This window comes from Rhodococcus sp. AB351 (assembly GCF_049538275.1).
GTDB lineage: Bacteria > Actinomycetota > Actinomycetes > Mycobacteriales > Mycobacteriaceae > Rhodococcus.
The window spans coordinates 1-57,671 of record NZ_JBMVFW010000017.1 but is presented as its reverse complement, the minus strand read 5'-3'; the positions used below and the strand labels follow the sequence as shown (position 1 = coordinate 57,671).

The 57,671-nt window shown below is 68.2% G+C and carries 48 protein-coding genes and 3 tRNA genes (1 of these 51 running past the window's edge); 37 read left to right on the top strand and 14 right to left on the bottom strand.

Features of this window, described 5'->3' with window-relative positions:
* Positions 1 to 154, top strand: the end of a protein-coding gene (locus ACPCXD_RS21035; RefSeq protein ID WP_160875687.1) for an acyltransferase. The gene continues 605 nt to the left of window position 1, outside the view; the window shows 154 of its 759 coding nt (coding positions 606-759); its start codon lies off the left edge, out of view; its stop codon occupies positions 152 to 154.
* A 34-nt stretch (positions 155 to 188) separates the two neighbouring features.
* Positions 189 to 1,691 carry an amidase gene (locus tag ACPCXD_RS21030; RefSeq protein WP_229565136.1) on the top strand — a complete coding sequence of 501 codons (1,503 nt, stop codon included), beginning with the start codon at positions 189 to 191 and terminating at the stop codon, positions 1,689 to 1,691.
* Between the two features lie 13 nt (positions 1,692 to 1,704).
* Here ACPCXD_RS21030 and ACPCXD_RS21025 read toward each other — a convergent pair whose 3' ends face one another.
* The 4 genes from ACPCXD_RS21025 to ACPCXD_RS21010 are packed head-to-tail and all read right to left on the bottom strand — an operon-like array spanning position 1,705 to position 5,835.
* Positions 1,705 to 2,247 (bottom strand): GNAT family N-acetyltransferase, encoded by a 543-nt coding sequence (locus ACPCXD_RS21025; RefSeq protein ID WP_229565135.1) that lies wholly within the window; start codon positions 2,245 to 2,247, stop codon positions 1,705 to 1,707.
* Positions 2,244 to 3,491 (bottom strand): glycosyltransferase family 4 protein, encoded by a 1,248-nt coding sequence (locus ACPCXD_RS21020; protein ID WP_229565133.1) that lies wholly within the window; start codon positions 3,489 to 3,491, stop codon positions 2,244 to 2,246. The genes ACPCXD_RS21025 and ACPCXD_RS21020 overlap by 4 nt, the downstream gene beginning before the upstream one ends.
* Entirely contained in the window at positions 3,488 to 5,008 is a 1,521-nt protein-coding gene (locus ACPCXD_RS21015) for a 1,4-alpha-glucan branching protein domain-containing protein (RefSeq protein ID WP_229568357.1), read from the bottom strand. The genes ACPCXD_RS21020 and ACPCXD_RS21015 overlap by 4 nt, the downstream gene beginning before the upstream one ends.
* A 26-nt stretch (positions 5,009 to 5,034) precedes the next feature.
* Positions 5,035 to 5,835, bottom strand: a complete 801-nt coding sequence (locus tag ACPCXD_RS21010) for a class I SAM-dependent methyltransferase (RefSeq protein ID WP_229565131.1) — start codon at positions 5,833 to 5,835, stop codon at positions 5,035 to 5,037.
* Positions 5,836 to 6,058: 223 nt separating this feature from the next.
* Between ACPCXD_RS21010 and ACPCXD_RS21005 the strand changes: the two genes are divergently transcribed.
* The 6 genes from ACPCXD_RS21005 to ligA all read left to right on the top strand — a co-directional run bounded on the left by ACPCXD_RS21005 (position 6,059) and on the right by ligA (position 13,498).
* Complete coding sequence (locus tag ACPCXD_RS21005) at positions 6,059 to 6,844, top strand: electron transfer flavoprotein subunit beta/FixA family protein (RefSeq protein ID WP_016696287.1); 786 nt, start codon at positions 6,059 to 6,061, stop codon at positions 6,842 to 6,844.
* A 45-nt stretch (positions 6,845 to 6,889) separates the two neighbouring features.
* Complete coding sequence (locus ACPCXD_RS21000; protein ID WP_016696288.1) at positions 6,890 to 7,846, top strand: electron transfer flavoprotein subunit alpha/FixB family protein; 957 nt, start codon at positions 6,890 to 6,892, stop codon at positions 7,844 to 7,846.
* 172 nt (positions 7,847 to 8,018) lie between these two features.
* Positions 8,019 to 9,254, top strand: a complete 1,236-nt coding sequence (locus ACPCXD_RS20995) for a cysteine desulfurase family protein (RefSeq protein ID WP_423661095.1) — start codon at positions 8,019 to 8,021, stop codon at positions 9,252 to 9,254.
* Entirely contained in the window at positions 9,251 to 10,330 is a 1,080-nt protein-coding gene (mnmA, locus tag ACPCXD_RS20990) for a tRNA 2-thiouridine(34) synthase MnmA (RefSeq protein WP_060651430.1), read from the top strand. Before ACPCXD_RS20995 ends, mnmA begins: the two co-directional genes overlap by 4 nt.
* Complete coding sequence (locus tag ACPCXD_RS20985) at positions 10,327 to 11,352, top strand: methionine synthase (protein ID WP_423661094.1); 1,026 nt, start codon at positions 10,327 to 10,329, stop codon at positions 11,350 to 11,352. The genes mnmA and ACPCXD_RS20985 overlap by 4 nt, the downstream gene beginning before the upstream one ends.
* 37 nt (positions 11,353 to 11,389) lie before the next feature.
* Positions 11,390 to 13,498: an NAD-dependent DNA ligase LigA gene (gene ligA / locus ACPCXD_RS20980; protein ID WP_423661093.1), complete on the top strand. Its 2,109-nt coding sequence runs from the start codon at positions 11,390 to 11,392 to the stop codon at positions 13,496 to 13,498.
* Between the two features lie 37 nt (positions 13,499 to 13,535).
* Here ligA and ACPCXD_RS20975 read toward each other — a convergent pair whose 3' ends face one another.
* On the bottom strand, positions 13,536 to 14,177 hold the full coding sequence (locus ACPCXD_RS20975) for a hypothetical protein (RefSeq protein ID WP_160875671.1): 642 nt from the start codon (positions 14,175 to 14,177) through the stop codon (positions 13,536 to 13,538).
* A 219-nt stretch (positions 14,178 to 14,396) separates the two neighbouring features.
* Here ACPCXD_RS20975 and ACPCXD_RS20970 point away from each other — a divergent pair, with 219 nt between their 5' ends.
* The 5 genes from ACPCXD_RS20970 to ACPCXD_RS20950 all read left to right on the top strand — a co-directional run bounded on the left by ACPCXD_RS20970 (position 14,397) and on the right by ACPCXD_RS20950 (position 22,711).
* Positions 14,397 to 15,632 carry a metal-dependent hydrolase family protein gene (locus ACPCXD_RS20970; protein WP_423661092.1) on the top strand — a complete coding sequence of 412 codons (1,236 nt, stop codon included), beginning with the start codon at positions 14,397 to 14,399 and terminating at the stop codon, positions 15,630 to 15,632.
* Between the two features lie 58 nt (positions 15,633 to 15,690).
* Positions 15,691 to 16,566: a hypothetical protein gene (locus ACPCXD_RS20965; RefSeq protein WP_258260964.1), complete on the top strand. Its 876-nt coding sequence runs from the start codon at positions 15,691 to 15,693 to the stop codon at positions 16,564 to 16,566.
* A gap of 3 nt (positions 16,567 to 16,569) precedes the next feature.
* Complete coding sequence (locus ACPCXD_RS20960) at positions 16,570 to 18,555, top strand: YhgE/Pip family protein (RefSeq protein ID WP_423661091.1); 1,986 nt, start codon at positions 16,570 to 16,572, stop codon at positions 18,553 to 18,555.
* 66 nt (positions 18,556 to 18,621) lie between these two features.
* Complete coding sequence (gene gad, locus ACPCXD_RS20955) at positions 18,622 to 20,001, top strand: glutamate decarboxylase (RefSeq protein ID WP_229565124.1); 1,380 nt, start codon at positions 18,622 to 18,624, stop codon at positions 19,999 to 20,001.
* A gap of 226 nt (positions 20,002 to 20,227) precedes the next feature.
* Positions 20,228 to 22,711: a helix-turn-helix domain-containing protein gene (locus ACPCXD_RS20950; RefSeq protein WP_229565122.1), complete on the top strand. Its 2,484-nt coding sequence runs from the start codon at positions 20,228 to 20,230 to the stop codon at positions 22,709 to 22,711.
* A gap of 23 nt (positions 22,712 to 22,734) precedes the next feature.
* Here ACPCXD_RS20950 and ACPCXD_RS20945 read toward each other — a convergent pair whose 3' ends face one another.
* Positions 22,735 to 23,385, bottom strand: coding sequence for an ACT domain-containing protein (locus tag ACPCXD_RS20945; protein WP_088897173.1), 651 nt, complete (start codon positions 23,383 to 23,385; stop codon positions 22,735 to 22,737).
* A 366-nt stretch (positions 23,386 to 23,751) separates the two neighbouring features.
* On the opposite strand from ACPCXD_RS20945, the gene gatC reads away from it, so the two are divergent.
* Together gatC and gatA are read left to right on the top strand one after the other, a co-directional pair.
* Positions 23,752 to 24,051, top strand: coding sequence for an Asp-tRNA(Asn)/Glu-tRNA(Gln) amidotransferase subunit GatC (gene gatC / locus ACPCXD_RS20940; protein WP_006554549.1), 300 nt, complete (start codon positions 23,752 to 23,754; stop codon positions 24,049 to 24,051).
* Positions 24,048 to 25,523: an Asp-tRNA(Asn)/Glu-tRNA(Gln) amidotransferase subunit GatA gene (gene gatA, locus ACPCXD_RS20935; RefSeq protein WP_088897174.1), complete on the top strand. Its 1,476-nt coding sequence runs from the start codon at positions 24,048 to 24,050 to the stop codon at positions 25,521 to 25,523. Before gatC ends, gatA begins: the two co-directional genes overlap by 4 nt.
* Positions 25,524 to 25,607: 84 nt before the next feature.
* Here the strand turns inward: gatA and ACPCXD_RS20930 are convergent, their stop codons facing one another.
* On the bottom strand, positions 25,608 to 26,891 hold the full coding sequence (locus ACPCXD_RS20930; protein ID WP_423661090.1) for an alpha/beta-hydrolase family protein: 1,284 nt from the start codon (positions 26,889 to 26,891) through the stop codon (positions 25,608 to 25,610).
* On the bottom strand, positions 26,888 to 27,499 hold the full coding sequence (locus ACPCXD_RS20925) for a hypothetical protein (RefSeq protein ID WP_016691185.1): 612 nt from the start codon (positions 27,497 to 27,499) through the stop codon (positions 26,888 to 26,890). Before ACPCXD_RS20925 ends, ACPCXD_RS20930 begins: the two co-directional genes overlap by 4 nt.
* Positions 27,500 to 27,603: 104 nt before the next feature.
* On the opposite strand from ACPCXD_RS20925, the gene ACPCXD_RS20920 reads away from it, so the two are divergent.
* The 7 genes from ACPCXD_RS20920 to ACPCXD_RS20890 all read left to right on the top strand — a co-directional run bounded on the left by ACPCXD_RS20920 (position 27,604) and on the right by ACPCXD_RS20890 (position 35,952).
* Positions 27,604 to 28,833 carry a sensor histidine kinase gene (locus ACPCXD_RS20920; protein ID WP_371053916.1) on the top strand — a complete coding sequence of 410 codons (1,230 nt, stop codon included), beginning with the start codon at positions 27,604 to 27,606 and terminating at the stop codon, positions 28,831 to 28,833.
* Positions 28,834 to 28,844: 11 nt separating this feature from the next.
* The gene (locus ACPCXD_RS20915; protein ID WP_088897177.1) at positions 28,845 to 29,522 is read left to right on the top strand and encodes a response regulator; all 678 of its coding nucleotides are present in this window, start codon (positions 28,845 to 28,847) and stop codon (positions 29,520 to 29,522) included.
* A gap of 96 nt (positions 29,523 to 29,618) precedes the next feature.
* Entirely contained in the window at positions 29,619 to 30,887 is a 1,269-nt protein-coding gene (locus ACPCXD_RS20910) for a hypothetical protein (RefSeq protein WP_301845658.1), read from the top strand.
* Complete coding sequence (locus ACPCXD_RS20905; protein WP_088897179.1) at positions 30,884 to 32,089, top strand: SNIPE associated domain-containing protein; 1,206 nt, start codon at positions 30,884 to 30,886, stop codon at positions 32,087 to 32,089. The genes ACPCXD_RS20910 and ACPCXD_RS20905 overlap by 4 nt, the downstream gene beginning before the upstream one ends.
* A gap of 53 nt (positions 32,090 to 32,142) precedes the next feature.
* Positions 32,143 to 33,171 (top strand): 6-phosphofructokinase, encoded by a 1,029-nt coding sequence (locus tag ACPCXD_RS20900; protein WP_019288390.1) that lies wholly within the window; start codon positions 32,143 to 32,145, stop codon positions 33,169 to 33,171.
* 42 nt (positions 33,172 to 33,213) lie between these two features.
* A complete protein-coding gene (gatB, locus tag ACPCXD_RS20895; RefSeq protein WP_088897180.1) occupies positions 33,214 to 34,722 on the top strand; it encodes an Asp-tRNA(Asn)/Glu-tRNA(Gln) amidotransferase subunit GatB in 1,509 nt (502 codons plus the stop codon).
* A gap of 24 nt (positions 34,723 to 34,746) precedes the next feature.
* Positions 34,747 to 35,952 carry a cation:proton antiporter gene (locus ACPCXD_RS20890; RefSeq protein WP_016691192.1) on the top strand — a complete coding sequence of 402 codons (1,206 nt, stop codon included), beginning with the start codon at positions 34,747 to 34,749 and terminating at the stop codon, positions 35,950 to 35,952.
* Here the strand turns inward: ACPCXD_RS20890 and ACPCXD_RS20885 are convergent, their stop codons facing one another.
* Entirely contained in the window at positions 35,953 to 37,098 is a 1,146-nt protein-coding gene (locus ACPCXD_RS20885; RefSeq protein WP_423661089.1) for a PQQ-dependent sugar dehydrogenase, read from the bottom strand.
* A gap of 77 nt (positions 37,099 to 37,175) precedes the next feature.
* Here ACPCXD_RS20885 and ACPCXD_RS20880 point away from each other — a divergent pair, with 77 nt between their 5' ends.
* A complete protein-coding gene (locus tag ACPCXD_RS20880) occupies positions 37,176 to 37,934 on the top strand; it encodes a DoxX family protein (protein ID WP_016691194.1) in 759 nt (252 codons plus the stop codon).
* A gap of 79 nt (positions 37,935 to 38,013) precedes the next feature.
* On the opposite strand, the gene ilvD is transcribed toward ACPCXD_RS20880, so the two are convergent.
* Positions 38,014 to 39,855: a dihydroxy-acid dehydratase gene (gene ilvD, locus ACPCXD_RS20875; RefSeq protein ID WP_016691195.1), complete on the bottom strand. Its 1,842-nt coding sequence runs from the start codon at positions 39,853 to 39,855 to the stop codon at positions 38,014 to 38,016.
* Positions 39,856 to 39,995: 140 nt separating this feature from the next.
* Entirely contained in the window at positions 39,996 to 40,517 is a 522-nt protein-coding gene (locus tag ACPCXD_RS20870; protein ID WP_088897182.1) for a PH domain-containing protein, read from the bottom strand.
* Between the two features lie 266 nt (positions 40,518 to 40,783).
* On the opposite strand from ACPCXD_RS20870, the gene ACPCXD_RS20865 reads away from it, so the two are divergent.
* The 6 genes from ACPCXD_RS20865 to ACPCXD_RS20840 all read left to right on the top strand — a co-directional run bounded on the left by ACPCXD_RS20865 (position 40,784) and on the right by ACPCXD_RS20840 (position 48,980).
* Positions 40,784 to 42,724 (top strand): acetolactate synthase large subunit, encoded by a 1,941-nt coding sequence (locus ACPCXD_RS20865; RefSeq protein WP_423661088.1) that lies wholly within the window; start codon positions 40,784 to 40,786, stop codon positions 42,722 to 42,724.
* The gene (gene ilvN / locus ACPCXD_RS20860; protein WP_006554535.1) at positions 42,721 to 43,224 is read left to right on the top strand and encodes an acetolactate synthase small subunit; all 504 of its coding nucleotides are present in this window, start codon (positions 42,721 to 42,723) and stop codon (positions 43,222 to 43,224) included. Before ACPCXD_RS20865 ends, ilvN begins: the two co-directional genes overlap by 4 nt.
* A 38-nt stretch (positions 43,225 to 43,262) precedes the next feature.
* Positions 43,263 to 44,276, top strand: a complete 1,014-nt coding sequence (ilvC, locus tag ACPCXD_RS20855; protein ID WP_037189737.1) for a ketol-acid reductoisomerase — start codon at positions 43,263 to 43,265, stop codon at positions 44,274 to 44,276.
* A gap of 119 nt (positions 44,277 to 44,395) precedes the next feature.
* Entirely contained in the window at positions 44,396 to 46,168 is a 1,773-nt protein-coding gene (locus ACPCXD_RS20850) for a SulP family inorganic anion transporter (RefSeq protein WP_088897184.1), read from the top strand.
* A 128-nt stretch (positions 46,169 to 46,296) separates the two neighbouring features.
* A complete protein-coding gene (gene serA / locus ACPCXD_RS20845) occupies positions 46,297 to 47,889 on the top strand; it encodes a phosphoglycerate dehydrogenase (RefSeq protein WP_088897185.1) in 1,593 nt (530 codons plus the stop codon).
* A gap of 80 nt (positions 47,890 to 47,969) precedes the next feature.
* The gene (locus tag ACPCXD_RS20840) at positions 47,970 to 48,980 is read left to right on the top strand and encodes a 3-isopropylmalate dehydrogenase (RefSeq protein ID WP_026061914.1); all 1,011 of its coding nucleotides are present in this window, start codon (positions 47,970 to 47,972) and stop codon (positions 48,978 to 48,980) included.
* A 76-nt stretch (positions 48,981 to 49,056) separates the two neighbouring features.
* Here the strand turns inward: ACPCXD_RS20840 and ACPCXD_RS20835 are convergent, their stop codons facing one another.
* A complete protein-coding gene (locus tag ACPCXD_RS20835; RefSeq protein WP_088897186.1) occupies positions 49,057 to 50,253 on the bottom strand; it encodes an MFS transporter in 1,197 nt (398 codons plus the stop codon).
* A gap of 110 nt (positions 50,254 to 50,363) precedes the next feature.
* Between ACPCXD_RS20835 and ACPCXD_RS20830 the strand changes: the two genes are divergently transcribed.
* The 5 genes from ACPCXD_RS20830 to ACPCXD_RS20810 all read left to right on the top strand — a co-directional run bounded on the left by ACPCXD_RS20830 (position 50,364) and on the right by ACPCXD_RS20810 (position 53,271).
* Entirely contained in the window at positions 50,364 to 51,140 is a 777-nt protein-coding gene (locus ACPCXD_RS20830; RefSeq protein ID WP_060651453.1) for a fumarylacetoacetate hydrolase family protein, read from the top strand.
* Between the two features lie 66 nt (positions 51,141 to 51,206).
* On the top strand, positions 51,207 to 52,679 hold the full coding sequence (gene gltX / locus ACPCXD_RS20825; protein ID WP_088897187.1) for a glutamate--tRNA ligase: 1,473 nt from the start codon (positions 51,207 to 51,209) through the stop codon (positions 52,677 to 52,679).
* 205 nt (positions 52,680 to 52,884) lie between these two features.
* Positions 52,885 to 52,956: transfer RNA gene (locus ACPCXD_RS20820), tRNA-Gln, on the top strand.
* Positions 52,957 to 53,042: 86 nt separating this feature from the next.
* Positions 53,043 to 53,115, top strand: a tRNA-Glu gene (locus ACPCXD_RS20815).
* A gap of 83 nt (positions 53,116 to 53,198) precedes the next feature.
* Positions 53,199 to 53,271 (top strand) — tRNA-Glu (locus ACPCXD_RS20810).
* Positions 53,272 to 53,324: 53 nt separating this feature from the next.
* On the opposite strand, the gene ACPCXD_RS20805 is transcribed toward ACPCXD_RS20810, so the two are convergent.
* Both ACPCXD_RS20805 and ACPCXD_RS20800 read right to left on the bottom strand, forming a co-directional pair.
* The gene (locus tag ACPCXD_RS20805) at positions 53,325 to 53,837 is read right to left on the bottom strand and encodes a pyridoxamine 5'-phosphate oxidase family protein (RefSeq protein WP_088897289.1); all 513 of its coding nucleotides are present in this window, start codon (positions 53,835 to 53,837) and stop codon (positions 53,325 to 53,327) included.
* Between the two features lie 68 nt (positions 53,838 to 53,905).
* Positions 53,906 to 54,607, bottom strand: coding sequence for an IclR family transcriptional regulator (locus tag ACPCXD_RS20800; RefSeq protein ID WP_026061810.1), 702 nt, complete (start codon positions 54,605 to 54,607; stop codon positions 53,906 to 53,908).
* A 116-nt stretch (positions 54,608 to 54,723) separates the two neighbouring features.
* Between ACPCXD_RS20800 and leuC the strand changes: the two genes are divergently transcribed.
* From leuC to ACPCXD_RS20785, 3 genes are all read left to right on the top strand, one after another.
* On the top strand, positions 54,724 to 56,151 hold the full coding sequence (leuC, locus tag ACPCXD_RS20795) for a 3-isopropylmalate dehydratase large subunit (RefSeq protein WP_088897188.1): 1,428 nt from the start codon (positions 54,724 to 54,726) through the stop codon (positions 56,149 to 56,151).
* A 28-nt stretch (positions 56,152 to 56,179) separates the two neighbouring features.
* Positions 56,180 to 56,776, top strand: a complete 597-nt coding sequence (gene leuD, locus ACPCXD_RS20790) for a 3-isopropylmalate dehydratase small subunit (RefSeq protein ID WP_016935315.1) — start codon at positions 56,180 to 56,182, stop codon at positions 56,774 to 56,776.
* A 171-nt stretch (positions 56,777 to 56,947) separates the two neighbouring features.
* The gene (locus tag ACPCXD_RS20785; RefSeq protein ID WP_088897189.1) at positions 56,948 to 57,661 is read left to right on the top strand and encodes an HU family DNA-binding protein; all 714 of its coding nucleotides are present in this window, start codon (positions 56,948 to 56,950) and stop codon (positions 57,659 to 57,661) included.
* The last annotated feature ends 10 nt before the right edge of the window (positions 57,662 to 57,671 follow it).

Here is a 57,671-nt window from a genome sequence, read left to right as displayed (position 1 = left end):
TTTCAGTATCGCGGTGGGTTCGCCCGCCAAGGTCGTCAAGAACCGTAAGGTGGCGTGGGAGAGCGCCGCTGCCGAGCGTGCCGCCCGGGAGGCGGCGCTCGCCGATATCGCACGGAAGAAGTCGGGAGACACGCCCGCGGACGTGCGTCAGTAGCGACGCGGGCCGGGACACTGTCGGGGGACAGCAGATGGACTACTCGGAGTATCGGAGTCACGACGCGACCGGTCTGGCCGAACTCGTCGCGACGGGGCAGGTGTCGGCGAGTGAGCTGCTCGAGACCGCGATCGCGCGGCTCGACACGGTCGAACCGACACTGAACACCGTCGTCCGCAGGCTCGACGACAAGGCCCGTGTCCGGGCACGCGAACCGCTCGACGGTCCGTTCGCCGGTGTGCCGTTCCTGCTCAAGGATCTGGGGCAGGATCTGGCCGGTGAGCCGACCTCGTGCGGGTCCCGTGTCCTCGCGGACCTGCCGATGGACGAGAACTCGGTGATCGTCGACCGGTGGCTCGAGGCCGGCCTGGTCCCGTTCGCCAAGACCAACACCCCCGAGTTCGGGGCGAAGGGCATCACCGAGCCCGAGGCGTTCGGGGCCACCCGCAACCCGTGGGACCCGTCGGTGACGCCGGGCGGGTCGTCGGGTGGTTCCGCCGCGGCGGTCGCGGCCGGCGTCGTTCCCGCTGCCGGAGCGAGCGACGGAGGCGGCTCCATCCGCATTCCCGCCGCCTGCTGCGGGCTCCTCGGGCTCAAGCCCGGACGCGGACTCGTGCCCACCGGTATACGCGGCGGCGAACCGCTGCACGGGGCGGCCACCAACGGGGTCATCTGCCGGACGGTGCGCGATGCCGCTGCCTTCCTCGACGTCATGGCCGGTCCGTACGCGGGCGGGCCGTATCTCGTCGAACGTGCCCAGTCGTACGCGGAGGCCGCGCGCTCGGCGCCGAAGCGGTTGCGGATCGGATACGAAACCGCCTCACCGATCGGGACGCCGGTCGATCCGGAGGCGGAGGCCGCGGTGGACGCTGCCGTCGCGGTGCTCGAGGAACTCGGCCATCACGTCGAGCCCGCCTCGACGGGTATCGACGAACGACGTCTCGCAGAGGACTTCCTCACGATGTGGTTCGCCACGGCCGCCGCGGAGGTCGCCGAGGCCTGCCGCCTCACCGGGGCTCGACCGGAGGACTTCGAGTTCGACACCCGCATCATCGCCGCCGTGGGCAAGTCGACCTCGGCATCGGATTACATTGCGGCACATGCCCGCTGGGCAGAGTACGCGAGCGGTCTCGCGCAGTTCCACGAACGCTACGATCTGTTGCTCACGCCGACACTCGCCTTCCCCCCGTCGCGCATCGGCGAACTCGACACACCCCGCTGGATGCGACGTGCCGGCGAGGCACTCCTGCGGACCCGCACCGCGTGGATCGCGACCCGGGCCGGTTTCATCGATCGGGTGGTGGACGACAATCTCGGCCGTACCCCCTACACGCAGCTCGCCAACATCACCGGACGACCGGCGATCTCGGTGCCGTTGCACTGGACGACGTCCGGTCTGCCGCTCGGGGTGCAGTTCGTCGGCCCGCTCGGTGGGGAGGGCGTGCTCCTCGCCCTCGCAGGCGAACTCGAACAGGCGCGGCCGTGGTTCGATCGGCAGCCGCCGCTCGCTCCGGCCGAGTTGTCCGCTGCTTCGTGAGCCGAAGTCCGGCTCAGGATCGAGCCAGAGGCTTCCGGTACACGACGGTCTCGCACGGGACCGCAAGAGCCGGAACAAGTTCCGGATGGCGCGTATCGAGCGGCGCGGGTTCCTCCGGCACGTAGCCGAGCCGGGTGTAGAGCCGGTCGAGGAACACCTTCGACCCGTGCGAGGTGTCGCGCGGACGGATCACCTCGAGCTGCATCGTCTCGAAACCGCGCTCGGCGAACTCCGTCTCGACCGTGTCGATCAGCAGGCGGCCGACGCCCGTGCCGCGGACCTTCGGGTCGGAGGCGAGCATCCCGAACTCGGCCGTCGTCGCGCCGACCGGGGCCACGCGGATGCAGCCGACCACCCGGCCGTGCGAGCGGGCGATGCGCATGCTGCCCTCCCGCGCGTACCGGGTGATCTCGTCCGTGTCGGTCCGTGTGGTGCCCGGCACCCACATGCCGTCCTCGGCCACCGCGTAGACCGCGTTGAGCAGTTCGGTGACGGCGGCGACGTCGGATTCGTGCGGGGCGAGGCGCTCGACCTCGACGGTGTGCTGCTCGTTCATCCGCGATCCGGGAGTGGTCGTTGCGGGATCGTCGGGCGGGCCAGCGGGTGCCGCACCCGCCGCTTCGCCGACGAATAGACCTGCGCGGTCTCCTCGGCGACGCGGCGCCAGTCGAAGTCGTCGGTCAGTCGTGCCCGAGCGGCCCGCGCGCGCACCTGTGCGGCCTCGGGATCGTCGAGGGTCTCCCGGACCGCCGAGACGAGTCCGGCCACGTCGCCGGGCCGGAACGACAGTCCGGTCACGCCGTCGACCACGGCTTCGCCCAGTCCACCTGCGGTGGACGTGATGAGCGGGGTACCCGCCGCTGCGGCCTCGAGGGCGATGATGCCGAACGGCTCGTAGCGGCTCGGCAGCACGATCGCGTCCGCGCCGTGCAGCCAGCCGAGAAGTTCGGTGTGGTCGAGGTTGCCGAGGAAGCTCACCGAGCGTGCGACGCGGTGCACGCGTGCCTGCTCGCGCAGCCACTCGAACTGGGTGCCCTCACCGGCGACCACGAGGGTCGTGCCGGGATGCGAGCGGCGGATGCGGGGGAGCGCGGCGATCGCGTCCTGCACACCCTTCTCGTATTCGAGGCGACCGACGTAGAGCAGTCGTGCCGGCCCGGGACGCGGCTCACGCTCGCGGTACGACCAGGTGGTGATGTCGATGCCGTTGCGGATCACCGAGATCTCCGGCAGGTCCGGGCCGTACAGCTCGGTGACCTCGTCGTGCATCGATGCCGAACACGTGATGAGACGGTCGGACTCGTTGGCGAGCCACCACTCGACGGAATGCACCTGCCGGTTGATCCGGCCCGACAACCAACCGCTGTGGCGACCGGCCTCGGTCGCGTGCAGGGTCGACACGAGCGGCACGTCGAAGTACTCGGCCAGCGCGACCGCGGGGTGGGCGACGAGCCAGTCGTGGGCGTGGACGACGTCGGGATACCAGCCCTCGCCGATACCGCCGCGGCTCAGTCCGATCCCGGCGCGGACCATCGCGTGGCCCATCGCCAGGGTCCAGGCGATCATGTCCTCGCCGAAGTCGAAGTGGGGTGCGTCCTCCGCGACTGCCACAACGAGCACGCCGTCGGCGATGTGGCTGATCGTGGGGTGGGTCGACGCATCGGTGCCGGTCGGACGACGTGACAGCACCACCACTTCGTTGCCCGCCGCGGCGAGTTCGGTGGCGAGATGGTGGACGTGTCTGCCCAGGCCGCCGACGACGACGGGTGGGTACTCCCATGAGACGAGCAGGATCTTCATCGCGGGCCTCCGTGGCGTCCGGGCAGTCGTCGGGCGTCGAGTCCTGGGAAGAGATTGTCGGCGCGGTTCCATCCGTCGGCCAGACGCTGTGCCGTCTCGGTGCGTCCGGAGTCGACCGCCTCGGCGATCTCACGCAGGGCGTGGGCGTGTTTGTGCGCGCGGTCGCGGGCGTAGGCGGCGGCGGTGTCCTTGCTGACCATGAACGCCCAGTCGCTGGAGACCGTCAGTAGTGCTTCGCGCAGCATCTGGTCGTGCACGCGGTTGCGGAGCGCGACCGACGACGTGCTCTGTTCGCGGGACTTGTCGATGCTGTCGAGGGTCGTGCGCACCACCTCGTCGTTGAGACGCACGAGATCGGCGACCTGGTCGCCGGCCCAGACCCGCCAGTCCTTGCCCGAACCCCACGACGAGTTCTCGAGATCGACGGAGGCGCCGACGTATCCGCGGTCGCGGGTATCGGCGAGGGTTCCCACCTCGATGCCGGCCTCGGGAAGAGCGCGGAGCAGTCGTTCGAGGAAGAGCGGGCCTTCGAACCACCAGTGGCCGAACAGTTCCGTGTCGAAGGCTGCGACGACGAGTGCGTCCCGGCCGATGCGGTCGGATTCGCTGCGCAGTCGCTGCCGGACGGTCTCGACGAAGTCGGCGACGTGCCGGTCGACGGCCTGCGACGCGAGTTCGGGATCGTAGGGGGCCTTCTCGTGGGAGGGCACCGTGCGGCCCGTGACGCGGGACGGCTTGAGTCCGGTGTCGTGGCAGTAGGTGTGGAAGTCGCGGTAGGCGGAGTGACCGGGGTAGCCGGACTTCGGCGACCACACCCGGTACGAGACCTGCAGGTCGCGGCCGAAGCACACGACGTCGGAGTCGCGGACCGTGCGGCCGAGCGAGGTGTCGCCGCGCAGTGCGGGACCGTCGACCATGAAGTGCTCGACTCCCGCTGCGGCGTAACCGTTCTCCATGCCCGGCGTGTAACCGCATTCCGGACCCCAGATGCCGCGCGGGCGATGGTTCCAGCGGGCGTGGGCGTCGGCGAGGCCCTCGGACAGCGAGAAGGCGCGCAGTCGCGGGTCGAGGAGGGGCTGGAACGGATGGGCGAGGGGCCCACCGAGCAGTTCGATCGCGTCGGCGTCGATGAGCTGCCGCACGACGGGGGATCCGCCGTGGCGCCAATGCGTTTCGAAGTCCTCCAGTGCCGCGGTGGCGGCGCGGTGCTCGCGGGCGCCGAGCGCGCGGTAGGACTCCTCCCGCATGCCGGCGGCCTCGTGCGCGCGCAGCTGCCAGTTGCCGAGCCAGTGGTGCATTCCGGCGAGGCAGTGCGGGTCGTCGAGTTGCGCGGCCAGTACCGGGGTGATGCCGAGTGTGAGCATCCGGGTCCGGCCTTCGGCGGCGAGTCGCCGCAACACGTCGGTGACGGGCAGATAGGTCGCTGCCCACGACTGGTAGAGCCATTCCTCGCCGACGGGCCACCGGCCGTGATGGGCGAGCCAGGGGAGATGGGAGTGGAGGACGAGCGCGAACATGCCGGGCTCGCGGGACGATGCGGCACTCACGGCGCGGTGTCCTTCGCTGCGGGGTCCTTCACGGCGATCGCGACGAGATCGAGGCTCGCATCGATGTTCTCGGGGACGATGGCGAAGTCGTCGGTGGAGACCATGGCGACGTCGGCGGTGAGGTCGTCCGGCCACGGCTGCCCGGCGAGGGCGCGCTCGATCTGGGCGTCGATGAACGATCCGCCGTGCTTGGCATCGAGTGCGCGCAACGCGGGGCCGTGGTGCACGCCGGTCATGAGTTCGACGCGGAAGCCGGCGTCCTCGAGAAGTTCGGTCAGTTCGGCGGCGTTCAGCTCGCGGGTGTGGAAGGGATTGAGCGGGGTGTCGCGGCCGGGGGAGAAGGTGATCCGGTTGGGAGTGCTGATGAGCAACTCGCCGCCGGGAGTGAGAACGCGGTGACATTCACGTAGGAACTGTGTCTGATCCCACAGATGCTCGATCACCTGGAAGTTCACGACCGTATCGACCGATTCGTCCTCGAGGGGAAGCTCGGCGAGATTTCCGTGCCGCATGTCGACGCGGGGGTAGCGCGCGCGGATGTGTGCGACGGCGCTCTCGTCGTAGTCGAGGCCGATCACACGCGTTGCCACGTCGGCGATCATGTCGGCTCCGTAGCCTTCGCCGGCACCGGCCTCGAGCACGGTCCGGTTCTCGCAACGGGGGAGAAAGTGCTGGTAGACGACCTCGTGACGTCGGAACCAATAGTTCTCCTCGGCGATGCCGGGGACCGTCCGTTCGCCGGTGAGGGGGAGGGTGTGCGCGTCGTCGGCGCGGGCGGGGGTGTCGCTCACCGCCACGACATTAGACCTCTCCCCGGAGGGGTGGTCTCCGGTGTTCCAGATCACAGGTTTCGTCGTCCTTCCGTACGGCTATGGTGAACCGGGAATCCCGTCAAGTTACTGACTGGTAACTTAGCGGCTGATAATCTATCGCACACGCCGTGCGAAAGACACGAGTGCTCGGTTCAGGCAGCGCCTTGCCGACCAAAGGCAGCTACACACAGGAGGTCGACGCAGACCCATGACGAACATCGTCGTTTTGATCAAGCAGGTCCCCGACACGTGGTCCGAGCGCAAGCTCAGCGACGGCGACTACACGCTCGACCGTGAGGCCGCCGACGCCGTGCTCGACGAGATCAACGAGCGCGCCGTCGAGGAAGCTCTGCTCATCAAGGAGCGCGACGGCGGCGAGGTCACCGTTCTGACCGCCGGTCCGGACCGCGCCACCGACGCCATCCGCAAGGCGCTGTCCATGGGCGCCGACAAGGCGATCCACCTCAACGATCCGGCCATGCACGGCTCGGACTCGATCCAGACCGCGTACGCGATCGCCGCTGCTCTCGGCCAGATCGAGGGTGTCGAGCTGGTCATCGCCGGTAACGAGGCCACCGACGGTCGCGTGGGCGCCGTGCCCGCGATCATCGCCGAGTACCTGGGCCTGCCCCACCTGACGCACCTGCGCAAGCTCACGATCGCGGACGGCAAGGCCACCGGCGAGCGCGAGACCGACGAGGGTGTCTTCGGCATCGAGGCTCCGCTCCCCGCCATCGTCTCGGTCACCGAGAAGATCAACGAGCCCCGCTTCCCCTCCTTCAAGGGCATCATGGCCGCCAAGAAGAAGGAAGTTCAGACCCTCACCCTCGCCGAGATCGGTCTCGATCCCGAGATCTTCGGTGTTGCCAACGCCGCGTCCACCGTCACCGGTGTGACCCCGAAGCCCCCGCGCACCGCGGGTGAGCGCGTCACCGACGAGGGCGACGGCGGCAGCAAGATCGCTCAGTACCTGGTCGGCCAGAAGATCATCTGACCGCGCCCCGCGACAACATCTGACATATCTAGGAGAGAAGTAGTAATGGCAGAAGTACTCGTGCTCGTCGAGCATGCCGAGGGCGCGCTCAAGAAGGTCAGCACCGAACTCATCACCGCCGCGCGTGTGCTCGGCGAGCCCTCCGCCGTCGTCGCGGGTGCCCCCGGCACCGCCGACGCGCTGCAGGACGCACTCGCCGCCGCCGGTGCGGTCAAGGTTTACGCCGCCGAGTCCGAAGACGTCGACAACTACCTGGTGACCCCGAAGGTCGACGTCCTCGCGTCGCTCGTCGAGTCCACCAGCCCCGCCGCCGTCATCACCGCCGCGTCCGTCGAGGGCAAGGAGGTGTCGGGCCGCCTCGCCGCCCGCATCGGCTCCGGTCTGCTCGTCGACGTCGTCGACGTCAAGGCCGACGGCTCCGCCGTGCACTCGATCTTCGGTGGCGCGTTCACCGTCGACGCCAAGGCCAACGGTGAGGTCCCCGTGATCTCCGTCCGCCCGGGCGCCATCGAGGCCAAGCCCGAGGCTGCGGCCGCCGAGCGCGTGGCCGTCGAGGTTCCGGCCCAGGAAGAGAACGCCGTGAAGATCGTCTCGCGCGATCCGATCGTCGGTGGCGACCGTCCGGAGCTCACCGAGGCGTCGATCGTCGTCTCCGGTGGCCGCGGTGTCGGTTCGGCCGACAAGTTCTCCGTCGTCGAGGAGCTCGCCGACTCGCTCGGTGCCGCCGTCGGTGCTTCCCGCGCCGCCGTCGACTCCGGCTACTACCCGGGCCAGTTCCAGGTCGGTCAGACCGGTAAGACGGTCTCCCCGCAGCTGTACGTCGCGCTCGGCATCTCCGGCGCCATCCAGCACCGCGCCGGCATGCAGACGTCGAAGACCATCGTCGCCGTCAACAAGGACGAAGAGGCCCCGATCTTCGAGATCGCGGACTACGGCGTCGTCGGCGACCTGTTCAACGTCGCTCCGCAGCTGACCGAAGAGGTCAAGAAGCACAAGGGCTGATCCGCTCCGGCAGATCGATCCCTGCGCGGCCCCGCTCCTTCGAAAGGAGCGGGGCCGCGTGCGTTCGGTGGGGGTGTCCACCCGCTCGACCTGGGGTGTGCCGGATCTCGCCCGTTCGCCGACCCCCTGAGCGCGACGGGCACCTGCGTCGACCCGCTATCCTGGATCGGTCATGACCTCGCCCGCCGCCGGTCCCTCCGGTACCTCCACGACCGTCTACCTCGATCACGCCGCGACGACGCCGATGCTTCCTGCGGCCGTCGAGGCGATGACGTCGGTCCTCACCACCGTCGGAAACGCGTCCTCCCTGCACGGATCGGGGCGCGCAGCGCGCCGGCGCATCGAGGAGTCGCGGGAGTCGATCGCGGCCGCCCTCGGCGCCCGACCCTCCGAGGTGATCTTCGTCTCCGGTGGTACCGAGGGCGACAACCTCGCCGTCAAGGGCATCTACTGGGGCCGCCGCGCCCAGGATCCCCGGCGCCGCCGGATCCTCGCGAGCGCGGTCGAACACCACGCCGTGCTCGACGCCGTCGAATGGCTCGTCGAGCACGAGGACGCCCAGGTGACGTGGCTGCCGGTCGACGGCTCCGGCCGCGTCGATCCCACCACGCTCCGTGAGGAACTCACGCGCCACGCCGACGAGGTCGCCCTCGTGTCCGTGATGTGGGCGAACAACGAGGTCGGCACCGTCATGCCGATCGCCGAACTCGCTGCGGTCGCTGCCGAGTTCGACGTCCCGATGCACAGCGACGCCGTGCAGGCGGTCGCGCATCTGCCGGTCGACTTCACCGCGAGCGGACTGTCGGCGCTGACCCTGGCCGCCCACAAGTTCGGTGGGCCGCAGGGAGTGGGAGCGCTGCTGCTCGGCAGGCAGGTGTCGTGCGTGCCGCTCGCCCACGGCGGAGGCCACGAACGCGACGTGCGGTCCGGGACGCAGGACACCGCGTCCATCGTGGCGATGGCCGCCGCACTGCGCGAGGTCACCTCGGATCTGCCCGGCCGCACCGCCGAACTCGCGCACCTGCGCGATCTTCTCGTCGACGGTGTCGAGGCGGCGATCCCCGATGCGATCCTCAACGGTCCTCGCGAGGCGGGGCGACTGCCCAACAACGCGCACTTCACGTTCCCCGGATGCGAAGGGGATTCGCTGCTGATGTTGCTCGACGCGGCCGGTATCGAATGCTCGACCGGGTCGGCGTGCACCGCCGGGGTCGCGCGGGCGAGTCACGTGCTCGTCGCGATGGGGGCGGACCCGATCACGGCACGCGGTTCGCTCCGATTCTCGCTGGGGCACACCACAACCCGTGATGACATCGAAAAACTGATCGAAACTCTCCCTTCCGTGGTGGACAGGGCTCGCGCCGCCGGACTGGCGAGCGCTGGTGGACGAGGAGGTGACCGGAGATGAGGATTCTTGCGGCAATGAGCGGCGGTGTGGACTCGGCGGTCGCCGCCGCCCGCATGGTCGAGGCTGGACACGACGTGGTGGGAGTGCATCTCGCGTTGTCGACCGCGCCGGGCACGCTGCGTACCGGTTCGCGCGGATGCTGCTCGAAGGAGGACGCCGGCGACGCCCGCCGCGCCGCCGACGTGCTCGGAATCCCGTTCTACGTCTGGGATTTCGCAGACCGCTTCAAGGAGGACGTGATCGACGACTTCGTCGCGTCCTACGCCGCGGGTGAGACCCCGAATCCGTGCCTGCGCTGCAACGAGAAGATCAAGTTCTCGGCGTTGGCCGACCGTGCCGTTGCGCTCGGCTTCGACGCCGTTGCCACCGGTCACTACGCGCAGTTGAACGACGGAGTGCTGCGCCGCGCCGTCGATGCCGACAAGGACCAGTCGTACGTGCTGGCCGTGCTCACCGCGGAGCAGTTGTCGCGTGCGGTGTTCCCCGTCGGCGACACCCCCAAGAGCCGGATCCGCGAGGAGGCCGCCGAACGCGGACTCGCGGTGGCGAACAAGCCCGACAGTCACGACATCTGCTTCATCCCGTCGGGCGACACCCGCGCCTTCCTCGGCGCCCGGATCGGTGTGCGTCCCGGTGCTGTCGTGGACGACCGTTCGGGTGAGGTGCTCGCGCAGCACGAGGGCGTGCACGGTTTCACCATCGGTCAGCGCAAGGGACTCGGTATCGCCGGGCCCGGACCGGATGGCCGCCCCCGCTACGTCACGGCGATCGAACCGGAGAGCGGCACCGTGAGGGTCGGCAGCGCCGAACAGCTGAAGGTCGAGTCGATCCGGGCCGAGCGCGCCGTGTGGACCTCCGGCACCGCTCCTGTCGGACCGATCGAGTGCGTCGTCCAGGTCCGCGCCCACGGTGGCCTGGCTCCGGCCGTCGCCGAAGCGGTGGGTTCGGGCATCGAGATCTCGCTGCGCGAACCACTCACCGGTGTCGCCGCCGGTCAGGCCGCCGTGCTGTACCGGCCCGACGCTGCGGGCGACATCGTCCTCGGCAGCGGCACCATCACGGCAGGGGACCGGTGACGGCACCTGCCACCGGCCGCGAGGTGTGGTCCGGTCTCGCGACAGGCATCGGTTCGTGGCCCGGGACGGATCCGCGTGAGGCCGCGGCGGTCGTCGTCGGCGAACTCACCGACCTGCCGCATCTCGTCGAACTGCCGGCGCGCGGCCTCGGTGCCGACATGATCGGGCGGGTCAGCGCTCTGCTCGTCGACATGTACCTCGACACCTCGACCACCGGGTACCGCCTCGTGTCGCGGCGCGGCGGCGTGGCCGCCCGGGCACGCGACCTGCTCGCCCAGGACCTCGATGCTCTCGAGGAGGCCTGGGAACGCGCCGGGCTGGACGCCGACCGCCCCGTGAAGGTGCAGGCCGCCGGGCCGCTCACTCTTGCCGCCCATGTCGAACTCGCCACGGGACGACGGGTGCTCACCGACCGCGGCGCCGTCCGCGACCTGGCCGAATCGCTCGCGGAGGGCCTGGCACGACACGCCGCCGAGATCACCCGCCGGCTCGGGGTGCAGGTGGTCGCGCAACTCGACGAGCCGTCGCTGCCGGACGTGCTGGCCGGAACGCTGAAGGGCCGGACCGTCCTCGAGACCGTCCCGGCCGTGCCGGACCCGGAAGCGCTGGACGTGCTCGACACGACGATCCGTGGCACCGGGCTCTCCGTCGCCGTGCACTGCTGCGCGGGGACCTTCCCGGCCGACTTCCTGCGGCGCAGCGCTGCCGATGCGGTCGCCTTCGACGTCGGACGCGTGCGACGCTCCGACCTGGACGGACTCGGCGAACTGTTCGACTCCGGCACGGTCCCGATCCTGGGGCTCGTGCCCGCCACCGCGTCGGCCTCGACGGGCTGGCGCGAGTACGCGGCACCGGCCGTCGAGCTGATCGATCGGCTCGGGTTCCCTCGGAAGGTGCTGCAATCGGTGGCGGTGAGCCCGGTCTGCGGGCTGGCCTCGGCCTCCACGGAGGGCGCACGGGCCGCTCTGCGTTCGCTGCGCGACGTCGCGTCGGCCTTCGCCGAGGAAGCCGACACACTCTGAGCATTCCGGTCGGTCCCCTCGACTAGGCTTGCAGGCTGTGAGTGAACCGACGGACGCACCCATCACCGCTCCTCCGGAGGCGCGTGAGCGCTGGCAGGATCTCGCCGAACAGGTGCGCGAGCATCAGTTCCGCTACTACGTGCGCGACGCCCCCATCATCTCCGACGGTCAGTTCGATGCGCTTCTCGGCGAACTGCAGGCACTCGAGGAGCAGTACACCGAACTCCGCACGCCGGATTCGCCCACCCAGCTGGTCGGCGGCGGCTTCGCCACCGAGTTCGGTGCCGTCGCGCATCTCGAACGCATGCTCAGCCTCGACAACGTCTTCGACGAGGACGAACTGCGCGCGTGGCTCTCGCGCGCGGAGGTCGAGACCGGCACCCACCCAGATTATCTGTGCGAGGTGAAGATCGACGGTGTGGCACTGAGTCTCGTCTACGAGAACGGCAAACTCGTCCGCGCGGCCACCCGCGGCGACGGTCGCACGGGCGAGGACGTCACCCTCAACGCCCGCACGATCGACGACGTTCCCGAAAAGCTCACCGGCAGCGACGAATACCCGATTCCGACGTTGCTCGAAGTGCGCGGTGAGGTGTTCTTCCGGCTCGAGGACTTCCAGACCCTCAACGCCGGGCTGGTGGCCGAGGGCAAGCCGCCCTTCGCGAATCCCCGCAATTCCGCCGCGGGTTCCCTCCGGCAGAAGAACCCGGCCGTCACCGCGCGCCGGCGTCTGCGCATGTACTGCCACGGCTACGGTCGCATGGAGGGCTTCGAACCCCGCTCGCAGTCCGACGCCTACGCGGCCTTCGCGGCCTGGGGTCTGCCCGTCTCCCCGCACACCGTTCGCGTGCAGGGCGCCGAGGCGGTCGTCGAGCGGATGCGCTACTGGGGCGAACACCGCCACGACATCGAACACGAGATCGACGGCCTGGTGGTCAAGATCGACGACATGGGGCTGCACCGCCGCCTCGGTGCCACGTCCCGCGCCCCGCGGTGGGCGATCGCCTACAAGTATCCGCCGGAGGAGGTCACCACCAAGCTCCTCGACATCCGCGTCAGCGTCGGGCGCACGGGGCGCGTGACACCCTTCGCCTACATGGAGCCGGTCACCGTCGCCGGGTCCACCGTCTCGCTGGCGACGCTCCACAATGCGTCCGAGGTGGCGCGCAAGGGCGTGCTCATCGGCGACACCGTGGTCATCCGCAAGGCCGGCGACGTGATCCCGGAAGTGCTCGGCCCGGTCGTCGACCTGCGCGACGGTTCCGAGTACGCCTTCGAGATGCCTTCGCAGTGCCCCGAATGCGGTACCACCCTCGCCCCGGCGAAGGAGGGCGACGTCGACCTGCGCTGCCCCAACTCGCAGTCGTGCCCGGCGCAATTGCGCGAACGGGTCTTCCACGTCGCGGGCCGGGGAGCGTTCGACATCGAAGCGCTCGGCTACGAGGCGGCCACGGCACTGCTCGAGGGGAAGATCATCGTCGACGAGGGCGACCTGTTCTCGCTCACGAAGGACGACCTCGAACGCATCCCGTTCTTCCGCACCACCAAGGGCGTGCTGTCGAAGAACGGCGAACGCCTGCTGCAGAACCTCGACAAGGCGAAGGAACAACCGCTCTGGCGCGTGCTCGTCGCCCTGTCCATCCGGCACGTCGGACCGACCGCTGCGCGTGCGCTGGCCACCGAGTTCGGCAGCCTCGACCGGATCCGGGCCGCGTCCGTCGACGAGCTCGCGGCCGTCGAGGGCGTCGGACCGACGATCGCCGCGGCGGTCACCGACTGGTTCACCGTCGATTGGCACGTCGCCATCGTCGACAAGTGGGCGACAGCGGGCGTGCGCATGGCCGACGAACGCGACGAATCCATTCCGCGGACCCTCGAAGGACTGTCGATCGTGGTCACGGGCACGCTCGCGGGATTCTCCCGCGATCAGGCCAAGGAGGCCGTCCTCGCGCGTGGAGGCAAGGCCGCCGGATCGGTGTCGAAGAAGACGGCTTTCGTCGTCATCGGCGACAATCCGGGTTCGAAGGCCGACAAGGCCGCCGATCTCGGAGTACCCGTGCTCGACGAGGACGGTTTCCGGATCCTGCTCGACGGGGGGCCCGACGCCGCTCGCGCCTATCTCGAAGGGCGCGAAGGGGAGAACTGAGACGCTCTCCGCCGGCAGGTGCCCTGCCGGCGGATTCTCAGGAGGCTGTTGCGGATTCGCGTTCCTCGGCGCTGCGCCTGCCGAGGAACACCGCCGCGGCGAGCAGGAAGCAGATCGCGCCGACGAACGTGCCGGTGTTGGCAAGGCTCGGATCGAGAGTGTTTCCGTCGTCGAGGACGAACGAACCGACGGCGGAGACCCCGAAAGCGATCGACCCGAGCATGTTCAGCCACCCGCTGATCCAGTCCTTCGAGCGCGGCGCCCAATGCGAGCCCGCTCGCCAGAGGACTGCACACGCGATCGCGCTCGACACCAGGAAGCACAGGGACCCTTCGAGATTGGGGTTCCACACCAGGTGCTTCTCACCCTTGACGGTGTGGGCGTGCAGTGCGGCTCCCGTGCTGACGTTGAACAGCAGCGTACCGATGAACTGGATCAGCGACGCGAGCCAGTCGGCGCGGATCGCCGGGCTGCCCTTGTCCGTGACGGTGGCCGGCCCACTGAGCATCAATTGGACGAATGCTGCACCCGTGAAGAACCAGGAACCCACGAAGAACGAAGTATTTGCACCGGCGGTGCCGAGAAGCGTCGCAATTCCGGGCGCCGAACCCAATGCGAACAGGACGGCCCCGATGACGAATCCCCAGGACTGCATGCGCAATGTCGGGTGAATCAGCATTGGCGCAGTATAAGTCCGAGATTGGAAATTTGTGCGTTTTCGGAAGAAACTGTCCGATCAGATAGGTGCAGGTCAGAGTATATTTCATAAAAAGGGTGAATGGCCGGGGTGAATTGGACCGGAAACTTGTCGGTTGGTAAGAAACCGTGTTCGATGCGCGTTAGCGTCCCAGCCATGACGGAGACCGGTAAGTCCACACATCGCCTCCTTTTTCGTAATGTGCGAGTTTTCGACGGAGTTTCCGGAGAACTCGTCACCGGCGACGTACTGATCGACGGAGACCGCATCCTGGCCGTGTCCGCATCGCCGATCGGCGACGAACCCGGCCGCGAAACCGACGTGATCGACGGTGGCGGGCGGGTTCTCATGCCCGGCATGTCCGACGCGCACGTCCACCTCGTCGGCAACGCGAACTCCTACATCGACATGGTGATGGGCAGCGAAGCGCACATTGCGCTCAACGGCCTCGCGGAGGCCCGCAACATGCTGCTGCGCGGTTTCACCGCCGTCCGCGACATGGCCGGCGACACCGGCAGCATCAAGTCGGTGATCGACCGAGGACTGTTCGACGGACCCCGGATCTACCCGTCCCAGGCCGCGATCTCGCAGACGGCCGGGCACGGCGACTTCGGCTTCGTCTACGAATGCCCCACAGCCCTCGGTGGGGATCAGGCCCGCGCCGAACAGATCGGCTTCATGCGGGTCGCCGACGGTGAGGACCGGGTCCTCGCAGCCGTGCGCGAGCAGCTCAAGAAGGGCGCATCGCAGATCAAGCTGATGGTCGGCGGCGGAGCCGCGTCCATGTACGACCCGCTGTACACCGTCCAGTTCATCGACAAGGAACTGCGGGCCGCGGTCCAGGCCGCATCCGACTACGGCACGTACGTGGCCACCCACGTCTACAACGTCACCGGGATCCGCCGCGCGGTCGCGGCCGGGGTGAAGTCGATCGAGCACGGCCACCTCGCCGACGAGGAGACCGTCGCGTTGCTCGCGGAGAAGGAGGTGTGGTTGTCGATGCAGCCCTTCGCGCTCGGCGATCACCACTATCCCGATCCGGACCGTGCGGAGAAGGACAAGCAGATCTGCACCGGCACCGACCACGTCTACGAGTGGGCGCAGAAGCACGGCGTGAAGACCGCCTGGGGGACCGATCTGCTGCTCGAGCCGCAGATCGCGCCGCGCCAGAGCGAGATGGCCGCGCGGCTCGGCGACCACTACAGCAATCTCGATGCGCTAAGGATGCTCACCTCCGGCAACGCCGAACTCTTCCGGCTCGCGGGCGAACGCGATCCCTACCGTCAGGCCCGATGGGGTGTGATCGACAAGGGCGCCTGGGCGGACGTGCTTCTCGTCGACGGCAACCCGCTCGAGGATCTCAGTCTGATCGCCGATCCGGCAAAGAACCTGTCGGTCATCGTGAAGAACGGCCACGTCGTCAAGAACAGCCTGTGACCGTGGCAGCGCATCGGACACGGCACCACGCCCCACTCGCTCGGCGCAAGGACGGTCGGTGACTCACTACGGACAGCACAGCGACGCAGAGGCCTGGGACGAGTTGTCGGACGAGCAACTCGAGGATCCCTTCGTCGCGGGCGGAAACTACGGCGGAACACGGGTGGGCACAGCCGAACCGGATGATCTCGAAACTCCGCCGTACGGCACTCCGGTCGTGCAGCGGGCAACCGCACGGCAGACGCCGGGCACACTCGTGTCGGCGCGCGGGATCGAACTCCACGGACCCTGGGGCCGTGTCTTCGGCCCCCTCGACCTGGACCTCGACGCCGGGGGAGTGACGGTCCTGGCCGCGCAGGCCGGTGCTGCGCGGACCGCGCTGCTCATGGCTCTGTGCGGTCGCATGCGACTGACCCGGGGATCGCTGACGGTTCTCGGCGAGGACAGGCCGCAGAAGATCATCGCGCGGTCGGCGATCGCGTGCATGAACGAGCTCGACGAGGTACGCCCGTCGGTCACCGTGCGCGATCTCGTCACCGAGCAGAAGCGGTGGGATTCCCCGTGGTACAAGTTCGTTCCGCGGGTCCGTGAGGACGGTGTCGCCGAGATGTGCGAGGAGATCTTCGGCGACGTACCGCTGCCACCGCTCGAGGCATTCGTCGACGACCTCCCCGAACTCCAGCAACTGCTCCTGCGGATCTCGGTGGCGAACACCCGGCGTCCTCCATTGCTGGTGGTGGGCCGGATCGATCGGATCGCCGACGACGTCGAACGCGCCACGCTGCTCGACCGGCTCGTCGCGCTCGGTGAGAACCGGTCGGTGATCATCGGCGACGTGAACCCCGTCGACCCCGGTATCGGGGTACGGGCCGTGGTGGACATGCACGATCTGCTCGGACCCGGTGACATCGGCGTCCTGACGAAGAGGAAGTGACGAGTGCTCGCAGGCGTCTCTCTCGGTAGCGACTCGAAGCGATACTTCCGCGGCACGATGCCGCGCATCGCGATCGCGACGATCATTCTCATGCCGTTGCTGTACGGGGCCATGTACCTGTGGGCCTTCTGGAATCCGTTCGGTGCGGTGAACAAGATCCCCGCGGCGATCGTCAACAACGACACCGGGCGTTCGTCGACGGGGGAACAGGTCGACGCCGGCGATCAGGTCGTGAAGTCTCTCATCGCATCCGGTCAGCTCGATCTGGCAGAGGTGTCGGAAGAGGACGCCGTCGCGGGTCTGGCCGACGGAAAGTACTACTACACCATCACGATTCCGGAGAATTTCACCGAAGCGGTCGAATCCCCCAACGGTGACAACCCGGAGAAGGCGAATCTGGTCTTCACCTTCAACGACGCGAACAACTATCTCGCGACGATCATCGGGCAGGATGCGTCCGAACAGGTGATCGGGCAGGTGAACTCCACGATCGGGGCCCAAGGTGTCGGGACTGTGCTCACGGGTCTCGAGAGTGCCGGCTCGGGTCTGAAGCAGGCCGCCGACGGTGCCGGGCAACTCGCCGACGGCATCGACACGGCCAAGAGCGGAGCGGACCAGCTCGCCTCGGGATCGCAGGAGCTCGCGACGAACATGGTCACGGCGCGGGACGGGTCGGCGCAGCTCGCCGCCGGCGCGAACGAACTCGCGACCGCGATCGACGGCGTGACCGGTCCGCTGCTCAGCGCGCTCGACAGTGGTGCCCTCTCGGGTGTCGCGGGGCAGGCGGCGGAGCTGCGGGCCTCGCTCGACGCCCTCGAATCCCGGGTCCCGCAGACCACGCAGTCGACGGTGAACCAGGCCGTGCAGCAGGTCGTCGACATCCTGAACCGGAGCTCCGATCCGGTCGTGCAGCAGGCGATCACCGCGTTGACACCGCTGACGGCGCAACAGGCGGACTCCGATGCCGACGCGCTGCGCGCCGAGATCGTGCGTCTGCAGGCAGACGCGGAACAACTCGAATATCAACTCGGCAATCCGAACAGTCCGCTGCAGGGAGCCCTGGCGACGTTGTCGGACGGGGGACTGGCGGCGGAGGTGAACCAACTCCGCAGCGGTGTCGACGAACTGAGCTCCGGTGCCGCCACGTTGAACTCCGGTCTCGTCCAACTCACCGACGGTAGTTTCCAGCTGGCCGACGGGGCGGGAGAACTGTCCTCGGGCATGGTCGAGTTGCAATCGGGTTCGCAGGAACTCGCGCAGGCCTTGAGCCAGGGCGCCACCCAGGTGCCGAGCTGGACGGACGAACAGCGCACCGCCACCGCCGAGACGTTGTCGACTCCGGTTGCACTGCAACAGAACTACACCAACGAGGCGCCCACCTTCGGTACCGGTTTCGCGCCGTTCTTCCTGTCGCTCGCCCTGTTCGTCGGCGGCATCATCACCTGGATGCTGCTCACCCCGCTGCAGTCGCGGCCCACCGTCGCGGGACTGGGCGCCTACCGTACGGTCCTCGCGTCGTACTGGCCGGCGCTGCTGGTGGGCATCCTGCAGGTGGTCGTGATGTACACGGTCGTCCATTTCGGTGTCGGACTGGACGTGAAGCATGTGGTAGGGACGATCCTGTTCCTGATGTTGATCTCCGCGACGTATCTGGCCATGATCCAGGCGTTCAACGCGATCTTCGGTGTCGCCGTCGGCCGTGTGGTGACCTTGGCCTTCCTGATGCTGCAACTGGTCTCGGCGGGCGGTATCTACCCCGTGCCGACCACCGCCAAGCCGTTCCAGTACATCCATCCGTTCGACCCGATGACCTACACCGTCAACGGTCTGCGGCAGCTCACCGTCGCCGGGCACATCGATTCGCGGTTGTGGATCGCAATCGCTGTCCTGGCCGGAATCCTGCTCGTATCGTTGACTCTGAGTGCCCTGTCGGTCCGGCGCAACCGCCGCTACACGATGGAGAGGCTGTACCCGCCGATCGAGGTGTGAGAACCGCCCCGTATGTCCCGATGTCACCGGATCGACGAGTGTTCGATGCGGGAAATGGAGGAAACCATGTCAGAGTCCGACGCTCCAGGCGAGACACTCGCACCTGCCTTCACCGGCAGGCTCGGTACCGAACCGATTCCTGCTCTGCGGCTTCCCAAGTCGGAGACCGATCCGGAAGCGACCTACCAGTTCATCCACGACGAGCTGATGCTCGACGGCAGCTCGCGGCTCAACCTGGCGACCTTCGTCACCACGTGGATGGATCCGCAGGCGGGCCGAATCATGGCCGAGACATTCGACAAGAACATGATCGACAAGGACGAGTACCCCGCCACGGCGGAGATCGAGACCCGCTGCGTCAACATGGTCGCCGACCTGTTCAACGCGGACGACCTCGATCCGGCCGATCCGTCCTCGGCCACCGGTGTCTCGACGATCGGTTCGTCCGAGGCCGTCATGCTCGGTGGGCTCGCGCTCAAGTGGCGCTGGCGTGAGGCCCGCAAGGCCGCCGGCAAGGACGCGTCGAAGCCGAACCTGGTGCTCGGCAGCAACGTGCAGGTGGTGTGGGAGAAGTTCTGCCGCTACTTCGACGTCGAGCCGAAGTACCTGCCGATGGAGCCCGGCCGTTACGTCATCACCCCCGAGCAGGTCCGTGACGCGGTCGACGAGAACACCATCGGCGTCGTCGCGATCCTCGGCACCACCTTCACCGGTGAACTCGAGCCCGTCGCGGAGATCGCCGCCGCGCTCGACGAGCTCGCGGCCTCCGGCGGTCCCGACGTCCCGTTGCACGTCGACGCCGCCTCCGGTGGCTTCGTGGTGCCCTTCCTCCATCCGGACCTCGAATGGGACTTCCGTGTGCCGCGGGTCGTGTCCATCAACGTCAGTGGTCACAAGTACGGCATGACCTATCCGGGCATCGGTTTCGTCGTCTGGCGCTCGAAGGAACATCTGCCCGAGGACCTGGTCTTCCGGGTCAACTACCTCGGTGGCGACATGCCGACGTTCACACTGAACTTCTCGCGTCCTGGTAACCAGGTCATCGGCCAGTACTACAACTTCATCCGGCTCGGTGTCGCCGGCTACACGCAGATCATGGAGACCCTGCGCGACACCGCACTCATGCTGTCGAAGCAGATCTCCGAGATCGAGAACATGGCGATCATCACGGACGGCTCCGCCATCCCGGTCATCTCCTTCGAGGTGACGGGCGACCCCGGCTTCACGGTGTTCGACATCTCCCACGAATTGCGGGCCCGCGGATTCCAGGTTCCGGCCTACACGATGCCGGCCGACGCGGAGGACGTCGCGGTCCTGCGAATCGTGCTTCGCGAGGGCTTCAGCCGGGACATCGCCCACAAGCTCGGTGAAGACATCGCCGATGTAGTCGGATATCTCCGCGAGGGTGTCGGTCGCGGCCACACCGACCAGGCATTCGCACACTGAACGAAGTCGCAGCGGGGGAGAAGCTCACGGAGTTTCTCCCCCGCCGGCGTGAGATCCGTTCGTGGACCGTGTGAATGGAGGTGCGGAATTACTCCGATGTGATTCTCGACGCGTAATCGGAATTCCGGTGAAATCCGTCATTTCCCCCGCAGGCTGCTAATATTTGCACATATTTGTGAGTCCGTTTCGGGGACGATGCTGCCCGGATGCGAAAGGGATAGTGGACGTGCCGAGAACGCTGCCTTTGTCTCGTCGCCGATTGTTCTCCGTTCTGTCTGCACATTCCGAACTCGCCGTGATCCTCGGCGGCCCCTTCTCCGGCAAGACGACCCTCGTCGACACGTGGCTGGCGACCGACCCGTGCCCCGAGATGGTGCCGGTCGTGGTTCCCGAACCCGCGCACGATGTCGCACCCGAGACGTACTGGGCGACGGTGGCGTCGTCGCTGTGCAACTCCCTCGGCCTCGACGAACCCGTTGCGACGGAAGGCTCCTTCGACGCGATGTGTTCGGTGCTGGTCCGGCACGCCCGACCGGTGATGTTCGTGCTCGACGGTGTCCGGTCGGTCGAGGCGATCGAGGACCGGGTCGGGCAGTTGCTGCAGATCGGGCAGCAGGTGCGGGTCGTGGTGACCAGCAGGGCTGCGGGGTCGTGGGCCGAACATGTCGACGGACACCCGCGCAGGACGATCGTGGGCGCCGACGACCTCGCGTTCAGCGTGGACGAGACCGCTGCACTGTGCCGCCTCTTCGGACTCGCACGGGACGAACGCACCATCGAGTGGATCACCCGCCGCACCGAAGGATTCGCCGCTTTCGTCGCGGCCGTGTGCGCGACGCTGCGCGCCGAGAAGCCGCACCGGGCCCACGGTGCCGACGCCCTCGACGTCCTCGTCGACTCGGCCGTCGATCTCGTCGTCATGCACGTCGTGGCTGCGGATCCCTCTCTGGCACTGTCCTCCCGTTCGGTCCTCGTCTCCGCCGCACCGAACATGGTGACGGAGTCGTCGATCTCGGCCCTGCCGCACATCGACGACGGCGAGGCCTTTCTCTCCGCGCTGGCCGAGTCGGGACTGATCGAGGCCTGTTCGACGGACGAGGACTCGGCGGACGGCGAGCCCGCCTGGTGCTATCCCGAAGTCGTCCGCAGATCACTCCTGCGGGTCGGTGGCGCGGAATACCCGGAGGAGTTGTGGGATGCGCGGTCGGCTCTCATCGACTACTGGTTGCAGCGCTCGCGTCCGGACATCGCCCTCGAACATGCCGTGGAGCGGCGCGACTGGCGATGCGCGATCGACATCGTCGAGAAGAACTGGGTGGCACTGTACGGGAGCGGATCGCTCCGCGCCCTGGGGATCGTGCTGCTCGAGTTGCTCCCCGACGACATGGCGACCGACGATCGCACCGTCGCGTCGCTGCGGACGATCACCCGGGCCCGGAACGAGTCGGAAGAGCCGGGGGAGTGGTCCTTCCCGCAATCCTTCGAGACGGTCCTCCGCCTCGGAAGTCTGCGGATGCAGGGTGCCTACGACGAGGCGATGGAGGTGTGCGACGGCCTCGCCACCGAACCCGTGCCGGATTTCGAGACGCTGGACAGCACGACCCGGCACGCCCACGGGCTGAAATACCTCAACTTCGGCACCGTCTACCTCCTCGGCGGACGCACCACCGACGCCGGAACGATGCTGCGCCACGCCCACACGGCGGGGCGAGGGGTGTTCGTCGAGCGGGAGGCCGCAGGCAAACTCGCGCTCCTCGAAGCGCTCCGGGGCCGGACCCACGAGGCCACCCGGTGGATCGAGGAGGAACGCCGGCATCCGCCGATCCTGGGAGAGGCCGAGGCCCTCGTCCGTACGGCGGGTCTGGCGGCCACCGCGCTCGTGGCACTCGATCGGCTCGACACCGGCACGGCCTTCCGTGCGCTCTCCGAACTCGGCACGCCCCGCCACACGGAGGAGCTGTGGGCGGCCGTCATGTACGTGCGGGGACGACTGGCGCTGTTGAGCGGTGTGCCTGCCGACGGCCTCCTGTACATCGATTCGGAATTGCAGCACTTCTCCCATCGCCTCACCGGTATCTCCGCGGTGCTGGTCGATGCCGCGCGTGCCGATCTGCACCTCGCGCTCGGCGAGGCCCGCGCGGCGCGCGAGTTGCTCGACGGTTCGACGCACCCCCTCACGGCTCCGGCCCGTGCGCGATTGCGTCTGCTCGGCGGCGATCCCGGAGGTGCCGAGGTGATCGTGCACCGCGGGGACGCCGCCCGTGAGCACTGTCCGGCCGTCGGTGCGGAACTCGCCCTGATCGGATCGGTGGCGGCGCTGCGACTCGGTCGCCGCACCGACGCGCGACGGCATCTCCAGCGGGCCGTGGTGCTGGCGGAACATGCCGGAGTGACGCGGCCGTTCGTCGGTGTCCCCCCGTCGGCCGTGCGCGACATCCTGTCCCTGGGTGTCGAACTGCCGATCGATCTCGACTCGGCGATGGCCGAGTACGGCATCTTCCGCGAGATCCGTGTCGTCGTACGACTGACCCCGCGCGAGCGCGCGGTCCTCGACGCATTGCTCGCCGGTGGCACGGCGAGCACGATCGCCAAGGAACAGTTCGTCACCCTCAACACCGTCAAGACCCAGTTGCGTTCCCTCTACAGGAAACTGGGCGTGCATTCACGGGAGGAAGCGATCGCGCAGGCACAGAGGCTCGTCGTCGGCTGAGGCCTGCGTCCGAGCGTCGGGGACTACCGGAGGACGGTGCCGACGATGCCCGCGAAGTAACCGACGCGTGCGATCTCGGAGGGACGGAACTCCGGTCCGCCGGGACGGCCGAGGACGAGGACGCGTTCGGGCGAGCCGAGGGGTGCGGCCGCGAGCATCGTGTCCATGTCGCGCCAGAGTTGCGGCACCCACTCACCGTCGTGGTCGAGCAGGGTGGCCTCGGCGAGCGGCATCCAGGGCACGCCGTTGAGGTGGGTCTCCGGCGAACCGGGGCTCCCCGCGATGCGGAAGATGCCGTTCGGGCCGACCCCGAGCACGGTCGCCCAACCCACCCGGAGCACCCGGGGAGCGCCGTCGACGAGGATCTGGATGCGGTCGTCGCGGGCGGCGGCGACGTGATCGATCAGTTCGAGTTCGCGATGGGTGTCGAGGATTCCGGCGTAGGGCCGGATGGAGTCGACCGTCACACCGGGCAGTGCCTCGGCCGCGGTGAGGAGCGTGTCGGGGAGCTTGCCCGGTTCGACGTCGACGACGAGATCGTCGATCGCGAAGTCCGTGCCGCGTTCGACGACGTCGAGCGACAGGATGTCGGCGCCGACCGAACCGAGCGCCAGGGCGAGCGAGCCGAGGCTACCGGGACGATCGGGGAGCCTGACACGCAAGAGGTACGACACGTGAGTCCTTTCCCCAGTCGGTTTCGTGCCGTCGACGAACGCCGCGTCGACGGCACGTGGTGCGCCGGCATCCGCATGCCGGCCCAGGGGCCCGTGTCGACCTCTGGCAGACCACATCCTTGCACCTCGTCGACGGCGTCAGGGACGGTGCAGACCCGAAAATATGCCGACCCCACCGAAAATCCCCGGTCGCGACGGGGCATGTCACACGAACGCAACACAGCGTTGCGAAGCTCGCAACATCGGCGGGTGGACGCGACGCCGACCGGGCGACGAGTGATGTCACCGAACCGCGTGCGCCGTCGCTTCCAGGACGCATTACCCTGGACAGGACGTTCACTCACCATCGGAAAGGGGCCATTCACGGTGCCTGCCATCTCCCGTGACGAGGTCGCGCATCTCGCCCGGTTGTCCCGGCTTGCGCTGACCGATGCCGAACTCGACGAGTTCGCCGGTCAGTTGGATTCGATCCTCAACCACGTCAAGGCGGTGTCGGAGGTGGCCGCGGACGATGTGGCTCCCATGGCGAACCCGAACGCCGTCACCAACGTGACGCGACCCGACGTCGTCGTCCCCGGTCTCACGCCCGAGCAGGCGCTCTCCGGTGCGCCGGCCGTCGAGGAGGACCGCTTCTCGGTCCCGCAGATCCTGGGAGAGGGCGAATGAGCACGGATACGACACGCCTCGACGCCGCGACCCTGGCGTCGAAGATCCACGCCGGCGAGCTGTCCTCGGTGGAGGTCACCCAGGCCCACCTCGATCGCATCGCCGAGGTCGACGGCGAGTACAACGCCTTCCTGCACGTCGCATCCGAGCAGGCGCTCGCCGCCGCGGCCGAGGTCGACCGGGCCGTCGCCGCGGGCGAGAAGCCGGCTTCGGCGCTCGCCGGTGTGCCGCTCGCGCTCAAGGACGTGTTCACCACCACGGACATGCCCACCACGTGCGGTTCGAAGATCCTCGAGGGTTGGGTCTCGCCCTACGACGCGACGCTCACCACGAAGCTGCGCGAGGCCGGCATCCCCATCCTCGGCAAGACCAACATGGACGAGTTCGCGATGGGGTCGTCCACCGAGAACTCGGCATACGGCCCCACCCGCAACCCGTGGGACACCAGCCGCATCCCGGGTGGCTCCGGTGGCGGTTCCGCTGCGGCGCTCGCGTCGTACCAGGCACCGCTCGCGATCGGCACCGATACCGGTGGCTCGATCCGCCAGCCCGCCGCCGTCACCGCCACCGTCGGCACCAAGCCCACCTACGGCACGGTCTCGCGGTACGGCCTGGTCGCCTGCGCGTCGTCGCTCGACCAGGGTGGCCCCTGCGGCCGCACCGTCCTCGACACGGCACTGCTGCACGAGGTCATCGCCGGGCACGACCCGCGCGACTCGACGTCGGTGAACGCCGCCGTGCGTCCCGTCGTGGAGGCGGCGCGCCAGGGTGCGGCCGGCGACCTGAAGGGCCTGAAGGTCGGCGTCGTCAAGGAGCTGCACTCCGACAGCTACCAGCCCGGCGTGCTCTCGTCGTTCGATGCCGCCGTCGAGACGCTCACGAAGCTCGGCGCGGAGGTCGTCGAGGTCTCGTGCCCGCACTTCGAATACGCACTCGCCTCGTACTATCTGATCCTGCCGTCGGAGGTCTCCTCCAACCTGGCCCGCTTCGACGCGATGCGGTACGGCATGCGCGTCGACGACGGCACGATGAGCGCCGAGCAGGTCATGGCCGCGACCCGCGCCGCCGGTTTCGGCAAGGAGGTCAAGCGCCGCATCATGATCGGCACCTACGCGCTGTCCTCCGGCTACTACGAGGCCTACTACGGTCAGGCCCTCAAGGTCCGGACCCTCATCGCGCAGGACTTCGACAAGGCCTACGAGCAGGTCGACGTGCTCGTCTCGCCCACGAGCCCGTTCACGCCGTGGAAGCTCGGCGAGAAGGTCGACGATCCGCTCGCGATGTACCTGTCCGATCTGTGCACGCTCCCGACCAACCTCGCGGGGCACTGCGCGATGTCCGTGCCGTCCGGCCTCTCGGCGGACGACGGTCTCCCCGTCGGCCTGCAGATCATGGCCCCGGCTCTCGCCGACGAGCGTCTGTACCGGGTGGGTGCGGCCTTCGAGGCGGCACGAGGACCCATCGTCGCCTGATCCCTTCCCACACCGCGACCCGTCGTGCCGTTCGTCGGCCGGCGGGTCGCGGTGTATCCGGGCGCCGATCCGTGTGGGCGCGATCTACCCGTCGGCGGAGGTGCACCGCGCCTGGTCGTCGCCGTAGCGATGGCCGTGACCGGGTGCCGCCTCGAGCGAGGTGAGCAGGTCGACCGTCGTGTTCACGAACGACACCAGCGGCAGCCACGGTGGGGTGGGGGCATCGGCGCGCGCATGCGACAGATCCGGTGGCGACCACAGCAGCGACGGCTGCCACCACACGACAGGGTCGGAGGTGTTCGCCCGGACACTCGCACCGTCGGTGCGGACCCCCGCGGGTGGCCCCGCGAGGAACAGTGCACACGGCTCCGGTTCGTCGTCGAAGACGGCGCTCGCGCCGGTCGCTCCCAGGGACTGCCCGTAGACGTGCAGAGTGGGACGTTGCTCGTCGGGCAGCGTGGACAGGTGCGCTCGCAGTGCGGTGACGAGCGCCCGGGCCTCCTCCTCCGCGGCACCGCGGTCGAGGACGAAGGTCGCCCAGCTCGGCATGTCCGAGTACTGCTGGGCGACGATGGCGACGTCGTCGCCCCACCGGTTCTCGAAGCCGCGGACCGCAGCGGCATCGACCCAGCCCGAGCCGGTCGGCACGGCCACCACGAGATGCGGTCGGTCGAAGGCTCTCGACCGGCGGAGTTCGTCCACTGCGAACTCCGCGCGCGCAGACGGATCCGGTGCGGCCGACAACGGCACGTAGATCCGGATCGGTGACCCCTCGGCAGGCAGGGACACGAACTTCTGCCCCTCGCGGCCCAACCGGTTCCACGCCACCGCCGATCCCGCGCCCCCCGACAATCCCGCCGAGAGCGCGGTGGGGGAGGCGACCGTGTCGATCGTTCCTCCGGGTGAGGAGGCCACCGTGGCGGTGCCGATCCCGACCGTGACGCCGATCCCCAGCGTCGCGGCGACGGCCATTGCTACCCCGCGTCGCGACAGGAGATGCACGAGGCGCGGAACGGCGAGCAGCGCCGCGACCACCACGATCGCGACCGCCAGTGCCTCGAGCCACCAGCGCACATCCACAGCGGGGACCGACATCGCCTCCCGCAGACCGTTCTGCCACCGATGTGCACCGGCCGCCGCGATCAGCACGACGGACCCGCCGACGAGCGCGACCGGCACACGCAGTTCCGGCCTCGCGGGCCGTGGAGGTCGCCCGGTCCGCCGTCGCGCGACCACGACGAGACGGAGCACCGTCAGCGCGATCACGACGAACAAACCTGTGACGACACCCTGCACGACCGACTGCCGCGGCAGCAGGGGAGGGGCGAGGGAGATCACCGTCGCGAGAACCACCATGAGGACCGTCATCGCCGCACCTTTCGTGCCGTGAAACCCAGGGCTACCGACCCCGCAGCGACGGCCAAGGCCCACGGCGATTCCGCGACAGGCGTCCGGTGACCCTGTCGCCACGAGTTGAATTGCACTGCTGCAGAAGAGATCCCTGCGACCGGCGTGCACGACGTGATCTCGGGTTCGGAACGGCAGACGGTGTCGAGATGTCGCGCGAACAACCCGTCGAGGTCGCGCCGGGCATCGGTGCCCAGCTCGCCGCCGGTGGTGTGGGCGTACCGCAGGAGGTCGTACCCGAGATCGTGCACCCGGCATGCCGATTCGAACGCTGCCGGCAGCGGCACCGGGGTGGAGCAGTCGCCCTCCGGATCGGCGAGGACGGTCGTCCCGTCCGCCCACTGCTCGACGATCGGCGCGTACCCCATCACGGCGGCGAAATCGGCCGGCAGGGACGACAGCGCTCGCTCAGGGTCGTCGGCGACGAGCGCCGTCACCGTCGCCGCGGCCGCGGCGTCCTCCGTCGTGGTCGAGGCGGAACGGGCGAGCGCTCCCGGCACAGCGGCATATGCTGCGGTGGCGAGGAAGACGACCGACGCGACTCGGACCGCTGCGGATTTCACTGTCATGCCTGCGACGCTAGGAACGCACAGCCCTGCACCGGACCCCGCGACGGAGCGATCTCGCGGAGGCCGACACCACCTGCAGAGCCAGGCGGATCTCACCCTCAGGTATGAGGACAGTCGAGACCGGGGCTCCTAGCGTGGGTGAGGTGAAAGAGCTTGCGAAGTCCGGCGTGAGAACCGCGGGACGCCTGGGACGGGGACGGTGGAGCGTCGTCACCGTGGTCACCGTGACGTTGATCCTCTATGCGATCGCGTGGCCGACGCTGCCCCTGACCCACGACATCTCCCCGCCGCTGTTGCCGCTGATCTCGGGGATGGCGGTGTTCCCGTTCCTTTTCGTGCTCGTCCGGCCGGCTCTCGGGTGGGCGGTGGCCGCGGCGGCCGGACTCGTCATCCCGATAGCGTTCGACCTCGTTCCCGGCTACGACTATCCGTGGCAGGTCGTGCACATCCTGGTGATGCTCGCGCTGGTGTTCGCCGTTGCGATCCGCGAGGAGATCCGCCTCGTGCTGGTCGTGTGGATCGCGACCGTCCTGTTGTTCGCGGCATTCGTTCCCGGCCGCAACGGCTGGGGATGGGGCATCGGCATCACCGCCGTCGTCGTCTTCGGGTTGCTGGTGCGCTGGCTGCTGATCTCCCGACGGCAACTCGCCCAGGAGGAGGAGGTCAGCGAGCTCGAACGTGCGCGTCGCGCCATCCTCGAGGAGAAGGCGCACATCGCACGCGACCTGCACGACATCGTCGCCCACCACATGTCGATGATCGTCGTCCAGGCGCAGAGCGCTCCCTATCGGCTTCCGGACGTGAACGACGACGTGCGCGCCGAATTCGACGCCCTCGGTGCGACCGCACGGGAAGCGCTGAACGAGGTCCGCACCCTGCTCGGCGTGCTCCGCAGCGACGGGCAACTCCCCGAACACGAACCGCAGCCCGGCATCGACCGCATCGGCGAACTGTTCGAGTCGTCCCGCCGAGCCGGTATGACGCTCGAGACGGAGACGGTCGGCGTCCCCACACCTGTCTCCGACGGTGTCGGACTCACCGTCTACCGGATCCTGCAGGAGTCCCTGGCGAACGCGGCCCGGCACGCACCCGGTGCCCGCGTGTGCGCACGGCTGCAGTGGGAGCCGGCGAGCGTCACGGTGGAGGTGACCAACGGGCCGGCCTCGGCCGGTCAGGTCGACACCACCGTTCGGCCGTCGGACCGCAGCGGCGGCAACGGAATCCTCGGCATGGTCGAACGCGCGTCCGTCGTGGGCGGGCAGCTCGTCGCCCATCCCCGCCCCGGCGGCGGTTTCGAGGTCCGAGCGGTTCTCCCGGTGCTGACCGGGGCCTAAGGTGGGTGCCGATGACCGAACCGCACCCTCCCATCACCGTGTTCATCGCCGACGACCAGGCCATGGTCCGGCAAGGCTTCGGAGCGCTGCTCGGAGCCCAGCCCGACATCAGCGTCGTCGGCGATGCCCCCGACGGTCGAGCGGCCGTCTCGGAGGTCGCGCGACTGCGGCCCGACGTCGTCCTCATGGACGTGCGCATGCCCGAGATGAACGGCCTCGACGCGGCGCGGCACATCCTTGCCGACACCCGTGAGCCGCGGTCGAAGGTGCTCATGCTCACCACCTTCGACCTCGACGACTACGTCTACGAAGCGCTCGGGATGGGAGCGAGCGGGTTTCTGCTCAAGGACGCCCCCGCCGACGAACTCGTGCGAGCCGTGAGGGTGGTCGCCGATGGTCAGGCACTGCTCGCGCCGACCGTCACCCGCCGCCTGATCGCCGACGTCACCAGCCGACGCCGGCCGGCAAGAGGGCGCGACCGCGTCCTCGATCCGCTCACCCCACGCGAACGCGAGGTGCTCGAACTGATCGCGCACGGCCTGTCGAACACCGAGATCGCAGAACGATTGTTCGTCGCCGAGCAGACCGTGAAGACCCACGTCGGCAAGGTTCTCGCAAAACTGCACCTGCGCGACCGGGCACAGGCCGTGGTGCTCGCCTACGAGTCCGGTCTCGTCACACCCGGCTAGAGACATCGATACAGGTCGGTCGACATGGAGTGAAGACTCGATGATGTAGGTGTGCCTGTCAGGATTCGTCGTCGATCTTGTGGTGTATCAAGAGGTATGGCACGACGACGTGGGTTCTTCGCCGAACTCCAGCATCAACAGCGGCTGGCTGCGCAGCGACAAGCGCAACAGCAGAGGGCAGCAGTCCGGGAGCACAACCGGACCGTTGCTGCCATGCAACGAGCCGCACGTGAGCGAGAACGCGCCGAGGCAGCAGCACAGCGTGCGGCAGCTGCCGATCGTGCCAGGTTGGAGAAGGAAGCGAAGGCCGCATACGTAGCGCAGCGAGAGGCGGAGGCAGCCCAGGAGAACGCACTGATCGCCACGCAACTCCAGGACATCGAGGACTTGCTGGCAGCCACCCTCGACGTGGACGATTGGGTCGATCTCGAAGCGCTGAAACAGTCGGTCGAAAGGCGAAGCTTTCACCCTCCGGGCGAATTGCAGACGCCCACGCAGCAACCTCAGTACTTCGCACTACCCGATCAACCGCGCTTCGTGCCTCCGAGCAAGCCGTCGGGACTCGGCGCCGCGTTGGGAGGAAATCGCCGATACAACGCTGAACTCTCCGCGGCTGCAGAAGTCCACAGGGAGCACATGCGTGGCTGGTGGGATGCCTTCCAGGAGACATTCCGACAGAACGCAGTTCTACGTGACCGCTGGCGCACCTACGAACGCGAACGCTACCGGCGGCTCGAACAGTCGATGCGCGTGCACGAGGCCGCAGAAGAACGCCGTCTACGCGATGTGGAGGTTGCCAACGAGAAACTCGACAGATTGATCGCCGGGTTGCGCCGTCGCGAACCTGCCGCGCTGGAGGAGTACGTCGGTATCGTTCTGGCGAATTCGGCTTATCCCGAATGCTTCGACGTAGTGCACGAGTACAGCTACAACTCCGAGGATCGGGAACTGAAGGTTTCGGTTGCCGTTCCTGCACCTGAGGAGTTTCCGTCCACCAAATCGGTTCGATATGTGAAGGCGAGCGACGAGATCGTTCGGACTCCGCTCTCCGCGACCGACCTGAAGCGGCGGTACAACAACGCGGTGAATCAAGTGGCGCTGCGAACCGCACACGAAGTGTTCGAGGCAGACCGTGAAGCCGTGATCGACGCCGTGTCGCTCACCGTTGTGGCGGATGCCGTGGACCCCGCTACCGGGCGTGATGCCACAGTGGCACTCCTGCAATTGGCTGTGGACCGAGAAACGTTCATGGCTCTGGATCTGTCACGCGTGGAGCCCGCCCAGACGTTGAAGCATCTGTCTGCCGCAGTGTCGAAGAATCCGTACGGGCTGGTGCCCTTGGCCGGGACAGGAGTTCGAGGATGACCGACGCTCAGGAAACGATCACTGCTCTCCGTCGCACGTTGATCGCCAAGGAGCGGGAGGCGGCCGAACTCGTCGACCGGGTGGCGGAGTTGACCGCTCAATTGTCGGCGCGGCCCATTTCCCCACCACAAGGCGCACCGGTCGGAAGGGATCTTCCCTCGGACGATCGGTTGATCACCGTCGAAGACGCCCTCGTGCTTCAGGAGGTCGGTCTCTACGAATATCACCACCCATTGGAGAACGCCGCTGCCTACCAGGAGCGATTGAAGGATCTGCGGGACGAGATCCGGTCGTCGATCACAGACGGTCGTGCCATCGAGGTGGGCAAACAGTTCAGCTTCAACAATTCCCTCGCAGAAGGCCGTCGCCTCACTCGTGATCTCGGCAAGTTGATGCTGCGCGCATACAACGCAGAGGCCGAGAACTGTGTCCGCGCGATCCGGGCGGGGAATCTGCAGACCGCGATCAAGCGCCTGGACAAGGCCGCTACCGATATCGAGAAGTTGGGCGCCTCGATGCAGATGCGGATCGACCCGGCATATCACCGTCTCCGCATCACCGAGATCGAACTGACGGCCGACCATCAGATGAGACTCAGCGAGGAACGCGAGGCCGCACGAGAAGAGCGCGAACGACTTCGCGAAGAACGCAAGGTCGAGCAGGAACTCGCTCGCAGGAGGCAGGAACTCGACAAGGAGCGGGAACACTATCGAAACGTGCTTGCTCGCATCCAGGATCCGGCCCAGCGTGCCGATGCCGAGCGAGAGATCGCCCGGCTGGACGCAGCGATAGCCGACAACGACTACCGCGCGGCGAATATCCGGGCCGGCTATGTGTACGTGATCTCGAACATCGGTGCTTTCGGACGAAACGTCGTCAAGATCGGACTCACGCGTCGGCTCGACCCCATCGACAGAATCCGAGAACTGAGCGGTGCCTCGGTACCGTTTCCGTTCGATGTACACGCTCTGTACTTCTCGGACGATGCCGTCGCGTTGGAGAACGAACTCCACAAGGAGTTCTCGAAGTACCGGGTCAACCATGCGAACGTGCGCCGCGAGTTCTTCTTCGCGAGCCCGGAACAAGTCCGCGATGTACTCGCGACCAAGGTCGGTAACCTGCTCGAGTACACCACCGAACCCGAAGCAACCCAGTACTTCCAATCCGTGCGATATTGGCCCGAGTCTCCACTGCGGTCCTAGCTCTCGAAAGGCAGGATTGGCACCGGCACGAAGTCGAGTCCATGGAGGTATGGATGACGAGGATCGGAATTCTCACCAGTGGCGGGGACTGCCCCGGTCTCAACGCGGTCATCCGCGGTGCGGTGCTCAAGGGGACCGAGGTCCACGGACAGGAGTTCGTCGGATTCCTCGACGGCTGGCGCGGTCTCGTCGAGGGCGATGTGATCCCGTTGGACCGCAGCCGTGTTCGCGGTCTCGCCCAACAGGGTGGCACGATCCTCGGTACGAGCCGGTTCGGTCCGTACCAGGGACCCGACGGTGGGGCGCAGAACATCCAGAAGACCCTCGACCGCCTCGGGATCGACGCCGTGATCGCCATCGGGGGCGAGGGCACCGCTGCCGCCTCGAAGCGACTGTTCGGTGAAGGGATCCGCATCGTCGGTGTGCCGAAGACGATCGACAACGACCTCAGCCACACCGACTACACCTTCGGTTTCGACACGGCCGTCGAGATCGCGACGGTGGCGATCGACCGCCTCCGGACCACCGGCAACTCCCACAAACGCTGCATGGTGCTCGAGGTCATGGGCCGGCACGCCGGATGGATCGCGCTGCACGCCGGTACCGCCGGCGGCGCACACGCCATCCTCATCCCCGAGCACCCCGAGAGCCTCGAACAGATCTGCGAGTGGGTGACGAGTGTCCGCAACCGCGGACGTTCGCCGATGGTCGTCGTCGCGGAGGGCTTCACGCTCCCCGAGATGGAGGAGGCGTACTCCACCAAGGGACTCGATGGATTCGACCGGCCGCGCCTCGGCGGGATCGCGGAGGTGCTCGCGCCGCTCATCGAGAAGCACACCGGTGTCGAGGCCCGCGCGACGGTGCTCGGCCACATCCAACGGGGCGGTGTCCCCACGGCATTCGACCGGGTACTCGCCACGCGACTGGGTATGGCGGTGACCGATCTCGTCGCCGAGGAGGACTGGGGGCACATGGTCGCGCTGCACGGTACCGACATCGCCCGGGTCGATTTCGACGAGCTCGCCGAACCGAAGTACGTGCCCGACGAGCGCTATCAGGAGATGCGGATCCTGTTCGGGTGAGGCCGCGCGGCGGCACTGTCGGCGCCGTCTAAAATCGACACCATGACTGCCTCCGTGTCCGCTGACCTGCTCGCCTACGACGACGTGCTCGCGAAGTTCGAGCCCGTGATGGGCATGGAGGTGCACGTCGAGCTGCACACCGCCACCAAGATGTTCTGCGGCTGCCCGACGGCTTTCGGCGCCGAGCCCAACACGCAGGTGTGCCCGGTCTGCCTCGGTCTGCCGGGGGCACTGCCCGTCGTCAACCAGGCCGCAGTCGAGTCCGCGATCCGCATCGGCCTCGCGCTGAACTGCTCGATCACCCCGTGGGGTCGCTTCGCGCGGAAGAACTACTTCTACCCCGATCAGCCGAAGAACTACCAGATCTCGCAGTACGACGAGCCGATCGCCACCGACGGATATCTCGACGTCGTGCTCGACGACGGCACCACCTGGCGGGTCGACATCGAGCGCGCGCACATGGAGGAGGACACCGGCAAGTCGCTGCACGTCGGTGGCGCCACCGGTCGCATCCACGGTGCGAGCCACTCGCTGCTCGACTACAACCGTGCCGGGGTTCCGCTCGTCGAGATCGTCACCAAGCCGATCGTCGGTGCCGGCGAGCGTGCCCCCGAGGTCGCCCGCGCCTACGTCACCGCCCTGCGCGACCTGCTCAAGGCCCTCGACGTCTCCGACGTCCGCATGGACCAGGGCTCGATGCGGTGCGACGCGAACATCTCGCTGATGCCCATCGGCGCGAAGGAGTTCGGTACCCGCACCGAGACGAAGAACGTCAACTCCCTCAAGTCCGTCGAGGTCGCGGTCCGCTACGAGATGCGGCGCCAGGCTGCCGTGCTGGTCTCCGGTGGTGAGGTGATCCAGGAGACCCGGCACTTCCAGGAGGCCGACGGCACCACCTCGCCCGGTCGCCGCAAGGAAACCGCCGAGGACTACCGGTACTTCCCGGAGCCCGACCTCGAGCCGATCGCGCCCGACGCCGCCTGGGTCGAGGAGCTGCGCGCGACGCTGCCCGAGCTGCCGTGGCTGCGTCGCGCCCGCATCCAGGCCGACTGGGGTGTCTCCGACGAGGAGATGCGCGACCTCGTCAACGCCGGTGCGCTCGATCTCGTCATCGCGACCACCGAGGCCGGCGCTCCCGCCTCGGAGGCCCGCTCGTGGTGGGTCGCCTACCTGGCCCAGCAGGCCAACACCCGCGGTGTCGAACTCGTCGAACTGCCCATCACACCCGAGCAGGTCGCTCGCGTCATCGCGCTGGTGGCCGACGGCAAGCTGACGAACAAGCTGGCCCGTCAGGTCGTCGACGGTGTGCTCGCCGGTGAGGGCGAGCCCGACGAAGTGGTCGCCGCGCGTGGTCTCGAGGTCGTGCGCGACGATTCGGCGCTGCAGGCCGCGGTCGACGCCGCTCTGGCCGCCAACCCCGACATCGCCGACAAGATCCGCTCCGGCAAGGTCCAGGCGGCCGGCAAGATCGTCGGCGACGTCATGAAGGCCACTCGCGGACAGGCCGATCCGGCGCGCGTGAAGGAACTCGTCATCGCCGCGTGCAGTTGATCTTGCGCGGCTAGAGTAGCGGCGATGGACGCTGCTGTAGCCACCTCGCTGTTCTGGATCGCCGTCGCGGCGGTGCTGGCACCGCTGATCGCCGGCGCCGTTCCGCGACGGCTGGTCCCCGAGGTCGTGCTGCTGCTGGTGGCCGGTGTCCTCATCGGCCCCTACGCGCTCGACCTCGCGGAGACGGGCAGCGAGATCGGCATCCTGCGCGAACTCGGCCTGGGGATGCTCTTCCTGCTCGCCGGATACGAGATCGACCCGGCCGAGTTGCGCGGGCGGGGTGGGCGCCGCGCGATGCTCACCTGGTGCGTGTGCATGCTGCTGGCGCTCGGCACCGTCGCCGCGCTCGGAGCTGCAGGTCAGGTGCACGCCGAGATCGCCGTGGCGATCGCCCTGACGTCCACCGCGCTGGGGACGCTCCTGCCGATCCTTGCCGACCGCGGGCTCGTCGCGACCCCACTCGGACGCTCGGTGCTCAACCACGGTGCGTTCGGCGAGCTGTTGCCCGTCGTGGCCATGGCGACCCTGCTCGGTGCACGCGGCGCACTCGGCTCGCTGATCGTCCTGCTGGCGTTCGCGGTCGTGGCCGTCGTCGTCGCCGTGCTGCCGACCTGGATCCTGCGGGAAGGTTCACGGTTCACCCAGTTCGTCCGGCTCGGCTCCGACACCACCGCCCAGGTGCCGGTGCGACTGACGATGCTGTTGCTCGTCGGACTCATCGCCGTCGCCGCCGTCTTCGACCTCGACATCATCCTCGGTGCCTTCGCGGCCGGCTTCATCCTGCGTCGCACGATCCCGGCGGGCGACGAGCGGCTCGAGAAGAAGCTCGACGGTCTCGGATACGGCTTCCTCATCCCGATCTTCTTCGTCACCTCGGGCATGGCGATCGACGTCGGTGCCGTCGTGAGCGCACCGGGGATCCTGCTGGCATTCCTCGGACTGCTCGTCCTGGTACGGGGTGTGCCGGTGTTCGTCGCGTCGCGCCTCGAACGCGACGAGACAGGGAACCGGATGTTCGGAACCTCCGAACAGGTGCAGATCGCCCTGTACTCGACGACGGGTCTGCCCCTGATCGTCGCGGTCACGGGCGTCGCGGTGAGTGCCGATCAGATGACGAACGCGAGCGCGTCGATCCTCGTGGCGGCGGGTGCCGTCACCGTCCTCGTGCTCCCGATGCTCGCGGGACTGCTCCACCGCACCGAACCGGCGGAGACGCCGGAGCGGGCGTGATCAGTCGAATCCGCCGCCACCGGCCGGGAACTGGATGCGGACGACGCGGTCGTCGTTCGGTCCCGGTTCGGAACCGGACTTGTTGACCGTCGAGGCCCACAGCAGTCCGTCGGGCGACGAAGCGGCGCCGCGCAGCATGCCGTAGCGGTCCTCCGCCGCGAGGACGGGCGACGCCGTGACCGCTCCGGTGCCCGGGTCGGTGGCGACGACCGCGACGGCCTTCGCGTCAGTGAGCGAGATCGCGATCCCGTCGGGAGCTGCTGCGCACCCGGCGACACCGGGCCGCTCGGGCCACGTCCAGGCCGGGCCGGTGCCGGTCGAGCCGTCGACCCCGACCCGCTGGAGCCGGTCCTCGAGGGGAGTGCGGTCGGTGACCCACAGATTGCCGTTCGGATCGCGGCACACATCGCCTGCGGTGCCGATGCCCGACAGCATCACCGAGGGAGCGGGTGCCGCGCCGGGTGCCGGGAGCGGCAGGTTCAGGAGCTTGCCGGACAGGGCGTTCGGATCGTTTGCGGCCGCTGCGTTTCCGGCGTCGCCGGTCAGGACGGCGAGTTCGGTGGGCGAAACGAACTCGATGGCGCCGGAATTGCCCGTCGCGCCGCGGGGGATCCCCGTCAGCACATCCTTGGGCGTGTCACCCGCGGCGATGCGGACGACGCGGTTGTCGGAAGCCGTGGTGATGTAGGCGTAGAGCAGCCGATCCTCGGCGAAGGTGGGGGAGAGCGCCACATCGAGCAGCCCACCGTCCCCGGAACCGTCGACGGGGATGGTCGCGATCTCCACCGGTTCGGTCTCCGGCGCGACCTGCAGTATCCGACCCGTCCGACGCTCGGTGACGAGCGCGGAGTTGCCGTCGGGCATCGTCACCAGGCCGCCGGTGACGTCGAGGCAGGTCGCGATCACGGACGGATCCGGATCGACACACGGCCCCGGTGGCTTGGGGGAGGCGCTCGGCGTCGTCGTCTCGGTGGGGTCCTGGGGGCCGACGCCCGGTCCCGGATCGAAGGTGGGTTCGGGGGTGAACGGGGTCGACGCGGAGTCGTCGAAGCGGGCGCAGGAGGGAACGGCGAGAACTCCGACGGCGAGCGCCGTCGCTGCCGCCCGTACGCCCCACGAACCGGTCCACCGCGCACCCCGTGTCATGCCGCAAACGTTACCGGCACGACGCGCGCACCCGCGGATGCCGGGTACGGGGGCGGTCCCGGGCCTAGGCTGGGGGCGTGGCCGACAACAAGAACGGTGGCATACCGGACGCGGGTTCGAATCCCTACGGCGACCAGCCCGACGAACGCACACTCGAGATGCGCCGACCACGTGAGTCGTATCTCGGATCCGACGACGACTTCAGCGCGAGCGGAACCCCCCTCGGCAGCGACGCCTACGCCGCTCCCACCGAGCAGATGTACCGGCCGGAACCGGTCTACGGTGCGGATGCGGGCGGCGCGGTGGCCGTCGGTGAGCAGACCCCGAAGGTGCGCCGCGGAACCCTCGACCTCGGTCTGTTCGTCCTGCGGGCGGCGGTCGGGGCGATCCTCGTCGCCCACGGACTGCAGAAACTGGTGGGCCTGTGGAACGGACCGGGTCTCGACGGTTTCGAGTCGTTGCTCCGCGATGCGGGATACCAGCAGCCCGCCGTGCTCGCGATCGTCGGCGCGGTCGGTGAGATCGCGGCCGGAGGACTGCTCGTCCTGGGTCTGCTCACCCCGTTCGCCGCTGCCGCGGTCGTCGCGATCATGGTCAACGCGGTGTTGTTCAAACACGAACTCGAACCGGGCGTCCAGTTCTTCGCAGCCGAATCGTCGGGCTTCGAGTTCGAGGCGCTCCTCGTCGCCTGCGCGGTGGCGATCACCCTCACCGGACCGGGACGCATCGCGATCGACGGGCGACGAGGCTGGGCGACACGTCCGTTCCTGGGCTCGTTCGTCGTGCTGCTGCTGGGTGTGGCGGCCGGCGTGTGCCTGTGGATCTTCGGACGCTGACATACGTAAGAACGGACAACGGGCGAGGGCCCCGCGATCGGGATGATCGCGGGGCCCTCGCTCTTGTTGTCGTGAGGTGTTACGGCAGGCGCCGCACGGCACCCTTGTCGGCGGAGGTCGCCAGAGCGGCGTAGGCGCGCAGTGCCTTCGAGACCGTGCGCTCACGGTCGACGGGCTGCCACGGACGCTCGGAGGCCTCCATCTTCGCGCGACGATCGGCGAGCACCTCGTCGTCGACGAGCACCTCGAGGGTGCGGGTCGCGACGTCGATGCGGATCCGGTCGCCCTGTTCGATCAGGCCGATCACACCACCGGACGCGGCCTCGGGGGAGACGTGCCCGATGGACAGACCGGACGTGCCGCCGGAGAAGCGGCCGTCGGTGATCAGGGCGCACACCTTGCCCAGGCCGATGCCCTTGAGGAAGGAGGTGGGGTGCAGCATCTCCTGCATGCCGGGGCCGCCGGCGGGGCCCTCGTAGCGGACGACGACGACGTCGCCGGCCTTGATCTTCTTGCCGAGGATGACCGAGACGGCCTCTTCCTGGGACTCGACGACATAGGCCGGGCCCTCGAAGTGGAACAGGTCCTCGTCGATACCGGCGGTCTTGAGGATCGCGCCGTCCGGTGCGAGATTGCCGCGCAGCACGCACAGGCCGCCCTCGACGGTGTAGGCGTGCTCGATGTCGCGGATGCAGCCGTTCGCGGCATCGGTGTCGAGCGACGACCAGCGGTTGTCGGTCGAGAACGGTTCGGTGGTGCGCACACCGCCCGGGGCGGCGTGGAACAGCTCGAGGGCCGTCTCGGACGCCTTGCCGGAACGGATGTCCCAGGTGTCGAGCCACTCGTCGAAGCTCTTCGTGTGGACCGTCGAGACGTCGGTCTCGAGCAGGCCACCGCGGCGCAGCTCGCCGAGGATCGCGGGGATGCCACCGGCGCGGTGCACGTCCTCCATGTGGTAGTCGGAGTTCGGGGAGACCTTCGCCAGGCAGGGCACCCGGCGGCTGATCTCGTCGATGGTGGTCAGGTCGAAGTCGACCTCACCCTCCTGTGCGGCCGCGAGGGTGTGCAGCACGGTGTTGGTGGAACCACCCATCGCGACGTCGAGCGCCATCGCGTTGCGGAAGGCGGCCGGGGTGGCGATGTTGCGCGGCAGCACCGACTCGTCGTCGTCGCGGTAGTAGCGCAGGGCCGCTTCGACGATGGTCGTGCCGGCGGTCTCGAACAGTGCGCGTCGCGCCTCGTGGGTGGCGAGGGTCGAACCGTTGCCGGGCAGCGCGAGACCGAGGGCCTCGGTGAGGCAGTTCATCGAGTTGGCGGTGAACATGCCCGAGCACGAACCGCAGGTCGGGCACGCGCTGCGCTCGACCTCGTCGAGACCCGCGTCGTCGACGGCCTCGCTGGCGGAGGCCGAGATGGCGGTGATGAGGTCGGTGGGCGCGTGGGCGACACCGTTGACGACGACGGCCTTGCCGGCCTCCATCGGACCGCCGGAGACGAAGATCGTCGGGATGTTCAGGCGCATCGCGGCATTGAGCATGCCGGGCGTGATCTTGTCGCAGTTCGAGATGCACACCAGCGCGTCGGCGGTGTGCGCGTTGACCATGTATTCGACGGAGTCGGCGATGATCTCGCGGCTCGGCAGCGAGTAGAGCATGCCGCCGTGGCCCATGGCGATGCCGTCGTCGACGGCGATGGTGTGGAACTCGCGCGCCACGCCGCCTGCTTCGCGCACGGCCTTCGCGACGATCTCACCGACGTCCTTGAGGTGGACGTGACCCGGTACGAACTGCGTGTAGGAGTTCGCGATCGCGACGATCGGCTTGCCGAAGTCGGAATCGGTCAGGCCGGTGGCGCGCCACAGGGAGCGCGCTCCCGCGGCGTTTCGTCCGACGGTGGTGGTGCGTGACCTCAACGGGGGCATGGGCTGACTTCCTTGACGGTGGCTGTGTGCGCAATCGGCCGGGCCGCGTCCGGTCGCCGGGCTGTGCGGATCCGGGCAACGGCACCGACGAATCTACTCGCGTGCTTCCGGATGCACCTATTCGCACCCGGTCGCGAGGATCAGGAGGAGCGGTCGTCCTTCTTCTCGACGGTGATTGCGTCCTCGGTGGTTTCGGCGTCCGAACCGGCTTCGGCGGCCGCCTCCTCGCGGTGTGCCTTCTCCTCCGCGCGCTGTGCTGCCGCGTACGGATCGGGGATGCGGCCTCCGCTTGCTTCCGACAGTTGCGGCAGCCGGCCGAAGGTGACGACCGGCAGTGCGACCTCGCTGCCGTCGGTGAGCCGTGCGCGGGCCCAGCCCCGCTTCGGGAACCGGAGGCCGTCGAGCTGATCCCACTCGAGACTCGTGGTCTTGAAGGTCGCCCGCGCGACGATGCCCTCGGGGCCGACGACGGTGCGTACCCGCACGATCCAGGCGGCGACGAGGAACGGAATGATCAGCGTCCATGCGAAGGCCTCCGGCCACGCCAGCGCGGGGGAGGCGAGGGCGAGGAGGAGCAGAGCGCACGCGAGGAACGACAGTCGCGAGATCTGGATGACCTGCGTCGCCGAATCGGGCGTGTGGGATGATGGAATCGGTGGCACGGGCTGCTGGGAAGATGACACCTCTACATCTTCGCACTGCAGCCGCGGCATCTCACATTCTGGGACAGTGGACCGCACCAAGTTGACTGTCTGGACACCATGCGCCTACCGTCGAGCGCGTGAATCAGAATGGGTTGCTCGTAATCGGCCGGCGCGTCGTCGCCTGAGCCGCATTTCGCAACTCGCCCACGACGCGCCACCCTCGTACAGCAGACTTGCTGACGAGGGTTTTTTGTTGCCCGGAGCCAGAATCAGAGGAATTCGCAGTGAGCGCACCAACCGCACGGCCTCAACCCTCGCCGCGAAAGCCGGGGTCCGCCACCCCGACTCCCGCAGCTGCCGCAACGCAGCCCGCCAACCGACGCCAGGTCGCCCCCGAGCGGGTCACCGGCGCCCAGTCGGTGGTCCGCGCACTCGAGGAACTCGAGGTCGACACGGTATTCGGCATTCCAGGCGGCGCGATCCTGCCCGTCTACGACCCGCTCTTCGATTCGCGACGCGTGCGCCACGTGCTCGTCCGTCACGAGCAGGGCGCCGGGCACGCTGCCACCGGCTACGCCCAGGCCACCGGCAAGGTCGGCGTCTGCATGGCCACCTCGGGTCCGGGCGCGACGAACCTCGTCACCCCGCTCGCCGACGCGCAGATGGACTCCGTGCCCGTCGTCGCGATCACCGGCCAGGTCGGTCGCCCGCTCATCGGCACCGACGCCTTCCAGGAAGCCGACATCTCCGGCATCACGATGCCGATCACGAAGCACAACTTCCTGGTCACCGACGGCGCCGACATCCCGCGCATCCTGGCCGAGGCGTTCTACCTCGCCTCCTCGGGCCGCCCGGGCGCGGTCCTCGTCGACATCCCCAAGGACATCCTCCAGGCTCAGACCACCTTCAGCTGGCCGCCGGAGATGTACCTGCCCGGCTACCGCCCGGTGACGAAGCCGCACGGCAAGCAGGTCCGCGAGGCCGCGCGACTGATCGCCGACGCGAAGAACCCCGTCCTGTACGTCGGCGGCGGTGTCATCAAGGCCGAGGCGTCGGCCGAGCTGCTCGAGCTCGCCGAGCTGACCGGCATCCCGGTCGTCACGACGCTCATGGCCCGCGGCGCGTTCCCCGACAGCCACAACCTGCACTGCGGCATGCCCGGCATGCACGGCAACGTCGCCGCGGTGGCCGCCCTGCAGAAGAGCGACCTGCTCGTCACCCTCGGTGCCCGCTTCGACGACCGCGTCACCGGTCAGCTCGACTCCTTCGCGCCCGACGCCAAGGTCATCCACGCCGACATCGACCCGGCGGAGATCGGCAAGAACCGGCACGCCGACGTGCCGATCGTCGGTGACTGCAAAGAGGTCATCGTCGAGCTGCTCGAGGCCATCCGCGCCGACCTGGCGACCGGCACGAAGCTCGACTACTCGGCATGGTGGGCCTACCTCGACGACATCCGTCGCACCTACCCGCTGAGCTACGACCGTCCCACCGACGACACCCTGTCGCCGCAGTACGTCATCCAGGCCGTCGGCAAGCTCGCCGGTCCCGACGCGATCTACTGCGCGGGCGTCGGTCAGCACCAGATGTGGGCGGCGCAGTTCGTCGACTACGAGAAGCCCCGCACGTGGCTCAACTCGGGTGGTCTCGGCACCATGGGCTACGCGGTGCCCGCGGCTCTGGGCGCCAAGATGGGTTGCCCCGACACCGAGGTGTGGGCCATCGACGGCGACGGCTGCTTCCAGATGACCAACCAGGAACTCGCGACGTGTGCCGTCGAGGGTGTGCCGATCAAGGTCGCGCTCATCAACAACGGCAATCTCGGCATGGTCCGGCAGTGGCAGACCCTCTTCTACGAGGAGCGGTACTCGAACACCGACCTGGCGACGCACTCGCTGCGCATCCCCGACTTCGTCAAGCTCGCCGAGGCCCTCGGCTGCGTGGGCATCCGCGTCGAGCGCGAGGAGGACGTCGAGCCGGCGATCCGCCGGGCGCAGGAGATCAACGACCGTCCCGTGGTGATCGACTTCATCGTCGGCAAGGACGCGCAGGTGTGGCCGATGGTCGCCGCCGGCACGAGCAACGACGAGATCATGGCGGCCCGCGACATCCGGCCGCTGTTCGACGACGACGCCGCTGCCGACGACCCCGCCGTCATCCACGAGACCATCGACGCGCTCGAAGCCCGCAGCGAGAACGCCGCGGCCGAGGAGGAGACCAAGTGAGCACGAGCCACACCCTCAGTGTTCTCGTCGAGGACAAGCCGGGCGTGCTCGCCCGGGTCGCATCGCTGTTCTCGCGACGCGGCTTCAACATCGAATCCCTTGCCGTCGGTGGCACCGAGGTGCCCGACATCTCGCGGATGACGATCGTGGTGACCGTCGACGAGTTCCCGCTCGAGCAGGTCACCAAGCAGCTCAACAAGCTCGTCAACGTCATCAAGATCGTCGAGCAGGAGGACGAGGCGTCCGTCGCCCGCGAACTCGTGCTCATCAAGGTGCGTGCCGACGCAAGCGTGCGCACCCAGGTCATCGAGACGGTGAATCTGTTCCGCGCCAAGGTGATCGACGTCTCGCCCGAGTCGCTGACCATCGAGGCGACCGGTACGCGGTCCAAGCTCGACGCGCTGCTGCGCATGCTCGAACCGTACGGAATCCGCGAGATCGTCCAGTCCGGTGTCGTCGCCGTCGGACGCGGTCCGAAGTCCATCACGGCTACCCGTTAGCCTTAACACACCCATACTTGCTGAAAGAGGTAATCACTGTGGCAGTCGAGATGTTCTACGACGACGATGCCGACCTGTCGATCATCCAGGGTCGTAAGGTCGCCGTCATCGGCTACGGCAGTCAGGGACACGCGCACTCGCTGAGCCTGCGCGACTCGGGCGTCGACGTTCGCATCGGTCTGAAGGAGGGCTCGAAGTCGCGGGCCAAGGCCGAGGAAGCCGGTCTCACCGTCGGCACCCCAGCCGAGGTCTCCGAGTGGGCCGACGTCATCATGGTCCTCGCTCCCGATACCGCCCAGGCGTCGATCTTCACCAACGACATCGAGCCCAACCTGAAGGACGGCGACGCGCTGTTCTTCGGCCACGGCCTCAACATCCACTTCGGTCTCATCACGGCTCCCGAGAACGTGACCGTCGCGATGGTCGCCCCCAAGGGCCCCGGCCACCTCGTGCGTCGTCAGTTCGTCGACGGCAAGGGCGTTCCCGCACTCATCGCCGTCCACCAGGATCCCAAGGGTGAGGGCCAGGCGCTCGCGCTGTCCTACGCCAAGGGCATCGGCGGCACCCGCGCCGGCGTCATCAAGACCACCTTCAAGGAAGAGACCGAGACCGACCTCTTCGGCGAGCAGGCCGTGCTCTGTGGTGGCACCGAGGAACTCGTCAAGACCGGCTTCGACGTCATGGTCGAGGCGGGCTACGCCCCCGAGATGGCCTACTTCGAGGTTCTCCACGAGCTCAAGCTCATCGTCGACCTCATGTACGAGGGTGGCATCGCCCGCATGAACTACTCGGTGTCCGACACCGCGGAGTTCGGCGGCTACCTCTCCGGCCCGCGCGTCATCGACGCCGGCACCAAGGAGCGCATGAAGGAGATCCTGAAGGACATCCAGGACGGCACCTTCGTCAAGCGTCTCGTCGCCAACGTCGAGGGCGGCAACAAGGAGCTCGAGGGTCTGCGCAAGCAGAACGCCGAGCACGGCATCGAGGTCGTCGGCAAGCAGCTGCGCGACCTGATGAGCTGGGTCGATCGCCCCATCACCGAGACGGCCTGATAATCACCTGATCCGGTCACGGCGGCCCGGTACCCCTACGGGGGTGCCGGGCCGCCGTCGTCGGTGCGGCGTGAGCGATGTCGCATCCACGAGCCGAGGCCGCGGAGGATACTTGGCTGATGTGGCCACTCGCCGCGTTCGGGCGGCTCCCGGGTGTCGCCACCGCCCGGTCCTACCGGCGGGGGTGGCTGCGGAGCGACGTCACGGCGGGCCTCGCGCTCAGTGCACTGCTCGTCCCCACCGGCATGGGATACGCCCAGGCCGCGGGACTGCCGCCCTACACCGGTCTCTACGCGACCGTCGTGCCGATGCTCGTGTACGCGGTGGTCGGTCCGTCCCGGATCCTCGTGCTCGGACCGGATTCCGCGCTCGCCCCGCTCATCGCGGCCGCGGTGATCCCGCTCGCCGCCGACGGTGATCCGCAGCGCGCGGTCGCCCTCGCCGGTGTGCTCGCGCTCCTCGTCGGAGCCATCCTTCTCGTCGGCGGAATACTCCGCCTCGGATTCCTGACCTATCTGCTCTCCACACCGATCCGGCTCGGTTTCCTCAACGCGATCGCGATCATCGTCATCGTCGGGCAGCTTCCGCTCCTGCTCGGCACGTCGGCCGACGAATCCGGTGTCGTCGCCGAGGTTCTCGACATCGTCGACGACGTCTTCGAGGACGGTGTCGAGCCGGCCGGATTCCTCGTCGGCGTCGGCACCCTCGCCCTCATCCTCGTGCTGCAGAAGGTCGTTCCCCGCATACCCGCGGTGCTCGTCGCGGTGATCGCCGCCTCCGCGGCGGTCGCGGTGTTCGGGCTCACCGAGCACGTGGAGATGGTGGGGGCGTTGCCCTCCGGGATCCCCGCACCCGTTCTCGGTGGGATCGAACGCGGAGACGTGATCGAACTGCTCGCACCCGCCGTCGCCGTCGCCGTCATCGCGTTCGCCGACACCGCGGTGCTGTCGCGCTCGTTCGCGCTGCGACGGGGCGAGGACGTGGACGGCAGCTCCGAGATGCGTGCCCTCGGTGTGGTGAACATCGCAGCCGGTGCCACGGGCGGATTCCCGATCTGCGGCAGCGGCAGTCGCACGCCCGTCCTCGAACAGGCCGGAGCGCGTACCCAGCTCGCGGGCGCCGTCGGAGCGGTGACGGTCGCGATCTTCCTGCTGGTGGCCCCGGGAGCGACGGCGTACCTGCCGCAGGCGGCGCTCGGTGCCGTCGTGATCGTCGCGGCGAGTGCCCTCGTCGACGTGAGGGCGCTCGGTCGCCTGTGGCGGGTCAACAAGATCGAATTCTGTTTGTCCTTCGCCGCATTCGTGGCGGTCGGCCTCGCGGGTGTGCTGAAGGGTGTGCTCGTCGCGATCGCGTTGTCGCTGGCCGCCGTCGTCGTACGCGCCTGGCAACCCCACCGGACCGAACTCGTCGAACTCGAGGACGTCGCCGGATATCACGACCGGGAACGGCATCCCGAGGGCCACCGGATCCCGGGTCTCGTGCTCGTGCGGTTCGACGCCCCGCTGTTCTTCGCGAACGGCGTGATCCTCACGAAGTTCGTCCGCGAACTCGTCCGCGAACGCGAGGACCGCATCGAGTGGGTGGTCCTCGCGGCCGAACCGATCACGGACCTCGACATCAGCGCCGTCGAGGAGATCGAACGTCTCGACGACTATCTCGCCCACCGGGGGATACGGCTCGCCTTCGCCGCGATGAAGGGTCCGGTCAAGGACAAGCTGCACCGGATGCAGACCGGGAATCGCTTCCGGGACGGTCGATTCCACCCGACCGTCCGCACCGCCGTGGTGGCCTTCCGGCACCGGAACCAGCCCGGCATCGAGCGCAGTGTGCTCGACGCACCCCCGCGGGACGTCGTCCCGCCCCCGCGGAAGGATGGGCCCGCGCCACCGTGATCCCGATCCCGGTGGCCCCGCGGGAAGGGCTGGGGCACTAAACTGTGGGCGGTCGCGGGTGCCCACGCATGCTGTCGGGCGAGAGCGCCGTCGACCACTCACACATTCACGACACAGGGAGTCCGCACGTGAGCCAGAATGGCCGTCCAGTAGTCCTGATCGCCGACAAGCTTGCGCAGTCGACCGTCGACGCGCTCGGTGACGGTGTCGAGGTGCGCTGGGTGGACGGCCCCGACCGCCCCGCCCTGCTCGCGGCCGTGCCCGAGGCCCAGGCGCTGCTGGTCCGCTCCGCGACCACCGTCGACGCCGAGGTGCTCGCTGCGGCGCCCAACCTCAAGATCGTCGGTCGCGCCGGTGTCGGCCTCGACAACGTCGACATCGCCGCTGCCACCGAGCGCGGCGTGATGGTCGTCAACGCGCCCACCTCCAACATCCACTCCGCCGCCGAGCACGCGGTCGCGCTCCTCATGTCCGCGGCGCGTCAGGTCCCCGCCGCCGACCGCACCCTGCGTGAGCGCACCTGGAAGCGGTCGAGCTTCAACGGCACCGAGATCCTCGGCAAGACCGTCGGCGTCGTCGGCCTCGGCCGCATCGGCCAGCTGTTCGCCCAGCGTCTCGCGGCGTTCGAGACCCACGTCATCGCGTACGACCCCTACCTGCCGGCCGCCCGCGCCGCACAGCTCGGCATCGAGCTCGTCGACATCGACGAGCTGGTCGCCCGCGCCGACTTCATCTCGGTGCACCTGCCCAAGACCAAGGAGACCGCCGGCCTGATCAACGCCGAGCGTCTGTCCAAGGCCAAGGACGGCGTCATCATCGTCAACGCCGCCCGCGGTGGCCTGATCGACGAGGACGCGCTCTACGACGCACTCGTCGAGGGCAAGGTCCACGCCGCCGGCCTCGACGTCTTCGAGACCGAGCCGTGCACCGATTCGAAGCTGTTCGACCTCGACAACGTCGTCGTCACCCCGCACCTCGGTGCATCCACCGCCGAGGCCCAGGACCGCGCCGGCACCGACGTCGCCAAGAGCGTGCTGCTCGCCCTCGCCGGTGAGTTCGTGCCCGACGCCGTCAACGTCTCCGGTGGCCCCGTCGGCGAGGAGGTCGCACCGTGGCTCGAGCTCGTCCGCAAGCTCGGTCTGCTCGCCGGCACCCTCTCGCCCGAGGCCGTGCAGAACGTGCAGGTCGTCGTCAGCGGTGAGCTCTCGGCCGAGAACACCGACATCCTCGGCCTGGCCGCCCTCCGCGGCCTGTTCTCGGCGAGCAGCGACGAGCCCGTCACCTTCGTCAACGCCCCCAAGCTCGCGGAGCAGCGCGGCGTGACCGTCGAGGTCGAGAAGGTCAGCGAGGCCACCACGCACCGCAGCGCCGTCGAGGTCCGCGCGGTGGCGCCGGACGGACACGTCACCTCCGTCGCAGGTGCGCTCACCGGCCTGCAGCAGGTCGAGAAGATCGTCAACATCAACAGCCGCAGCTTCGACCTCCGCGCCGAGGGCCACAACCTGATCGTCCACTACCAGGACCGTCCGGGTGTCCTCGGAACGCTCGGCACCGTGCTCGGCAACGCGAGCATCGACATCCAGGCCGCGGCGCTGAGCCAGGACGCGGAGGGCCCCGGCGCCACTGTGATCCTGCGTGTCGACCGCGTCGTCGGCGACGCCGAGGTCGGACAGATCACCGAGGCGCTCGACGCGCGCGTCGCCCAGGTCGACCTGTCCTGATCCTTCGGTTCTCCATCATCCGGTGGCCACGACCGTCTGCACGGTCGCGGCCACCGTCGCACAGGAAGTGAGTAGTGCTCATGAAACTTGCGGTCATCCCCGGTGACGGCATCGGTGTCGAGGTCACGGCGGAAGCGCTCAAGGTGCTCCGTGCCCTCGTCCCGGATCTCGAGACGACCGAGTACGACCTCGGGGCCCGCCGGTACAACGCGACCGGCGAACTCCTGCCCGATGCCGATCTCGCCGCGATCCGCGAGCACGACGCGATCCTCCTCGGCGCCATCGGCGATCCGTCGGTCACGCCCGGCGTCCTCGAACGCGGTCTCCTCCTGAACATGCGGTTCGCGCTCGACCACCACGTCAACCTGCGTCCGTCGCGCCTGTACCCGGGCGCGAAGTCGCCGCTCGCCGCCGACCACGACATCGACTTCGTCGTCGTCCGCGAGGGCACCGAGGGCCCGTACACCGGCAACGGGGGAGCGATCCGCGTCGGCACCCCGCACGAGATCGCCACCGAGGTCTCGGTGAACACCTGGTTCGGCGCCGAGCGCGTGGTCCGCTACGCCTTCGAGCTCGCGCAGACCCGCCGCAAGCACGTCACGCTCATCCACAAGACGAACGTGCTATCGAACGCCGGCGCCATCTGGACCCGCGCCGTCGAGACCGTGGGCAAGGAGTTCCCCGAGGTCACCACGGCCTACTGCCACATCGACGCCGCGACCATCTACATGGTCGACGACCCGTCGCGCTTCGACGTCATCGTCACCGACAACCTGTTCGGCGACATCATCACCGACCTCGCCGGCGCCGTGACCGGTGGTATCGGCCTGGCGGCGAGCGGCAACATCGACGCCTCGGGCACCAACCCGTCGATGTTCGAGCCCGTCCACGGCTCGGCGCCGGACATCGCCGGCAAGGGCATCGCCGACCCCACCGCGGCGATCCTGTCCACCGCCCTGTTGCTGCGCCATCTCGGGCGCGAGGAGGACGCTGCACGCGTCGAGCGGGCCGTCGAGGCCGACCTCGCCAACCGTGGCACCGGTCCGATCGTGACCACCGAGATCGGCGATCGGATCGCTGCTTCTCTCTGAGCACGGAGTTCTTCGGCGCAGAACGCGCGTGGCACCGGCGGGTACGTCCCGTCCGGCGCCACGCGCGTTTCGCGTATCAGTCCTTCGGCACCACCGGGACCGCCGCGGCGGGAGCGATCGCGGCCAGGGCGAAGGCCGCGGGGAATCCGACCGCGGCGATGAGCCCGCCGAAGACCGGTCCGACGGCCGCGGCGAACACGAACTGCCCGGTGTTCTGGATGCCGAGTGCGCGACCACCCCAGAACGGGCCCGCGATCTCCGCGACGGCGGTGAACGCCAACCCGTTCGGCGCCGAGGTCAGGATCGACGCGACGAGCAGAACACCCACCGCGATCGTCGAATCCGTCCACGCGGTGACGGACAGCGCGACCATCGAGACGACGACAGATACGGCGACGACGCGCATCGGTCCCAGCCGGCTGCCCACCCGATCGGACCAGGCCCCGGTGACGACACGTCCGAGGGCGCCGAGGATCTGGGCGGCGGTGATGACGAGACCGGCACCGACCTCGTCCCAGCCGCGGTCGGCGATGAGCCACACCAGGGCGTAGGTCCACACGACGTACTGCGGCACCACGAGCAGGATCGACGCGAGATGGATCCGCGTGAGCGACATCGAACTCCGGTAGGGATTGCCGAGCACGCCCGCGCGCTCGGCCTCCGCCCGTCCGGGTCGCGGCGGATCCACCACCCCGACCGCGCAGGCGACCGCTGCCAGCCCGCACGCGAGCATGGGAAACGCGAGTGCCCAGGCGATCCCGTGGTCGCCCGCGAGCGTCGGGATGACGAGTGCGCCCGCGGCGACACCCAGCGGCACCGACATCTGCCGGATGCCCATCGCGAGGCCGCGCTGGTGCGGCGGGAACCATCCGACCACCACGCGTCCGCTCGCCGAGTTGGCGCTCACGGCGCCGGCTCCCGCACACATCAGCAACAGGCCGAGCAGTGCGGCGGAGGCGGTGGGGGACAGGTCCAGCGAGGTGGTCGCGCTCGCGAGCCCCATCGCGACGGCCGCGATTCCGAGCCCGGCAGCCAGCGCGAGACGTTCGCCGAACCGGTCGGCGATCGCGCCCCACACGACGAGCGTGAACACGCCGCCGAGGATCGGTGCGCCGGCGAGGGTTCCGGCCTGGGCGAGGGTGAAACCGCCCTCCTGGTTCAGCGTCGGGATGAGGAAGGCGATGCCGTTGATGACGGTGGCCTGGGAGGCCTGTGCGACGACGCCGAGGGCCAGGATCAACCATCGACGCCGACCGATGTCCGGAGTGTCCATGAGTCCCACTATCTGAGAAAGTCGTACCGTTATGTGAAATCCCAGTCGGACTCTATACCCGCGGCACCCGGGCGTCGATCGCAGTGAGCGCGCACCGTTAGACTCCGGACATGCGCCTTGGTCGAATTGCCAGCCCGGATGGTGTCGCGTTCGTGAGCATCGAAGGGGAGGGGGAGTCCGCGACGGCGAAGGAGATCGCCGAGCATCCCTTCGGGAACCCCACCTTCACAGGTCGCAGCTGGCCCCTCGCCGACGTGCGGATTCTCGCTCCGATCCTCGCCACCAAGGTGATCGCGGTGGGCCGCAACTACGCCGCCCACGCCGCCGAGTCGGGCAACGAGGTCCCCGACGAGCCGATGATCTTCCTCAAGCCCAATACGTCGATCGTGGGCCCGGGCGCTCCCATCGTGATTCCGCCCACCACCTCGCTCGTCCACCACGAGGCCGAACTCGCCGTGGTCATCGGACGCCCCTGCAAGGACGTCCCCGCCGCGAAGGCCCGGGAGGCGATCCTCGGCTACACGATCGCCAACGACGTGTCCGCGCGCGACCACCAGCGCAAGGACGGTCAGTGGGGACGGGCCAAGGGCCACGACACCTTCTGCCCGCTCGGACCGTGGATCGAAACCGACATCGACGCTTCCGATCTCGAGATCTCGGCGGAGGTCGACGGACAGACCCGTCAGCGCAGCCGCACCTCGAAGATGGTGCACGACATCCCGAAGCTCGTCGAGTGGATCTCCGGTGTCATGACGCTGCTGCCGGGCGACATCATCCTCACCGGCACCCCCGAGGGTGTCGGGCCGATCGAGCCGGGCAACACCGTCTCGATCACCGTCGAGGGCATCGGAACGCTCACGAACCCCGTCGTCGCCAAGGGATCCTGACCGGAGCTCGCAGCGGGGCGGATAGCCTGGGATGGTCTCCCGTCGATCCTCAACCCTGAGCGAGTCATGACCACCAGCGAAGTACGCGTACGTTTCTGCCCGTCACCGACCGGAACCCCGCACGTGGGTCTGGTGCGCACCGCCCTGTTCAACTGGGCTTTCGCGCGTCATCACGGCGGCACCTTCGTGTTCCGCATCGAAGACACCGACGCCGCACGCGACACCGAGGAGTCGTACCAGGCGATCCTCGACGCCCTCCGGTGGCTGGGTCTCGAATGGGACGAGGGCCCGGAGGTCGGCGGACCGTACGAGCCGTACCGGCAGTCGCAGCGACGCGACCTGCACCTCGAGGTCGTGCAGAAGCTCGTCGACGCCGGTGAGGCCTACGAGTCGTTCTCGACGCCGGAGGAGGTCGAGGAGCGCCACAAGGCCGCCGGTCGCGACCCGAAGCTCGGCTACGACAACTTCGACCGCGACCTCACTCCGGAGCAGCGGCAGGCCTTCCTCGACGAGGGCCGCAAGCCGGTCGTGCGACTGCGCATGCCCGACGAGGACCTCACCTGGAACGACCTCGTCCGCGGCGAGACCACCTTCAAGGCGGGCTCGGTGCCCGACTTCGCGCTCACCCGCGGCAACGGCATCCCGCTCTACACGCTCGTCAATCCCGTCGACGACGCGTTGATGAAGATCACACACGTCCTGCGCGGTGAGGACCTGCTGTCGTCGACCCCGCGTCAGCTCGCGCTGTATGCGGCGCTGCAGCGCATCGGCGTCACCGATTTCACGCCCGAGTTCGGCCACCTGCCGTTCGTGATGGGACAGGGCAACAAGAAGCTCTCCAAGCGCGACCCGGAGTCGAACCTCTTCCTGCACCGCGATCGAGGGTTCATCCCCGAGGGCCTGCTCAACTATCTTGCCCTGCTCGGCTGGGGGCTCGCCGACGACCGCGACGTGTTCTCCCTCGACGAGATGGTCTCGGCCTTCGAGATCTCCAAGGTCAACTCGAACCCGGCCCGGTTCGACCAGAAGAAGGCCGACGCCATCAACGCCGAGCACATCCGCCTGCTCGAGCCGGCCGAGTTCGCGACCCGGCTGAAGGCGTACCTCGTCGAGCACGGCCGGATCGGGGACGACGTCGACGAGGCGCTCTTCCGGACGGCCGCCGACCTCGTGCAGACCCGCATCGTCGTCCTCGGGGACGCGTGGGATCTGCTGAAGTTCCTGTTCGTCGATGATGCCGACTTCACGCTCGACGAGGCGTCCGCGGCGAAGAACCTCAAGGAGGATGCCGCGCCCGTGCTCGACGCGTCCGTCGCCGTCCTCGAGGGCCTGGACGAGTGGACCACGCCGTCGATCGAGGAGGCGCTCAAGAGCGCGCTGATCGAGGGGCTCGAACTCAAGCCGAGGAAGGCCTTCGCTCCCGTGCGGGTCGCGGTGACGGGCTCGCACATCAGCCCGCCGCTCTACGAGTCGATGGAACTGCTCGGCCGTGAGCGCACCCTCGCGCGACTGCGTGCCGGGCGGGCGCGTATCGCCTGACCCTTCGCCGGTCGCTCTCGGCCCGTCGTCGGCATCCGCCGGTGACGGGCCGAGCTCGATTTCAGACCCGCCGAGCTCGTCCCGAGCTCGATTTCATGCTTCTGACCAGCCGATTTGTAGTTGGTGGCGGGGTTGGTGCTAATCTTCTTCTCGGTTCGGAACGGAGGCCACAACGCCCGCAGGGCAGGCCGAAGGAACAAACCATTGGGGTATGGTGTAATTGGCAACACAGCTGATTCTGGTTCAGCCATTCTAGGTTCGAGTCCTGGTACCCCAGCTGAGACGCGGCGGTTTGCCCGCAACGTCTCAGCCAGCTATGCTGGCTGAGCTTCCTTCGGGAAGCGAAGAGAAGAAGTTCCATAGGCCCCCGTCGTCTAGCGGCCTAGGACGCCGCCCTCTCACGGCGGTAGCGTGGGTTCGAATCCCATCGGGGGTACAACGGACTACCCATCGATCTCCGGGTCGGTGGGTGTTCTTCTCTCGGAGGCATCGACTCGTCGATTCCTCGGAAAGTTCCAGGCCCCCGTCGTCTAGCGGCCTAGGACGCCGCCCTCTCACGGCGGTAGCGTGGGTTCGAATCCCATCGGGGGTACAACAACGAAGGCGCTCCGATCCTCGATCGGAGCGCCTTTCGCGTATGTGCGGTCAGTGCGCGGCGGACGGAAGGTAGGCGGCCGTCGTGCCGCCGATCTCCATGGCGGGCATCCCGAGCTTGCGGTGATCCCACGAACGCACCCGGACGGGCACCACGCGGACGGCCACCCGCTTGTGCATCATCTGCTCCACCGCAGGGAGCGCCTCGTCGGTGTACGGGGCGGTGTACCGCTCCCACACGTCTCGGCAGACCTCGAACAGGCGGTCGTGGTCGTCCAGGATCTCCGCGCGCCCCTCGATCGAGACGCCCCGCAACTGGTCGTAGGTGTCGCCGGCCTCGACGAGGACGGTCACGCGATCGTCGCGCCGGAGGTTGACGACCTTCTGTGATTTCGCTTTCGTCTCGAACCAGATCTCCCCGTCGAGCACGGCGTACCACATGGCGACGAGATGCGGGGTGCCCGTCGGTCCGAGGGTCGCCAGGTTCGCGACCCGGCTGCGGCGGAGGAACTCGTCGATCTCCGAGTCCGTCATCGTGATGTCTGCGCGGCGGTTGGTTCCCATGCGAAGCACTCTGGCACAGCGTGGGACCACGCCGCTGTGTTCCTCCCGCCGCCCTGCGTGCAGTCGGCTCAGAGACGCTTCTGGAGCGCTTCTGCGGCGGCGAGGAGGTCGGCGGCCCAGCGGGCGCCCGGTCGGCGGCCCATGCGGTCGATGGGACCCGATACGGAGATGGCGGCGATCACGGCACCGGTGCTGTCGCGCACGGGTGCGGCGACCGACGCCACACCGGGTTCGCGTTCGGCGGCGCTCTGCGCCCAGCCGCGGCGGCGGACCTCGACGAGCACGCGTTCACCGAAGGCGGCGTCGGGAAGGATGGCGCGCTGGGTCGCCGTATCGGCCCACGCGAGCAGAACTTTCGCGCCGGAGCCGGCCGTCATCGGAAGGCGCGCGCCGACGAGGACGGTATCGCGCAGACCGGTCGGCGGTTCGAGAGCCGCGACGCAGACCCGCTGGGTGCCCTCGCGGCGGTACAACTGCACGCTCTCGCCGGTGATTTCGCGCAGGCGGGGGAGGACGAGCGAGGCGGCCTCGACGAGGGTGTCGCCTGCGCCCGCGGACAATTCGGCCAGACCGGGGCCGGGACGCCACTGTCCGTCGCTGTCGCGCATGAGGAGACGGTGGACCTCGAGGCCCACGGCGAGACGGTGCGCCGTGGCGCGGGGCAGGCCGGTCCGCGCGCACAACTCGTTGAGGTTGCACGGCTGTTCGGCAACCGCATGGAGGACTGTCATCGCTTTGTCCAGCACTCCGATCCCGCTATGCTGTCTCATAGGTCGATACCTCCGTCTCGCATAATGGGAAGCATATCGCATGCCGAGAACGGTGGGGACGACGCCATACGCGGCCGGACAGCCCCCGGGATCCCGCGTTCGTCACGTACGACAAGGTGGAGAAGATGGCTGGAAAGACTCTGGCGGAAAAGGTGTGGGACCAGCACGTGGTCGTGCGCGGTGAAGGACAGGGATCGGCGCGACAGCCGGACCTGATCTACATCGACCTGCATCTCGTACACGAGGTGACCAGCCCGCAGGCCTTCGACGGTCTGCGGCTGGCCGGACGCCGGCTGCGGCGTCCCGATCTCACGATCGCCACCGAGGACCACAACGTCCCCACGGTGGACATCGACAAGCCGATCGCCGACCCGGTCTCGCGCACGCAGGTCGAGACCCTGCGCCGCAACTGCGAGGAGTTCGGTGTCCGTCTGCACCCCATGGGCGATCTCGATCAGGGCATCGTCCACGTGGTCGGCCCGCAGCTCGGTCTCACGCAGCCCGGCATGACGGTGGTGTGCGGCGACAGCCACACCTCCACCCACGGCGCCTTCGGTGCGCTGGCGATGGGCATCGGTACCAGTGAGGTCGAACACGTCATGGCGACGCAGACGTTGTCGCTGCGGCCCTTCAAGACGATGGCCATCAACGTCGACGGCACTCTCGCGCCGGGAGTGACGAGCAAGGACCTCATCCTCGCCATCATCGCGAAGATCGGCACCGGCGGCGGACAGGGCTACGTCCTCGAATACCGCGGGGAGGCGATCCGCGCGCTGTCGATGGAAGCGCGGATGACCATCTGCAACATGTCGATCGAGGCGGGCGCCCGCGCCGGCATGATCGCCCCCGACGAGACCACCTACGAGTTCATCGAGGGTCGCCCGCACGCCCCGAAGGGCGCCGACTGGGACGCCGCCGTGGAGGCCTGGGAGCAGCTGAAGACCGACGACGACGCGGTTTTCGACGCCGAGGTCCACATCGACGGCAGCGCTCTGACGCCCTTCGTCACGTGGGGCACCAACCCGGGCCAGGGCGCTCCGCTCGGGGCCAGGGTTCCGGTACCCGCGGAGATCGCCGACGAAACCGAGCGGTCTGCAGCGGAGAAGGCGTTGCGCTACATGGATCTCGAACCGGGCATGCCGCTGCGCGATGTGAAGATCGACACCGTCTTCGTCGGCTCGTGCACCAACGGCCGCATCGAGGATCTGCGCGCCGTGGCGGATGTCCTGAAGGGCCGCAAGGTCGCCGACGGCGTCCGGATGCTCGTCGTGCCGGGTTCGATGCGGGTGCGCGCGCAGGCGGAGGACGAGGGTCTCGGCGAGATCTTCACCGCCGCAGGCGCCGAGTGGCGTCAGGCCGGGTGCTCGATGTGCCTGGGCATGAACCCCGACCAGTTGGCGCCGGGCGAACGCTCCGCGTCGACCTCCAACCGGAATTTCGAAGGACGGCAGGGCAAGGGCGGACGGACGCATCTCGTCTCGCCGGCCGTGGCCGCCGCAACCGCGGTGCGGGGAACGCTTTCCGCACCGGCGGATCTGGACTAGACCACAGGACCGACGAGGAGAATTTTCGATGGAAGCCTTCACCACTCACAAGGGCATCGGCGTCCCGCTGCGCCGCTCCAATGTCGACACGGACCAGATCATCCCGGCCGTGTACCTGAAGCGCGTCACCCGTACGGGATTCGAGGACGGTCTGTTCGCCGCATGGCGCAACGACCCGTCCTTCGTCCTCAACACTCCGCCCTTCGACCGCGGCAGCGTTCTCGTCGCCGGACCGGATTTCGGCACCGGCTCCTCGCGTGAGCACGCCGTGTGGGCGTTGTCGGATTACGGATTCCGGGTCGTGATCTCGTCCCGTTTCGCCGACATCTTCCGCGGCAACGCCGGAAAGGCCGGTCTGCTCGCCGCTCAGGTCTCGCAGGACGACGTCGAACTGCTGTGGAAGCTCATCGAGCAGCAGCCCGGACTCGAACTGGAAGTGGATCTCGAGAACCGGACGGTGACCGCCGGAACCACCGTGGTGCCGTTCACCATTGACGACTACACGAGGTGGCGTCTTCTGGAGGGTCTCGACGACATCGGATTGACATTGCGCCAGGTAGACGCGATTTCCGAGTACGAAAAGTCAAGGCCGTCATGGAAACCGAGTACCCTTCCGGCGCCCTGAAAACACCCCTCGAACGCGCCTTCTCCGGGCCCGGTCCGACGCTCCCGTCGGGCCGGGCCCGGAGGTTATTTGCATGAGAATCCGCGTGGCACATAGACTCTTGCCCGTTTGCGGGTCTACCGTGGACTGGAGTCGGTCTGACGGTGGACCGTGTATGTGCGGAGGAAATCAATGAACAAGGCAGAACTGATCGACGTTCTGACCGAGAAACTCGGTTCGGACAGGCGCACCGCCACCGCGGCCGTCGAGCACATCGTGGACGCGATCGTTCGCGCCGTGCACGACGGTAAGAGCGTCACCATCACCGGATTCGGTGTCTTCGAGAAGCGTCGCCGGGCCGCTCGTGTCGCGCGGAACCCGCGCACGGGTGAGACGGTCAAGGTCAAGCCGACCTCGGTGCCGGCCTTCCGTCCCGGCCAGTCCTTCAAGAACATCATCGCGGGCACCCAGAAGCTTCCGGCTTCGGGTCCGGCCGTGAAGCGCGGTGCAGCCGCAGCGGCCAAGAAGACCGCGGCAGCGAAGAAGGCGGCCAAGAAGACTGCGGCGAAGAAGACCACAGCGACCAAGTCGACCGCGGCGAAGAAGACCACCGCAGCGAAGAAGACCACGGCGGCGAAGAAGACCACGGCGACCAAGTCGACTCCGGCGAAGAAGACCACCGCAGCCAAGAAGACCACGGCGGCCAAGTCGACTCCGGCGAAGAAGACCACCGCCACCAAGTCGACCGCGGCGAAGAAGACCACCGCGGCCAAGAAGACCACGGCGGCCAAGTCGACTCCGGCGAAGAAGACCACCGCCACCAAGTCGACCGCGGCGAAGAAGACCACCGCGGCGAAGAAGAGCCCGGCCAAGAAGACCACGGCCCGCAAGAGCACCAAGAAGTAACACCCACCCG

Coding starts and splice junctions, on each gene's coding strand:
- ACPCXD_RS21015 (WP_229568357.1), bottom strand. CDS start 5,008: ATGTTCGCGCTCGTCCTCCACTCCCATCTCCCCTGGCTCGCCCATCAC.
- ACPCXD_RS20890 (WP_016691192.1), top strand. CDS start 34,747: ATGGACGCTGCTGTAGCCACCTCGCTGTTCTGGATCGCCGTCGCGGCG.
- ACPCXD_RS20925 (WP_016691185.1), bottom strand. CDS start 27,499: ATGACAGTGAAATCCGCAGCGGTCCGAGTCGCGTCGGTCGTCTTCCTC.
- ilvD (WP_016691195.1), bottom strand. CDS start 39,855: ATGCCCCCGTTGAGGTCACGCACCACCACCGTCGGACGAAACGCCGCG.
- ACPCXD_RS20900 (WP_019288390.1), top strand. CDS start 32,143: ATGACGAGGATCGGAATTCTCACCAGTGGCGGGGACTGCCCCGGTCTC.
- ACPCXD_RS20910 (WP_301845658.1), top strand. CDS start 29,619: ATGGCACGACGACGTGGGTTCTTCGCCGAACTCCAGCATCAACAGCGG.
- ACPCXD_RS20915 (WP_088897177.1), top strand. CDS start 28,845: ATGACCGAACCGCACCCTCCCATCACCGTGTTCATCGCCGACGACCAG.
- ACPCXD_RS20840 (WP_026061914.1), top strand. CDS start 47,970: ATGAAACTTGCGGTCATCCCCGGTGACGGCATCGGTGTCGAGGTCACG.
- ACPCXD_RS20805 (WP_088897289.1), bottom strand. CDS start 53,837: ATGGGAACCAACCGCCGCGCAGACATCACGATGACGGACTCGGAGATC.
- ACPCXD_RS20930 (WP_423661090.1), bottom strand. CDS start 26,891: ATGACGGTCCTCATGGTGGTTCTCGCGACGGTGATCTCCCTCGCCCCT.
- gltX (WP_088897187.1), top strand. CDS start 51,207: ATGACCACCAGCGAAGTACGCGTACGTTTCTGCCCGTCACCGACCGGA.
- ACPCXD_RS20785 (WP_088897189.1), top strand. CDS start 56,948: ATGAACAAGGCAGAACTGATCGACGTTCTGACCGAGAAACTCGGTTCG.
- ACPCXD_RS20905 (WP_088897179.1), top strand. CDS start 30,884: ATGACCGACGCTCAGGAAACGATCACTGCTCTCCGTCGCACGTTGATC.
- ACPCXD_RS21025 (WP_229565135.1), bottom strand. CDS start 2,247: ATGAACGAGCAGCACACCGTCGAGGTCGAGCGCCTCGCCCCGCACGAA.
- ACPCXD_RS20975 (WP_160875671.1), bottom strand. CDS start 14,177: ATGCTGATTCACCCGACATTGCGCATGCAGTCCTGGGGATTCGTCATC.
- ACPCXD_RS20885 (WP_423661089.1), bottom strand. CDS start 37,098: ATGACACGGGGTGCGCGGTGGACCGGTTCGTGGGGCGTACGGGCGGCA.
- ACPCXD_RS20835 (WP_088897186.1), bottom strand. CDS start 50,253: ATGGACACTCCGGACATCGGTCGGCGTCGATGGTTGATCCTGGCCCTC.
- ACPCXD_RS20850 (WP_088897184.1), top strand. CDS start 44,396: ATGTGGCCACTCGCCGCGTTCGGGCGGCTCCCGGGTGTCGCCACCGCC.
- mnmA (WP_060651430.1), top strand. CDS start 9,251: ATGAGGATTCTTGCGGCAATGAGCGGCGGTGTGGACTCGGCGGTCGCC.
- ACPCXD_RS20995 (WP_423661095.1), top strand. CDS start 8,019: ATGACCTCGCCCGCCGCCGGTCCCTCCGGTACCTCCACGACCGTCTAC.
- ACPCXD_RS20800 (WP_026061810.1), bottom strand. CDS start 54,607: ATGAGACAGCATAGCGGGATCGGAGTGCTGGACAAAGCGATGACAGTC.
- ACPCXD_RS21000 (WP_016696288.1), top strand. CDS start 6,890: ATGGCAGAAGTACTCGTGCTCGTCGAGCATGCCGAGGGCGCGCTCAAG.
- ACPCXD_RS21030 (WP_229565136.1), top strand. CDS start 189: ATGGACTACTCGGAGTATCGGAGTCACGACGCGACCGGTCTGGCCGAA.
- ACPCXD_RS20830 (WP_060651453.1), top strand. CDS start 50,364: ATGCGCCTTGGTCGAATTGCCAGCCCGGATGGTGTCGCGTTCGTGAGC.
- ACPCXD_RS21020 (WP_229565133.1), bottom strand. CDS start 3,491: ATGAAGATCCTGCTCGTCTCATGGGAGTACCCACCCGTCGTCGTCGGC.
- ACPCXD_RS21005 (WP_016696287.1), top strand. CDS start 6,059: ATGACGAACATCGTCGTTTTGATCAAGCAGGTCCCCGACACGTGGTCC.
- gatA (WP_088897174.1), top strand. CDS start 24,048: ATGAGCACGGATACGACACGCCTCGACGCCGCGACCCTGGCGTCGAAG.
- gatB (WP_088897180.1), top strand. CDS start 33,214: ATGACTGCCTCCGTGTCCGCTGACCTGCTCGCCTACGACGACGTGCTC.
- ACPCXD_RS20920 (WP_371053916.1), top strand. CDS start 27,604: ATGAGGACAGTCGAGACCGGGGCTCCTAGCGTGGGTGAGGTGAAAGAG.
- gad (WP_229565124.1), top strand. CDS start 18,622: ATGTCAGAGTCCGACGCTCCAGGCGAGACACTCGCACCTGCCTTCACC.
- leuD (WP_016935315.1), top strand. CDS start 56,180: ATGGAAGCCTTCACCACTCACAAGGGCATCGGCGTCCCGCTGCGCCGC.